Annotated in this window: 59 protein-coding genes and 1 pseudogene (1 of these 60 running past the window's edge); 3 read left to right on the top strand and 57 right to left on the bottom strand. The window is 30.8% G+C overall.

Features of this window, described 5'->3' with window-relative positions; translation table 11 throughout:
* The 3 genes from hypE to KDK92_RS23400 form a co-directional block, all read right to left on the bottom strand.
* Nucleotides 1-747, bottom strand: partial view of a hydrogenase expression/formation protein HypE gene (gene hypE, locus KDK92_RS23410; protein WP_250861851.1) — the 5' portion only. 249 nt of this gene lie to the left of the window's left edge; only the first 747 of its 996 coding nucleotides appear in the window; it begins with the start codon at nt 745-747; the stop codon falls past the left edge of the window.
* Between the two features lie 150 nt (nt 748-897).
* The gene (gene hypD, locus KDK92_RS23405) at nt 898-1956 is read right to left on the bottom strand and encodes a hydrogenase formation protein HypD (RefSeq protein ID WP_250861850.1); all 1059 of its coding nucleotides are present in this window, start codon (nt 1954-1956) and stop codon (nt 898-900) included.
* A 1-nt stretch (nt 1957) separates the two neighbouring features.
* Entirely contained in the window at nt 1958-2200 is a 243-nt protein-coding gene (locus KDK92_RS23400) for a HypC/HybG/HupF family hydrogenase formation chaperone (protein WP_250861849.1), read from the bottom strand.
* A gap of 347 nt (nt 2201-2547) precedes the next feature.
* On the opposite strand from KDK92_RS23400, the gene KDK92_RS23395 reads away from it, so the two are divergent.
* Nucleotides 2548-2973 (top strand): hypothetical protein, encoded by a 426-nt coding sequence (locus KDK92_RS23395; RefSeq protein WP_250861848.1) that lies wholly within the window; start codon nt 2548-2550, stop codon nt 2971-2973.
* 26 nt (nt 2974-2999) lie between these two features.
* On the opposite strand, the gene KDK92_RS23390 is transcribed toward KDK92_RS23395, so the two are convergent.
* Nucleotides 3000-5549 carry a calcium-translocating P-type ATPase, PMCA-type gene (locus KDK92_RS23390; RefSeq protein ID WP_250861847.1) on the bottom strand — a complete coding sequence of 850 codons (2550 nt, stop codon included), beginning with the start codon at nt 5547-5549 and terminating at the stop codon, nt 3000-3002.
* A gap of 375 nt (nt 5550-5924) precedes the next feature.
* Here KDK92_RS23390 and KDK92_RS23385 point away from each other — a divergent pair, with 375 nt between their 5' ends.
* The gene (locus KDK92_RS23385; RefSeq protein WP_250861846.1) at nt 5925-7568 is read left to right on the top strand and encodes a putative manganese-dependent inorganic diphosphatase; all 1644 of its coding nucleotides are present in this window, start codon (nt 5925-5927) and stop codon (nt 7566-7568) included.
* 293 nt (nt 7569-7861) lie between these two features.
* Here KDK92_RS23385 and KDK92_RS23380 read toward each other — a convergent pair whose 3' ends face one another.
* The 40 genes and pseudogenes from KDK92_RS23380 to KDK92_RS24945 all read right to left on the bottom strand — a co-directional run bounded on the left by KDK92_RS23380 (nt 7862) and on the right by KDK92_RS24945 (nt 41980).
* On the bottom strand, nt 7862-9118 hold the full coding sequence (locus KDK92_RS23380; RefSeq protein ID WP_250861845.1) for a serine hydrolase domain-containing protein: 1257 nt from the start codon (nt 9116-9118) through the stop codon (nt 7862-7864).
* Between the two features lie 529 nt (nt 9119-9647).
* Nucleotides 9648-10448 (bottom strand): flagellar hook-basal body complex protein, encoded by an 801-nt coding sequence (locus KDK92_RS23375; RefSeq protein WP_250861844.1) that lies wholly within the window; start codon nt 10446-10448, stop codon nt 9648-9650.
* Between the two features lie 28 nt (nt 10449-10476).
* On the bottom strand, nt 10477-11241 hold the full coding sequence (locus KDK92_RS23370) for a flagellar hook-basal body complex protein (protein ID WP_250861843.1): 765 nt from the start codon (nt 11239-11241) through the stop codon (nt 10477-10479).
* 3 nt (nt 11242-11244) lie between these two features.
* A complete protein-coding gene (locus tag KDK92_RS23365) occupies nt 11245-11430 on the bottom strand; it encodes a hypothetical protein (RefSeq protein WP_250861842.1) in 186 nt (61 codons plus the stop codon).
* A complete protein-coding gene (locus tag KDK92_RS23360) occupies nt 11427-11846 on the bottom strand; it encodes a hypothetical protein (protein WP_250861841.1) in 420 nt (139 codons plus the stop codon). Before KDK92_RS23360 ends, KDK92_RS23365 begins: the two co-directional genes overlap by 4 nt.
* Nucleotides 11847-11891: 45 nt before the next feature.
* Complete coding sequence (locus tag KDK92_RS23355; protein WP_250861840.1) at nt 11892-12623, bottom strand: FliA/WhiG family RNA polymerase sigma factor; 732 nt, start codon at nt 12621-12623, stop codon at nt 11892-11894.
* A 12-nt stretch (nt 12624-12635) separates the two neighbouring features.
* Nucleotides 12636-13274 (bottom strand): flagellar brake protein, encoded by a 639-nt coding sequence (locus KDK92_RS24870; protein ID WP_250861839.1) that lies wholly within the window; start codon nt 13272-13274, stop codon nt 12636-12638.
* Nucleotides 13275-13286: 12 nt separating this feature from the next.
* Nucleotides 13287-14159: a MinD/ParA family protein gene (locus tag KDK92_RS23345; protein WP_250862032.1), complete on the bottom strand. Its 873-nt coding sequence runs from the start codon at nt 14157-14159 to the stop codon at nt 13287-13289.
* A complete protein-coding gene (flhF, locus tag KDK92_RS23340; protein WP_250861838.1) occupies nt 14156-15424 on the bottom strand; it encodes a flagellar biosynthesis GTPase FlhF in 1269 nt (422 codons plus the stop codon). Before flhF ends, KDK92_RS23345 begins: the two co-directional genes overlap by 4 nt.
* The gene (gene flhA, locus KDK92_RS23335) at nt 15424-17481 is read right to left on the bottom strand and encodes a flagellar biosynthesis protein FlhA (RefSeq protein WP_250861837.1); all 2058 of its coding nucleotides are present in this window, start codon (nt 17479-17481) and stop codon (nt 15424-15426) included. Before flhA ends, flhF begins: the two co-directional genes overlap by 1 nt.
* Nucleotides 17482-17498: 17 nt before the next feature.
* Entirely contained in the window at nt 17499-19331 is a 1833-nt protein-coding gene (locus tag KDK92_RS23330) for a fused FliR family export protein/FlhB family type III secretion system protein (RefSeq protein WP_250861836.1), read from the bottom strand.
* Nucleotides 19331-19597 (bottom strand): flagellar biosynthesis protein FliQ, encoded by a 267-nt coding sequence (gene fliQ / locus KDK92_RS23325; RefSeq protein WP_250861835.1) that lies wholly within the window; start codon nt 19595-19597, stop codon nt 19331-19333. The genes KDK92_RS23330 and fliQ overlap by 1 nt, the downstream gene beginning before the upstream one ends.
* Nucleotides 19598-19607: 10 nt before the next feature.
* The gene (gene fliP / locus KDK92_RS23320; protein WP_250861834.1) at nt 19608-20423 is read right to left on the bottom strand and encodes a flagellar type III secretion system pore protein FliP; all 816 of its coding nucleotides are present in this window, start codon (nt 20421-20423) and stop codon (nt 19608-19610) included.
* Nucleotides 20410-20763 (bottom strand): flagellar biosynthetic protein FliO, encoded by a 354-nt coding sequence (locus tag KDK92_RS23315; protein WP_250861833.1) that lies wholly within the window; start codon nt 20761-20763, stop codon nt 20410-20412. Before KDK92_RS23315 ends, fliP begins: the two co-directional genes overlap by 14 nt.
* A gap of 16 nt (nt 20764-20779) precedes the next feature.
* Nucleotides 20780-21220 (bottom strand): flagellar basal body-associated FliL family protein, encoded by a 441-nt coding sequence (locus KDK92_RS23310; protein WP_250861832.1) that lies wholly within the window; start codon nt 21218-21220, stop codon nt 20780-20782.
* On the bottom strand, nt 21220-21966 hold the full coding sequence (locus KDK92_RS23305; RefSeq protein WP_250861831.1) for a flagellar motor protein MotB: 747 nt from the start codon (nt 21964-21966) through the stop codon (nt 21220-21222). The genes KDK92_RS23310 and KDK92_RS23305 overlap by 1 nt, the downstream gene beginning before the upstream one ends.
* On the bottom strand, nt 21959-22765 hold the full coding sequence (locus tag KDK92_RS23300) for a motility protein A (RefSeq protein ID WP_250861830.1): 807 nt from the start codon (nt 22763-22765) through the stop codon (nt 21959-21961). The genes KDK92_RS23305 and KDK92_RS23300 overlap by 8 nt, the downstream gene beginning before the upstream one ends.
* Nucleotides 22766-22788: 23 nt before the next feature.
* Nucleotides 22789-22986, bottom strand: a complete 198-nt coding sequence (locus KDK92_RS23295; RefSeq protein WP_250861829.1) for a flagellar FlbD family protein — start codon at nt 22984-22986, stop codon at nt 22789-22791.
* A 157-nt stretch (nt 22987-23143) separates the two neighbouring features.
* Nucleotides 23144-24538 (bottom strand): flagellar hook protein FlgE, encoded by a 1395-nt coding sequence (locus KDK92_RS23290; RefSeq protein WP_250861828.1) that lies wholly within the window; start codon nt 24536-24538, stop codon nt 23144-23146.
* 58 nt (nt 24539-24596) lie between these two features.
* A complete protein-coding gene (locus tag KDK92_RS23285) occupies nt 24597-24986 on the bottom strand; it encodes a TIGR02530 family flagellar biosynthesis protein (protein ID WP_250861827.1) in 390 nt (129 codons plus the stop codon).
* A 1-nt stretch (nt 24987) separates the two neighbouring features.
* Nucleotides 24988-25917, bottom strand: a complete 930-nt coding sequence (locus KDK92_RS23280) for a flagellar hook assembly protein FlgD (RefSeq protein WP_250861826.1) — start codon at nt 25915-25917, stop codon at nt 24988-24990.
* 11 nt (nt 25918-25928) lie between these two features.
* The gene (locus KDK92_RS24865) at nt 25929-27272 is read right to left on the bottom strand and encodes a flagellar hook-length control protein FliK (RefSeq protein WP_250861825.1); all 1344 of its coding nucleotides are present in this window, start codon (nt 27270-27272) and stop codon (nt 25929-25931) included.
* On the bottom strand, nt 27269-27718 hold the full coding sequence (locus tag KDK92_RS23270) for a flagellar export protein FliJ (protein ID WP_250861824.1): 450 nt from the start codon (nt 27716-27718) through the stop codon (nt 27269-27271). The genes KDK92_RS24865 and KDK92_RS23270 overlap by 4 nt, the downstream gene beginning before the upstream one ends.
* A gap of 1 nt (nt 27719) precedes the next feature.
* Nucleotides 27720-29033, bottom strand: a complete 1314-nt coding sequence (gene fliI, locus KDK92_RS23265; protein ID WP_250861823.1) for a flagellar protein export ATPase FliI — start codon at nt 29031-29033, stop codon at nt 27720-27722.
* Nucleotides 29034-29042: 9 nt separating this feature from the next.
* Nucleotides 29043-29792: a FliH/SctL family protein gene (locus KDK92_RS23260; RefSeq protein ID WP_250861822.1), complete on the bottom strand. Its 750-nt coding sequence runs from the start codon at nt 29790-29792 to the stop codon at nt 29043-29045.
* A complete protein-coding gene (fliG, locus tag KDK92_RS23255) occupies nt 29776-30792 on the bottom strand; it encodes a flagellar motor switch protein FliG (protein WP_250861821.1) in 1017 nt (338 codons plus the stop codon). Before fliG ends, KDK92_RS23260 begins: the two co-directional genes overlap by 17 nt.
* A 2-nt stretch (nt 30793-30794) precedes the next feature.
* Nucleotides 30795-32384: a flagellar basal-body MS-ring/collar protein FliF gene (gene fliF / locus KDK92_RS23250; RefSeq protein ID WP_250861820.1), complete on the bottom strand. Its 1590-nt coding sequence runs from the start codon at nt 32382-32384 to the stop codon at nt 30795-30797.
* A gap of 23 nt (nt 32385-32407) precedes the next feature.
* Nucleotides 32408-32701: a flagellar hook-basal body complex protein FliE gene (fliE, locus tag KDK92_RS23245; protein WP_250861819.1), complete on the bottom strand. Its 294-nt coding sequence runs from the start codon at nt 32699-32701 to the stop codon at nt 32408-32410.
* Between the two features lie 11 nt (nt 32702-32712).
* Nucleotides 32713-33144 carry a flagellar basal body rod protein FlgC gene (gene flgC, locus KDK92_RS23240; protein WP_250861818.1) on the bottom strand — a complete coding sequence of 144 codons (432 nt, stop codon included), beginning with the start codon at nt 33142-33144 and terminating at the stop codon, nt 32713-32715.
* Nucleotides 33145-33149: 5 nt separating this feature from the next.
* Complete coding sequence (gene flgB / locus KDK92_RS23235; protein ID WP_250861817.1) at nt 33150-33542, bottom strand: flagellar basal body rod protein FlgB; 393 nt, start codon at nt 33540-33542, stop codon at nt 33150-33152.
* Between the two features lie 556 nt (nt 33543-34098).
* Nucleotides 34099-35232, bottom strand: coding sequence for a DegT/DnrJ/EryC1/StrS family aminotransferase (locus KDK92_RS23230; RefSeq protein WP_276576107.1), 1134 nt, complete (start codon nt 35230-35232; stop codon nt 34099-34101).
* A 25-nt stretch (nt 35233-35257) separates the two neighbouring features.
* On the bottom strand, nt 35258-36250 hold the full coding sequence (locus KDK92_RS23225) for an NAD-dependent 4,6-dehydratase LegB (protein ID WP_250861816.1): 993 nt from the start codon (nt 36248-36250) through the stop codon (nt 35258-35260).
* 12 nt (nt 36251-36262) lie between these two features.
* Nucleotides 36263-37303, bottom strand: coding sequence for a nucleotidyltransferase family protein (locus tag KDK92_RS23220; RefSeq protein WP_250861815.1), 1041 nt, complete (start codon nt 37301-37303; stop codon nt 36263-36265).
* Between the two features lie 4 nt (nt 37304-37307).
* Nucleotides 37308-38468 carry a UDP-N-acetylglucosamine 2-epimerase gene (neuC, locus tag KDK92_RS23215; protein WP_250861814.1) on the bottom strand — a complete coding sequence of 387 codons (1161 nt, stop codon included), beginning with the start codon at nt 38466-38468 and terminating at the stop codon, nt 37308-37310.
* Nucleotides 38468-39484, bottom strand: a complete 1017-nt coding sequence (gene neuB, locus KDK92_RS23210; protein ID WP_250861813.1) for an N-acetylneuraminate synthase — start codon at nt 39482-39484, stop codon at nt 38468-38470. The genes neuC and neuB overlap by 1 nt, the downstream gene beginning before the upstream one ends.
* Nucleotides 39471-40190: an acylneuraminate cytidylyltransferase family protein gene (locus KDK92_RS23205; RefSeq protein ID WP_250861812.1), complete on the bottom strand. Its 720-nt coding sequence runs from the start codon at nt 40188-40190 to the stop codon at nt 39471-39473. The genes neuB and KDK92_RS23205 overlap by 14 nt, the downstream gene beginning before the upstream one ends.
* 133 nt (nt 40191-40323) lie before the next feature.
* Nucleotides 40324-40500, bottom strand: a complete 177-nt coding sequence (locus tag KDK92_RS23200) for a YjfB family protein (protein ID WP_250861811.1) — start codon at nt 40498-40500, stop codon at nt 40324-40326.
* A 97-nt stretch (nt 40501-40597) separates the two neighbouring features.
* Entirely contained in the window at nt 40598-41410 is an 813-nt protein-coding gene (locus KDK92_RS23195; RefSeq protein WP_250861810.1) for a flagellin, read from the bottom strand.
* A 352-nt stretch (nt 41411-41762) separates the two neighbouring features.
* Nucleotides 41763-41888: pseudogene (locus KDK92_RS23190) on the bottom strand (IS66 family transposase); the annotation flags it as partial.
* Nucleotides 41889-41905: 17 nt separating this feature from the next.
* Entirely contained in the window at nt 41906-41980 is a 75-nt protein-coding gene (locus tag KDK92_RS24945; RefSeq protein WP_420852359.1) for a hypothetical protein, read from the bottom strand.
* 275 nt (nt 41981-42255) lie between these two features.
* Here KDK92_RS24945 and KDK92_RS23185 point away from each other — a divergent pair, with 275 nt between their 5' ends.
* A complete protein-coding gene (locus tag KDK92_RS23185; RefSeq protein WP_338115289.1) occupies nt 42256-42435 on the top strand; it encodes a DUF4351 domain-containing protein in 180 nt (59 codons plus the stop codon).
* Between the two features lie 118 nt (nt 42436-42553).
* On the opposite strand, the gene KDK92_RS23180 is transcribed toward KDK92_RS23185, so the two are convergent.
* The 13 genes from KDK92_RS23180 to KDK92_RS23120 all read right to left on the bottom strand — a co-directional run.
* Nucleotides 42554-43411, bottom strand: coding sequence for a flagellin (locus KDK92_RS23180; RefSeq protein ID WP_250861809.1), 858 nt, complete (start codon nt 43409-43411; stop codon nt 42554-42556).
* A 179-nt stretch (nt 43412-43590) separates the two neighbouring features.
* Nucleotides 43591-44622, bottom strand: a complete 1032-nt coding sequence (locus tag KDK92_RS23175) for a glycosyltransferase (protein ID WP_338115288.1) — start codon at nt 44620-44622, stop codon at nt 43591-43593.
* Between the two features lie 174 nt (nt 44623-44796).
* Nucleotides 44797-46179, bottom strand: coding sequence for a glycosyltransferase family 2 protein (locus KDK92_RS23170; protein WP_250861807.1), 1383 nt, complete (start codon nt 46177-46179; stop codon nt 44797-44799).
* 29 nt (nt 46180-46208) lie between these two features.
* Complete coding sequence (locus KDK92_RS23165) at nt 46209-47519, bottom strand: polysaccharide pyruvyl transferase family protein (RefSeq protein WP_250861806.1); 1311 nt, start codon at nt 47517-47519, stop codon at nt 46209-46211.
* A 112-nt stretch (nt 47520-47631) separates the two neighbouring features.
* Nucleotides 47632-48795 carry an FkbM family methyltransferase gene (locus KDK92_RS23160; protein WP_250861805.1) on the bottom strand — a complete coding sequence of 388 codons (1164 nt, stop codon included), beginning with the start codon at nt 48793-48795 and terminating at the stop codon, nt 47632-47634.
* Between the two features lie 4 nt (nt 48796-48799).
* Nucleotides 48800-49036, bottom strand: coding sequence for an acyl carrier protein (locus tag KDK92_RS23155; RefSeq protein WP_250861804.1), 237 nt, complete (start codon nt 49034-49036; stop codon nt 48800-48802).
* Between the two features lie 13 nt (nt 49037-49049).
* Nucleotides 49050-50570 carry an amino acid adenylation domain-containing protein gene (locus KDK92_RS23150; protein ID WP_250861803.1) on the bottom strand — a complete coding sequence of 507 codons (1521 nt, stop codon included), beginning with the start codon at nt 50568-50570 and terminating at the stop codon, nt 49050-49052.
* A 30-nt stretch (nt 50571-50600) separates the two neighbouring features.
* Complete coding sequence (locus KDK92_RS23145; protein WP_250861802.1) at nt 50601-51788, bottom strand: hypothetical protein; 1188 nt, start codon at nt 51786-51788, stop codon at nt 50601-50603.
* Entirely contained in the window at nt 51778-52821 is a 1044-nt protein-coding gene (locus tag KDK92_RS23140) for a radical SAM/SPASM domain-containing protein (RefSeq protein ID WP_250861801.1), read from the bottom strand. Before KDK92_RS23140 ends, KDK92_RS23145 begins: the two co-directional genes overlap by 11 nt.
* Before the next feature lie 170 nt (nt 52822-52991).
* Nucleotides 52992-53951 (bottom strand): glycosyltransferase family 2 protein, encoded by a 960-nt coding sequence (locus KDK92_RS23135; RefSeq protein ID WP_250861800.1) that lies wholly within the window; start codon nt 53949-53951, stop codon nt 52992-52994.
* 31 nt (nt 53952-53982) lie between these two features.
* Entirely contained in the window at nt 53983-54759 is a 777-nt protein-coding gene (gene rfbF / locus KDK92_RS23130) for a glucose-1-phosphate cytidylyltransferase (RefSeq protein ID WP_250861799.1), read from the bottom strand.
* A gap of 40 nt (nt 54760-54799) precedes the next feature.
* Complete coding sequence (locus tag KDK92_RS23125; protein ID WP_250861798.1) at nt 54800-56935, bottom strand: glycosyltransferase; 2136 nt, start codon at nt 56933-56935, stop codon at nt 54800-54802.
* A 146-nt stretch (nt 56936-57081) separates the two neighbouring features.
* Nucleotides 57082-57671: flagellin (locus KDK92_RS23120; RefSeq protein ID WP_250861797.1), on the bottom strand; the 590-nt coding region annotated here is incomplete at its 5' end.

Below are 57671 nucleotides of genomic sequence, written 5' to 3'. Positions count from 1 at the left end.
AGCTACTTTTTCATTTATTGGTAGTTTTTCTTCCTGTATAGTTATAGAAATTTCGCTATTCTCAACAAACTCATTGAGGGTTGTTGCTACGCCCCCTCTTGTTGGATCCCTCATTATTTTAATGTATTTTGCGTATTTTTTAATGAGTGGAATTAGTTTTACAAGGGGCATACAATCAGAAGACAGTTGTCCATCTAATAGCTTCTCTCTCTCACAAAGAATTGATACACCATGATCACCAATATCACCAGTAATAATGACAGCATCGCCTGCTCTAATATTATCTCTACCTAAATTTAAATTTTCTATTTTCTCACCAATACCAGATGTGTTAATATAAATACCACTTCCATGACCTTTATCAACAACTTTAGTATCTCCTGTTACAACCTTTACATTGCTGTAGTTACATGTAGTTTTAACGCTCTCTACTATCCTCTGTAGTTTTTCAATTTCGTATCCTTCTTCAAGAATTATTGATAGGCTAAGATATTTAGGTATACATCCTCCCATTACCAAATCATTCACAGTACCACATACTGATAGCTTGCCAATATCCCCACCATTAAAAAAATGAGGGTAAATAACAAAACTATCTGTAGTAAAACCATATTTATCATCCACTATTGTTGCATCCGTCATGTTTTCAAGAGTATTGCCGTTTATAGTCTTTAAGATAACATCATTTATAATCTCAGATGTCAATACTCCGCCATTTCCATGAGCCATTGTTATAGTTTTTTTCATGACCTTACCTTCTCTCTATTATAGAAAATCCGTAGTTAAACTTAATTTATGCACACCTTAGAAAAAGCTATACGATTACCGCTCAAAATCGCAACGTTTCTTTGAGTTTTGAGTGTGTATAAATTTAGTTTTATCTTGGAATCTCTATAATTATGTATTATATTTATAATATGCAGCACAACTTCCTTCACTAGATACCATACAAGGACCTATGGGATTAATCGGGTTGCATCCATTACCGAAAAGTGGACATTCCTTAGGTTTTATTTTCCCAATTAGAACTTCTCCACACTTACAAGGTGAAATTTTTCTATTCTTATCCTCTTTATAAGGAAAACTTTCTTCTATATCATACTTGCTCCATTTTTCTTTTATCTTCATTCCGCTATTAGGTATACACCCAATCCCTCTCCAGACATCATCTCTAGGTTCAAGAATTTCATTATATAGCTCCATAGCTACCTTATTTCCTTCTTTACTCACTATACTTTTATATGCATTCCCTACTTTTTTATTACCATTCTTAATATTCTGAATCATTTGGAAAAGACCATATATCACTTCTTCTCCCTTAAATCCTACTATACTACTATAACAATCGTAATTTTCCAAAAATTCAAAACCTTTTACTCCAGTTATTGTAGCCACATGACCTGGAATTATAAAACCATCAACATTCAACTCTTCATTACTCAATACCGCTTTCATAACTGGTTCAACTAATTTATGAACTGAAAATACTTTAAAGTTGTCAATCCCCCGAATATCTGCCTCTAATATTGCTGCTGCAGTAGCTGGTATAGTCGTCTCAAATCCAATTCCTAAAAAGACAACAAGCTTATCTGGATTTTTAAGTGCTATTTCAACAGCATCAATGGATGAATAGATGATTCTCACATCTGCTCCCATACCTTTAGCTTTTCCTAAAGATATTTCTGGATTACTCCCTGGAACCCTTATCATATCACCATATGTAGTAATAATAATATTCTCTTTTAATGCTAATTCATATATGAAATCAATATGACCATTATCTGTAACACATACTGGACATCCTGGCCCAGAAATTAGGTTTATATTCTCAGTGATAATCTCTCTAATACCATTTTTACATATAGACATAGTATGTGTACCACATACTTCCATGATATTTACTTTCTTTTCTAAAGTATTTATCTCACGGAGCATTCTCTCAATGTTTTGATCCATGTTATCTCCTCTCTTTTTGAAGCTCTATTATCTTTTCATCTAATTCTTCCAGAGCTTCCTTTATCTCATCTGCAGTATCTTGACTAATTCTTTCAATTGCAAATCCTGCATGAACCATAACGTAATCCCCTACATTCACTTCTTTTAAGTAATCTAGCCTGAATTTTTTAATAATTCCGTTAATTTCTCCAATACCATTTTTATCATTAATCTCTGTTATCTTTAAGGGTACACCCAGACACATAATATCACTCCTTACATCCTAAAACCCTATTACCAATTTACAGCATTAAAGTTGTTTTTATCCTTTTAATACCTATATAATAACATATTTTTTATAAAAAGTAATTAAAGATATAAAAATAACAATCATTGAATAATACTGTATAACAATACCAATATTAACATAATTATATATTACTTTCATATGAAATACTTTGATTCAAATCACTTTTAAAAAATAAAATAATCTCAGTTACTTGTAGTAAATTGGAATATAATATATAATATTAAGATAGGTATAATATACTTAAACTATTTGTTTGAATATGCCTTAGGATTATAAAATTTAACTATGAAAGGAAGATCATAATGGGTTTTAAAGAATCTGTATCTCAAAAATATGCAGAAACTTTTTATGAAAAGAATAAGGATAGATTAGCACAGGTACAAGGTAAGATTCTCCAATGTAAAGTTGAAAGAAAAACAGTACTTTGGATTTTTCATAAATTGGCTGCTACTATATTAGTTAAACCAGCAGGAAGTAGAAATATTGTAAAATGTGAATACATAAAGAAAAGATGGTTTAAGCCAGTAAAATTTGTTCAAATTTCACAAGGCCATTCTGTAATAATTCAAGGCTTAAAAGGTAAAAAAGATAAAAAAGGTAAATCTAAAGGTAATAGAGAAGTTATTTCAATTATGAACATACGAAATCTAACTAATAAAACTGATTTAGTTCCTGTTAATGATGCTAACATGAAGGTTCAGAAAGTTAGAGATAAAAGATTTAAATAAAAAATGCACGCCTTCGCGTGCATTTTTTATTTTTTCTCAAATAGTGAGAAAAGATTATTTATGAATGCTATAATATTTGAATAGAAGATGATAATCAACCATTGTGGATGTGATAATCCAACTGTATGGAAAATACTCTGCATAAAGGGATTATAAATAATTAAAAGTAACATAAGAAACGATAATAAAACGGCTCCAACTAGTGCTTTATTTCCCAACATATTTATATTAAATAGTGTTTTACTCTCTGACCTACATTCAAATACATGTATTAATTGAGAAATAATCAAAGTTCCTAGTGCAATAGTTCTACTAGTTTCAATATTCATTCCAAATAATTGAGCAGTTATAAATGCTAAAACTGTACATATCCCTATCAATGACCCTCTTATAAATATTTTTTCTTTTAACCCTCTTGCAAAGATACTTTCTTTACTACTACGAGGCTTTCTTGTCATTACATCCTCGTCTGCCCCATCAACTCCTAGTGCCAATGCTGGAAGGCCATCTGTAGCCAGATTGACAAAGAGTATTTGTATAGGTAATAATGGAGTTTTCAAATAGAATATCGAAGCTAAAAACATAGTGAGTACTTCTCCAAGATTACAGGATAATAAATACCTTATAAATTTTCTAATATTATCATATATTTTTCGTCCTTCCTCTACTGAAGAAACAATTGTTGAGAAGTTATCATCAAGTAATATCATTGCTGATGCCTCTTTTGTAACATCAGTACCATTTATCCCCATTGATATACCAATATCTGCTTCTTTAACAGCTGGCGCATCATTAACACCATCTCCAGTCATGGCAACTATTTCACCTTTTCGTTTAAATGCTTTTACAATTCTTAGTTTATGCTCAGGATTTACTCTAGCAAACACCTTAATTTTATCAAGCTTTTTCTCAAGTTCAACCTCACTCATTACCTCTAAATCTGCTCCAGTGAGAACTTCATCTAGTGATTGACACAATGAAAGCTCTTTACCAATGAAGTATGCTGTTTTTTTATGATCTCCTGTAATCATTACTACAGATATCCCAGCATCTTTACATCGTTTAACTGATTTCTTTGCTTCACTCCTAAGCGGATCTTTCATTGCAGCTATACCAACAAAAAGAAGCTTCTCCTCTATACTCTCATTCAAAGAACTAACGTTATACTTAATAGCTCCCCCTATGCATCTTAACCCTTCACTTGCAAACTCATCTATTGCTTTTAATATCTGCCTTTTTAATTCTGATGTAAGTTCTCTTTCTTTTCCATCTATATAAATTCTATTACACTTATGAATTATTTTTTCAGGAGCTCCTTTTATATATGCTGTTCGCTTTCCACCAACCTCGGTGACAACACTCATCATCTTTCTTGAAGAGTCAAATGGAATATCATATATCCTTTTCTCAATAGATATTGCTGATCTTAATGTTTCAACTTTCTTATAAAAAGGTTTTATCAATCCAGTTTCAGTTGGATCTCCTGATACCGCATTCTCCATTTTTCGTTTCATAAAACTAAAGTTACAATCATTACAGTATGTAAATATTTTCTTAAGTATCGTTAATTCATTAAATCCGTTATTATATACTCTACCAGAATAAAATATTTTTTGAACCTTCATCTTATTCTCAGTTAAAGTGCCTGTCTTATCACTACAAATTACAGAAGTACATCCTAATGTTTCAACAGCATGTAACTTTCTTACTAGAGCGTTCTGTTTTAACATTCTAGATACTCCAAGAGCCAATGATACTGTAACTATTGCTGCTAATCCTTCAGGTATTGCCGCAACAGCTAAACTAACGCCTACCATGAGCATTTGAACAGGATCTTGTCCCCTATATATACCCAAGGCACTTACTATAATACATATTCCTATACAAAGGTATACCATAATTTTACCTAGATGATTCAACCGCTTCTTTAATGGTGACTTATCTTCATCGATGTTATTCAACATATGAGCAATTTTTCCCATCTCAGTATTCATTCCAGTTTCAATAACTTTGGCACTTGCTTTTCCTTTCAATATTACGGTACCCATGAATATTATATTTTTACCTTTATCTCCATTTTTATTTACTCCTATTGATTCACCTGTTAATAAAGATTCATCAACTGTTACTCCACTTGATTTTGTAATTACACAGTCAGCAGGTATTCTATCACCTGTTTCTAATATAATTTTGTCTCCCGGTACAAGTTCTTCTGAGTTAATTACCTTCATAGATCCATTTCTAATAACCTTTGAAGTTGGTGCGGCTAAGGTTTTTAGTGCCTCTAAAGCTTTCTCAGTTTTAAATTCTTGGACAAATCCTAAAATTGCATTCATAAACACAATTATTATTATTGTTAATGCATCTGCTTTATCCCCTACTAACCCTGAAATTACAGTTGCTCCAAGTAACACCCATATTATCACATCATTAAATTGTTCTAAAAAAATCTTAATTGGTGATAATTTCTTTTTCTTTTTGATTGTATTTTTACCATATTTCTCTTGCCTCAATCTTACTTCTGAGCTTGAGAGCCCATAATCTTCTTTAAACGATTCCGTAGTTTTATGTATCAAGCTTTTCCCTCCTCATCATCTCTAGATTTTCATAATTCATAAAATATATATATGACTCACCTATTATTTTTATGAGTAAAACTGTTCTCTTTAAAAATTTACTTTACTAAAATCAAAATTAAATATAAAATATAACTATTGGAAAACTATAGATATCTCAGTTCAGTTAAATTTATAAACCTGTTTTTAAAGGTGTATAATAATTTATACATAAACTTTAGAAAAGGCTATATGATTCACACATAACTCATTGAACCTTTGAGATTTTGAACGGTTATCGTATAACTTTTTCTAAGGTGTGCATAAATTAAATTTCACGGTAGAATATCTAAAAAGATAAAACTTATTTGTTATTGAGAAGGAGGGAATTACTAGATGAATAATCATCTTTACATATTTGGACATAAAAATCCTGATACAGATTCAGTTTGTTCCGCATTGGCATATGCTGAATTCAAAAACAAAACTGGTGAATTACCAGCTGTTGCTTATAGATTAGGTGATATAAATAGCGAAACAAAATTTATTTTAGATCACTTTGAAGTAGATGAACCGCCTCTTCTAGAGACTGTTAAAACTCAAGTTGATGATCTTAATATCGATAAAATAGCTCCTGTAGCACCTGATATTTCAATTAAAACAGCTTGGAACTTAATGAAAAAAAATAGAATAAAGATGTTACCTATTGTTGATAACAATGAGCATTTATGTGGTGTAACTTCTGTTTCAAATATTACTACAAGTTATATGGATATCTGGGATAATACCATTCTATCAAAAAGTAAAACCAAAATAGAACACATAATAGATACCCTTAATGGTCACCCTGAATATATAGCTGAAGAAAATGGAAAATATGAAGGTAAAATCATCGTAGCCGCTATGCACCCAGACAATATAGAAGAAATTCTAGAAAATGGAGATATTGTTATATGTGGTAATAGAGAAGATTCTCAACGATTCGTTATTGAAAAAGGTGCCTATCTACTTATTATTACAGGTGGCCACACAGCAAGCGCAGCAATCCTTACAGCAGCCCGAAAGCATAATTGTTCTGTATTAACTACCCCTTATGATACTTTTACTGCTAGCCGTTTAATAACGCAGAGTATCCCTATTGAATATGTAATGACAAAAAAGAATATCATTTCTTTTAAAACTGATGATTTTGTGGAAGAAATAAAAGATATCATGTTAGAAACACGTTATAGAAGCTATCCTGTCTTAAATAATAATAATAGAGTAATTGGGGCAATATCTAGATATCACTTAATATCCAAAAATAAAAAGAAGGTAATCTTACTGGACCACAATGAAAAGCAACAATCTGTTCATGGGTTAGAAGACGCTGAGATTACTGAAATAATCGATCACCATAGAATCGCTGATGTGGAAACTGGCTTACCAATTTACTTCCGTAATGAACCTGTAGGAAGCACTTCCACTATCATAGGCTCAATATTTTTTGAAAATGGTATAAGACCTTCAAAAAAAGTAGCAGGTATTTTATGTGCAGCAATTATTTCAGACACTTTACTTTTAAAATCACCTACAGCTACACCTGTAGACGAACTAGTCTTAAAGAGACTATCTCAAATTGCAGATCTAAATATTGAAAGCTTTGCAAAGAAAATGTTCAAAGCCGGTACCTCTCTTGAAGGGAAATCAGCTGAAGAAATTTTCTATCAAGATTTCAAAACATTTACTTTAAACTCTCTAAAGGTTGGAGTATCTCAAGTAAGTACCCTTTACCTAGAAGGTTTTGAGCCTCAAAAAAATGCTGTTATTAACCTTATGAATGGTTTAGCTCAAGCAGAGAGTTACGATTTAATTATATTAATGGTTACTGATATATTAAACACTGGTTCTGAATTTATTGGTGTTGGTGAGTATAAAGATTTAATAGGAAAAGCATTCGATGTATCTCTTAAAGATCATAGTGTTTATATTCCTGGTGTAGTTTCTAGAAAGAAACAAGTTATTCCACCAATTACAAAAGCGATAACAGACCTTAAATAAAAGAAACGCTTGAGTTGAGAGTTGAGAGTGGAGAGTGGAGAGTGGAAAACGGTGGATGGTTCTGACTGGGGTCAGAACCTACATTTTGTTGTTCTATAGGACAAAAGAAGTTGACTCATTTTATCTTTGGATAAAATATTGTATTTGTAATACAACTATAATCTTGAGTCTTAGGATATAACTAACTTTTTAGATTAAGCTCTGTTTAAATAGAGTATGGATAATTTACTGATTTTAAGGGAACCTATTTTTTCTAGGTTCCCTTAATTAGTATTTATTGTTCATCATTAAACTTAATAATTAACTTTTTTTATTCCACAAAAATAAATCTCTCCCTTATTATTCTTTTGGAATGAATATTCTCTGTCTATCCAAGTATGATGAAATATATTTTGTGATATTGGATATATAGGCATTACCCACTTATCTTGCTGAATAAAATATAATTTATCCTGAATTCTTTTAACTTCATATTTAAGAAACCCTTCCTCATATATACCAGAATAACTATCATAAAGATCTAAATCAAATTGAGATTCCTCAGGTTTTGATGGCATATTATAATCATCATTGAAAACAATCTTAGCAATGTTTTCATTAATATCAAAAGAGTTTGTGAACCCATAATTACTCAACACAAGAATAGTAACTTTATCATCTATATATCTATGAAATTGATGGCTAAATCCGTTCATTCCACCACTGTGGCGAACTCTCTTATTATTAAAGGCCTTATCAATAATCCATCCATATCCATAGTCTTCTTTGTATGGTGAAAACATCTCATCCATTGTGTTTTTCGATACAAGCATTTCACTATATAAAGCTTGATCCCATAAGATCATATCCTCTATTGTAGAATAAAGAGCTCCTGCTGAGAAAGAACTCATTGTATCTATTTGGCAGCATATCAATTTTTCATCGCTTACATAATATCCACTTGCTTTATTAGGAATAATCTCAATGTAATCATCAAGTCCAGTATTTTTCATCCCTAAAGGCTCAAAAATGTTCTCCTTTAAAAATTCAATATAAGACTTTCCTGATACTCTTTCAATTATCACACCAAGTAAATAATATCCAAAGAAACAATAATCCCAGCCTTCTCCAGGCTGAAATTCTAATGGCATATCTTTAAATACTTCAAATACTTCACTTTGTGTGAATAACCGTTTTCCTAAATAAAGATGTGGATCTACAACTGAAAAATCATTAAAAAGTCCAGATGTATGAGTCATTAAATGATGAATTGTTATTCTTTCATCAAGTTCAGTATAGTCTGGGAAAAATGTTCTTATGCTTTCATTAACATTAAGCATTCCACTTTCCTTGAGCATCATAATTGCAATACAAGTAAACTGCTTTGTAAGAGAAGCGATTTTAAATTTTGTCCTTGGTGTAATAGGTACACCGTGCTCTCTACTTGCCATACCATAAGTTTTATTAAATACTTCTTTTCCATTACTCACTACTACAATTGCCCCACTGAAAGGCCATAACTTAGTGTAGGCTTCCATATAATCATTTATTTTAGCATTTATATAATCCATAAAGCTCATCTCCTTAAAGTTAATTTTATTCTAAGAAAACAAAGCCTATATATATGAATTTTTTTCTAAGGCGATATTACTACTTTTCTCTGTGCAAACTATCGCCAAATCATATCTACAAACTTTGCACAGAGCTTTACATCTCTTTTTTTTAATTGAAATCCAATACTCATATTTTCACACCCCAAACAATAACCTTATTATACAAATAATATCAAATTCTGAGTAAAACATCAAGTTTAGCGCTGCATTCTCACATACCTTCAGAGTTAATTCAATTTATAATTATAAACTCTTCTTTAATAAAAATTTATCACAACAACAAAAAAACTGATTATAGATTAACTCTACAATCAGCTTTATATACATCTTTTTAATTCCAATATGTATTGTATTCAAAGTACAATGTTTCATCAAAGATGAAACGAGTAAATCCCTATTGTCCAAGGAACAATACAATTAAAATTTCACGGAGTGAAATGTCAATCGTTCTCAACTCTCCACTTTCCACTCTCAACTATAATATGTTCTATTTGAACATATTATTTACTAATCCCCACATTTCATCTGCTGTTTTTATTGAAGTAGCATTAACCTGAAAGGCTCTTTGAGTTACTATCATATCCGTCATTTCTTCTTCCAACTTAACATTAGAAGTTTCAATAAAACCATTGAAAATATTGTAATCTGTTGCACTACTAGCAGTAGCCCCTTCAACTGGAACAAAAATATTTCTTCCTGCTGCTCTTAAAGAGTTGTCTCCTGGGAAGTTCTTTACAGCTAACTTTCCAATTTTAACATTCTCTTCATTCTCAAGATTGGAAAATAAATTTCCCTTGATATCAATATTTATTTTCCCTTTTGAAAAGTCTACTTCACTTCCAACACTATTAATATTCTTTCCTGATTCATCGAGTATTACTACTCTATTACCACTAGAGTCTGTAAGTAGTCCACTAGAATCAACCATAAAACTACCATCTCTAGTATACCCATAAGATTCATCGGTTAACTGTACTTGGAAATAACCTTCACCATCAATGGCAAAATCAGTTGTTCTCCCTGTCTCTTGAAGCATTCCCTGTCCTAAATCACGTTTAATATCTGAAACCCTAACACCACTTCCATTCATTAGCAATCCTTTTCCCTGTCTATCCTCATTTATAGGGATTCCTTTTCTCTCAAGAGTGTCTGAGAGTAAATCTTGAAATTCAACAGTATTCTTCTTGTATCCACTAGTGTTAACATTTGCAATATTATTTGAGAGAATATCCAATTTTTTCTGTTGTGCACTCATAGAACTCTTACTATTTGATATAATATTTAACATATAATCACCGCCTTAAGGCTTATTCAAATTATCTTACTCTTCCTAGTTGATTTACTGATTTATCTAAGCTTCTATCCAGTGTTGAAAGTACTTTATAATTACTTTCAAAGCTTCTATATGCAGTAATCATATCAGCATATTCATCAGATGCATTCACATTTGCCATCTCAAGTTGTCCTTGCTTAATATATGCTTTACTTTCAATCTCTTCGTCATTATTTTTGAAAAGGTTATCTCCTACCTTTTGAAGATTATCATAATTATCGAAATCAACTATATTCAGCTGATATGATAATATTTTATCAAGATAAACTTCCCCTCTTTCATTAATTGAAAGTTCTTTATTTCCAACAAAAATATCAGTTACTTCATCATTATCACCTTTTGCAGTGAGTCTATTACCATTGTTATCTATTAAGAACCCTGCTAAATCCTTTTTAAAATTACCGTTTCGTGTAAAATATTTTTGTTCATTTGCACCTTTAACAACAAAATAACCAGCGCCTTCAAGTGCTAAATCAGTAGCTTTATCAGTGGATTTAAATGCCCCTTGTCCATAGTTAGTCGAAATTTCATCAATTTCTACTCCAAAAGAAACATTTCCCAACTTATTTTCCCCTGAACCTGAAGAAGTATCTCCATTTTTTAAAAGAACTTCATTAAAACTTTTATTATTTACTCTTTGTGATTTATATCCAATAGTGTTTGAATTTGCAAGATTACTGCTGATAACTCCTTGTTTTTTTTCTTCAACAATCATCCCTGAAAGTGCAGTATACATTCCTCTAATCATAACTTAGTCCACCTCACCAGCTTTGAGCTCCCATTCATATTTCATTCCCATTTTTCTAGCTCTAATTTCAATATCTTTTTCAGTTAAAGACTTTGTGTTCCAAAGTAATAATGATGCAATAATCAATCCTATTCCAAGACCAATTCTAAATTCCTTACTTCTTATTAAGAGTTTTATTATATTCATCATAGATAGAGCTCCTTTACAAGAAGTACTTCACCTTTACTCATGTTAGTTAAACTACATACTTCATCTATATCTTTACCTTCATTTATTAATTTTCGAATCATTTCAATATTACTTGAATATCCAACGTCCTCTTTATCTTTATTTTCGATAAAAACGTCCTTTTTTCCTTCTTTATTCTCAATATTTTTGTGAAATTCATTAGAATAAGAATTTTCTACACCTTTAACTTCATAAATCTCTTTCTGCAACTCCAATATTGTTTCTGAAAATTCTTTCCTTAACTTCCCTATCTCAACTTTAAAGTCATTAGTATTATCTAATGCACTATTAAACTCTTGTTTGAACTTATTCTTCTTAAATCCAAACATAGCTGTTATTATTAGCATTAAGCCTACAGCAATAAGTAATATATTCATTTTCGACCCCCAATATAGATAAATTACTTCGCAAATTTATCTATACTAATATAAAGAATACTTAAGTTTTTTAAATGCTTTTCTTAGATTTACTATAGCTCTACTATGCAATTGGCAAACCCTTGATTCAGAAACTCCTAAAACTTTACCTATCTCTTTTAATGTAAGACCTTCATAGTAATAAAGAGATAATACTAATTGATCCTTTTCTTTTAAAATTTCAATAGCCTTTTTTAGTATTTCGTACTTTTCATTATCTAAAAAAACATTTTCTGGCTTTGGACTCTTCTCATCAACAATTGCTCCCATAAGAGGTATATCATCCTCTTCTGAGAATATTAAATCTTCTAGTGAAACAACAGAAATATAATTAATATAATTCTCTATAGCCCCAACTTCATCAATTGTTAAATTCATATCAGAAGCAATTTCAATTATGGTTGGAGCTCTATAAAACTTCTTCTGTAAACGTTCAACTGAAGCGTTATATCTATTAAGCTTGTCCATTGCACCTTTAGAAATCGGACTATTTCTTCTTAATTCATCAATAATTGCTCCTTTAATTCTAATAGAAGCATAAGTGGAAAACTTCATACCTTTTGATTCATCAAATTTATGAATAGCATCCATAAGTCCTACCATTCCATATCCTACTAAATCATCGAATTCAACATACTTAGTTTTACCAACCATCACTCTTGACGCTATATATTTTACAAGAGGAATATATTCTTTAACTATTTTTTCGTGAACATTCACTCTTTCTGCAATGGACATAAAATCACTCCTTTAGGCCTTTCTTATCTGTTGTCTCATCAACTTAAATATATAAGAAATTAGCTTTTCTCTTTCTTGAGTACCTATCTCTGTAAACCTCAAACCACAATCATACACTCTTTCTGTTTCATCATATATACATCTAACAATTTGACCTTTTGCCATTATATCCAGTTCATCAAAGTTTATCTGAACCAATAATAATTTATTTATAAGGTTTTCATTACTTTTAAACCTTAAACCTCCACCGCTTATATCTAAGACAATAGTTTTCTTCATACCATTTATAGTAGCTGAATCCAGTCTTCTCAATCTATAATCTCTATCAACACTCATATATCTAACAGAGCTAGTTACTGGAATCCTTACATCTTTTCTTCTTTGAATCTTTTTATATTCTTTAGGATTTCTCATAATTAGAACAGGTAACCCTTTGTTCTCTCTTGAGATTACAGTTGATTCAAATTTATAAATATCATCTTTATCGTAATAGTATACCTCTACTTTCTCCCCTGTTGATATTGGGAGATATGCATTACCTTTCATTGGTATATTAATCACAAATGTAGATTCCCTACTATCCTGAACAATGCTTTTATAATATTCATTTTGCCAAAATACTTCGATTCTTCTGTTTAAAGAAAGTTCCACTAAAATCACCTCTTAAGAAAATAAATTGAATACTTTTTTAAAAAACCCTTTCATATCGTTCTTCTCTTTTACCATGCCACTGCCCTCTAACTTGAGTGCTATTTCCTTAAAATCGTCAATAGCTTCACTCTGAATTGACCTTAATACAAGAGGTTTCTGCATTCGTACAGATTTCACAAGTTCCTTATCATCTGAAATACATCCTAAGGTTTGAAGTTTAATACTAAGAAATGAACTAACTACTTTTTCAATTTTTTTGAATGTTTTAGTTCCTTCTCCCTCTGAGAAAACTCTATTTATCACAAGATTAGCTTTATCTTTTATCTTATAATGATTAACTGCTTTTAATAAACTATAAGCATCTGTAAGTGATGTTGGCTCCGGAGTAGTAACAACAATCAATTCTTCAGAACATGCAATGAAGGAAAGAACACTTCTACTAATTCCTGCCCCAGTATCGATAAAAATATAATCATAACCACTTAAACTTCCTAATTTACTCAAGAAACGATCTCTTTCAATCTGATTTAAATCATCAATATTCATTAATCCAGAACCACCAGGCAGCAATTTTAATCCCATTGGTCCATCAACTAGAACATCCTCAATATCAAAATCTTTTTTAATAATATCGTAAATACTACGTTTAGAAATAATACCCATTAACACATCATCATTACCCATACCTATATCTGCATCAAATATCAGTACTTTTTTCCCCATTTTTTGAAGAGTCAATCCTATATTTACAACAAAATTACTTTTACCAACTCCTCCTTTTCCTGAAGTTATGGTAATTATTCGAGATGACTTTTCAATTCCAGAATCTCCAACAGGGTTTTTCCCGTTAAATAATTCTCTTAACTTCGAAGCCTGATCCATTATACTGTCTCCTCTCCAACAATTAAATTAGCGATATAACTACTGTTAGCATCTTTGATGTCATCAGGCACATTCTGACCAATTGTAACTAAACTCAAAGGTTTATTAGACATTTTATATGCATTATAAGCTAATCCGTAAGTGCTAGTTTCATCTAACTTAGTAAGAATAATTCCATTATAGTTCAACTTCTCAAAACCATTTATAATAGTTCTTAAATCTTTATTTTTTGTAGTTGCGCTTATTACTAAAAATATGTTTTCTGTTTCAACTCTATCAATATAAGATCTCAATTCAGAGACTTGCATAGAGTTTTTACTGCTTCTACCAGTTGTATCAACTAGCACAATGTCACAGTAATCCAATTCTTTAAGAGCAATATCCATTTCTTTAGTATTAAAAACTACTTTTATTGGAATATTCATAATTTCAGCATAAGTTTTAAGTTGTTCAACAGCTCCGATTCTATAGGTATCAATAGTAATTAAACCAACTTTTTTGTTCCCCTGAAGAGATAATTTCCCCGCCAACTTCGCAATAGTTGTTGTTTTACCTACTCCTGTAGGTCCTGCTAGCACTATTCTCCCTTTTGTAGGGAAGTCGCAATATGCTAATTCCTCTTCTAGGAAAATCTTGACTTTACTTTTAAGTTCTTCTTCATTCTCAACTGAAACTTTTCCTTTAATATCATCTCTATATTCACGAAAAATATCTATCTCTTCTAAAAAATCATCCAAAATATTTATTGTTGGTTCTTCTACTGAAGTTCCATTAATATTTGAAATCATTTTCTTTAACTCACCTAATTCTTTAATAATACTCTCATCTTGATTTGATGCTGCCCCTTGAGAAGGTTTATTTTCAAGCTTTAATTTTATTTTTTCTCTATATTGCTCAGTTATATTCAAATTTCCAGGATTATTAACTTTAAATTGTTCTGTTAAATTCGCACTTTCAGGCTTATTCACCTTCTCATTAGTATGTTTCTCTAGAGCCTGTGTTATTGCCTTAAAACTCTCATTAAAATTCCTATCTTCTTCCCTAAAATTATTTGGATAGGTATTATAATTTGAGTTATCTAATTTAATTCTCTCTTTAGAATTATCTATGGCCGCTGTAACTTCTAATTGCTTGGGAGAGAAAAAACCTAAAAATCCTTTTGGTCTTACCTTTCGCTGTGATAATATCACTGCATCTTTTCCAAGATCAATTCTAATCTGAGACATGGCTTCATTCATATTATCAACAATATATCTCTTAACTTTCATTATACGTCAATTACTCCTTCATTCCTTATTTCAACGTCGTTAGGTATCTCATTAAATGAAAGCACTGCTATATGAGGGAACGTTACCTCTGTTAGCTTTCTAAAAGCAGACCTTATATTTGGAGAAACCAAAATCACTGGTTGATATTCATAGAAGTATATATTATCAAGCATATTATTAATACTCATGAATACGCTCTGAGTGTCGTCTGGGCTTAGAGCCGGGAAACTACCTTGAATTGTCTTCTGTATATTGCTACCAATTAGGTTTTCAATCTTATTTGAAAGTGTTACAACTCTCACAAAGCCCTCTTCCGTTTTAAGATTGTTACATATATTCCTTGCTAAAGAAAAACGAGCATATTCAGTTAACATCTCAATGTCTTTTGTTGTTCTTGAGTAATCAGCTAATGTTTCAAAAATTGTTACCGTATCTTTAATTGATACTTTTTCCTTAAGTAGATTCTGAAGCACTTTTTGAACTTCTCCAATAGTCATTAGATCAGGAATTAATTCATCTACCACTGTATCATATTTTTCTTTTACGTTATCAATGATTGATTTTGTTTCTTGTCTTCCTAAAAGTTCATAAGCATGACTCTTTATTGTCTCTGTCAAGTGAGTAACTAAAACAGTAGTTGGATCAACAACAGTAAATCCTTTAATTTCTGAATCTTCCCTTTCATCACTATTTATCCATACAGCTGGTATACCAAATGTAGGTTCAATAGTTTTTATTCCAGGAATATCGAAATTTTCATCAGTTGGATTCATACATAAGAACATATTTGGCATAAGTTCACCTTTAACTATGTCTGTACCTCTTAACTTGAATCTATACTCATTATTATTTAACTGTAAGTTATCCATTATTCTTATAGGCTGAACTATTATCCCCAGCTCAATTGCACATTGCCTACGCACAGAAGTAACTCTTTGAAGTAGATCTCCACCCACTCCTTCATCTGCCAAAGGGATTAGTCCATATCCTATTTCTATTTCAAGAGGTTCAACTTGAATAAGTTTAACAACATTTTCAGGTTCTCTACTTTCAATCTCTTGAATTTCAGTTTCTTCTTCTTCAATATTCTTAAGAACTTGTTCTTTTTCCTCTTTATACATCATAAATGCACTAGTCCCAGTTCCCACAGCCAAGATAGCAAAAATAGGTTTTGGCATTCCAGGTATAAAGAATAAAAGCACTAATACTGAAGTAGCTAAAAACATTACTTTTGGAAAAGCAGTTAACTGCCCTGATATAGAACTTCCCAAGTTTTCACTACCTGATCTAGTTGTAATAATACCTGTAGCTGTAGATATTAATATTGAAGGAATTTGACTTACAAGACCATCACCTATAGTCAAGTTTATATACTTGCTAGCGGCCTCACCAATCGCCATACCACCCATTGCCCCAATTGCAATACCTGCAATGATATTTATGATAGTTATAACAATACCTGCTATTGCATCACCTTTAACGAACTTAGATGCACCATCCATTGCTCCATAGAAGTCTGCTTCAAGTTGAAGATTATTTCTCCTACGTTTAGCTTCCATTTCATCAATCATTCCAGCATTAAGATCCGCATCTATACTCATTTGTTTTCCAGGCATAGCATCAAGAGTAAATCTTGCTGCCACCTCAGAAACACGTCCAGCACCATTTGTTATTACAATAAAATTTACCAATACTAATATCAGAAATATTATGATTCCAACAACAATATTATTTCCTGCAACGAAGGTAGCAAAAGTTTCAATGATCTTACCTGCATCTGCATATAATAAAATCATCCTAGTTGATGATATATTTAGCCCCAACCTAAACAATGTTGTTATTAAAAGCAAGGTTGGAAATACAGAAAATTGTAACACATCTGTAGTAAACATGGTTAATAGTATAATAACTACTGATATTGTGATATTAACAGCTAATAATATATCTAGCAACCCTTTTGGTAGTGGAACAATCATCATCAATACAATACCAATTACTCCAAAAGGAATTATCATGTCAATATTTCTTTTTATAGAAAACTTATTTCCTTGTTCCATCCAAAACACCCTTTACATTATTTCTTAAGTTTATATACTATCGCTAGTATTTCTGCTATTGCCTGATACATATTCTCAGGCACTTCCTCATCTATCTCAACCTCACTATAAATCATTCTAGCAAGAGGTTTATTCTCAATGATAGGTATTTCATTTTCTTTTGCTCTATCTTTGATTTGTATTGCTACAAAATCTTTACCCTTAGCGAGTACTATTGGTGCTTCATCAACTCCATCCACATATTTCAAAGCAACTGCAATATGTGTTGGGTTAGTTATAACAACTGAAGCATCCGGTACAGCCTGCATCATTCGTTTTGTAGCCATTTCTCTTTGCTTCTGTTTAATCTTACCTTTGATCTGAGGATCCCCCTCCATTTGTTTGAATTCCTCTTTAATCTCCTGTTTAGACATCTTCAGATCTTTTTTATGTTGATATCTTTGATAGATATAATCCATAATAGATATAGCCATCATCACAAGAGTTATTTTTATGAATATATCCTGCAACAAGTTCTTCATTATGAGCGGAATCTGATTTAAAGATATCTGATTTATCTTTATTAAATCAGGGTAAGCAGACATCATAAATTTATAACCTACGAATCCTACAATAGAAATAATAAGTAAATCCTTAACCAGTGTAACAAGTGATCTTAAAGAAAAGAGTTTTTTAAATCCACTGATTGGATTCAATTTTTTTAAATCCGGCTTAAGTGGCTCTCCTGTTAAAAGAAATCCTACCTGCATATAGTTTACAAGGACACCTATAACCATTATAGGACAAACAAACATCATAATAATCAAAAGTCCTTTAAATAATGCGAATTTAAATATTTCCAATATATTACTTTGCGTAATTTGTGTGTTCAATAAATCACTAAAGACTGTATTCATAATTACCGCTAAGTTTTCAAAAATAGTTGATCCTAATAAAATAATTACTGCTGTTGCTACACCTAAAGTCAACGCCATACTTAGTTCTTTACTTCTAGCTACTTGCCCTTTTTTTCTAGCATCACGTTTCTTCTTAGGTGTTGCATCTTCTGTTTTCTCTCCACCTGAATCAGCAAATACGATTAATAATGGTGCAAATCCAAATAAATTATCAAAAATAACAGTAAGGTTATCAAAAATATCAACGATACTATTAATAGTAACTGGTAATAATATAATAATACTTAAAACTCCAACTAATATTTTAATAGGCATTCCAATGATCATAACATTTAATTGTGGTACGGATCTTGCAACTAGACCCAAAACAATATTAGTGATTAAAATAACTAATGCAATTGGAAGAGAAATTTTTATTCCAATTTCAAAAAATTTAAATATTACATCAAAGATATATAATATTACATCTGAAGTTATTGCTAGTTCACCGAGTTTTGCAGTGGAAAAACTGGATAACAGTGCTTCAATAATGAATTTATGACCGTTAAGTACAACAAATATTATTAGAGTAAACCAATACATAAATCTACCAAATATTGATGAAGTATCACCTAATGAAGGGTCAAACATCTGACTCATAGAAAATCCAATAAAGAAATCGAAAAGTTGTCCTGCCATTCTTATAACATGAAATCCTAATGATGTTATAAACCCTAAAGTTAATCCCGTAACAACTTCCATCATCACCATAAAAATCAAAGATGTAAGTTCAAAAGAAACAACAGTATCAAATTGAACTAAAGACATTAACATATAGGATAGTATAATTGAAAATGATGCTTTTGCAATATTAGATGTTCCTTTTGGGAAAAAAATTGGAACTGAAAAAGTAAAAGCTGCTAATCTGCTGAATACTAATAAGAACTTTATAACAAATGTTAAAGATATCGTCATTATGTTATATTAGCTATTATATCGAAAATTTTTGTTGTAAAAGCTAATATTGTTCTTATAATCCATGATCCAGCAATCAGTCCAACTAGTGATGTAATAAGTAATTTGGGTACAAATGTTAATGTTTGTTCTTGTATTTGTGTTGTAGCCTGTAGTATTGCAATTATTAAACCTACAACAGTTGCAGTAATTAGTATAGGTGATGCTATTAATAGAGCGGTTGTTAATGCATCCTTCAATATTGATAAAACCATTGTATCTGTCATCTTTATCACCTCAACTAAAACTTAATATTAGGGATTTTACTAATAAATGCCATCCATCAACCAACACAAAAAGTAAGATCTTAAATGGTAATGATACCATTACAGGCGGAACCATCATCATTCCCATAGACATAAGTACACTTCCAGTAACAATGTCTATTATTAAAAATGGAATAAATAATAAAAATCCAATCTGAAATGCAGTTTTAAGTTCGCTTATCATGAAAGCCGGTATTAGCGCTTGTATAGGTACCTCTGAATAATCCACCTTTGTTATACCATCTTCTACAGTTGTAATAACAGTATCTTCAAAGTGCCCTAATTCAACAAACATTTCTAAATCATTAACTAAAGTTTGATCTAGCATAAACTTCTTAATTGGCTTCTCACCTATCTTAATTGCTTCTTCTTGTGATATCTCATTCTTAAGATAAGGTTGAATAGCCTCATCATTTACTTTCGTAAATGTTGGGCTCATTATGAAAAATGTTAAAAATAGAGCTAGTCCCATTAAAACCTGCTTAGGAATAGCTTGTTGAACTCCCATGGCGTTTTTTAATAAGGAAAGAACTATTATAATTCTCGTAAAACCAGTCGTCATTATTACTATGGATGGTAATAATGTTAATACTGTCAGTAAAATGAGAAGTTTGATATTATCTACATATTCTTGCGGTGAATCGGGACTTGTGATATCCACGTTAATTTTAGGAATTGGTATTGTATTACCATCGCCTGGTTCAGCAAATGCTTTAAAACTACCTAAAACAATTAAGAACAAGAATAGTATGAGTACAAATCTTATAATTTTCTTATTTATTTTCATTTTTATCTCCTTTAAGCTTAAATATCTCTTTAAGACCCTTCATATTTATATTAACATGAGTATTCAAAGAGTCATTCTTACTAAAAGTATTCTTATCCAGTTCTTCTAGTATTTCAATTTTACCTTGAGATGATGCCATAAGGTAATATCTATCTTCCACTAAAACTATCAATAATGCATTATCTTTTGACAATTGTAGTCGTTCTATTACCTTCATTTTATTTCCCTTTACAATATCACCTTTACCAAATATCTTACCAATTAAGTAGATTGAACCTAATATAAGTGGTAAGAAAATTATAAGTTTGATTATCATTCCTAAAAATTCACTGTTTGTCATCCTTCACCCCTACTTATTATTGAATTACAATATTATCGAAATAAATATCAGTTACTTCACCTTTTTCAGTTATAGAATTTATTCTGATTTTTATTGCCCTTTTAAGTTCCTCAACACCAAATGGATCAAGTTCATCACTTTTCTTAGATCTTAAAATTGTATTAATTGAATCTCTTATCTTAACTGTATATTTTGTTAATTCCTCAAGGTATTTAGCGTTATCTTCATATCCTAATACAATATTAACTTTAAGGAATTTATTACTTTTTTCATCAGCTAAATTGACTACAAACTCACCTACTGGAAACATTGATTCATTCATGACTTTTGTAACATTTGTGTCATCACCTTTTCTTAAAAACACATAATATACTCCACCTGCAGTTGCACCTAATAAAAGTACCGCAACAAGAATTATTATAATAAGCTTTTTTTTATTTCCGCCTTTATCTGCCATTACTCAGCACCCCCCTCATTAATTACATCATTTTTCTTAATAAGAATGTTAACTCTTCTATTCTTTGATCTATTCTCTTGTGTATCATTATTTTCTAATGGATGATTATCTCCTAGAAATGTAGGATAGAACCTTGTAGAATCTAATCCTTTAATCTCTGTAAAATAATTTGTTACTGTATAAGCTCTCGCAGCCGACAGTTCCCAGTTATCTTTATACTTTGAATTATTAATCGGAACATTATCAGTATGACCTTCAATAATGATATCATTAGGAAGATCTTTAATAAACTTTGTTATGGTATCAAGTGCTGGTAAACTTTCTTGCTTTAAATTTGCTCTCCCAGATTCAAATAAGATTTTATCCTTTAATTCAAATATATATCCTCTTGAATCCTCTTTAACATCGATGATTTCTTCAAGTTCATTTTCACTAATAAGTTTTTTCATATTATCTATCATCTCTATTTGTTCTCTATTAGATTCTTTACTACTATTTGGAACTAATTTACCTGCTATAGGAAGGTCTCCATTATTCATATTATATTCCATTATTGACTTCCCCCCCTGTCCCTTCATTACAGTTTGAAGGGCAGAAGATATAGATTGAAATTTCATAGAATCAATACTTGACATTGAATAAAGCATAACAAAGAAAGTTAGAAGTAATGTTACCATATCACCATATGTTGCCAACCATGCATTTGGATCTATACCATCATCCTTTTTAGCCTTTCTCTTAGACATTTGCTGTCACCTCAGCTTCATCCGAATGAGTATTTTTATATACTAATCTTTCAGCAGGAGATAAATATCCTGATAACTTCTCTTCAACAATTCTAGGATTAACTCCTGATTGAATTGCAAGAATTCCCTCAATCATCATCTCTCTCATATTAACTTCAATAGCGGATTTAAAATCCAGGTTAGCCGCCATTGGTAACATAATCAAGTTTGCAAGTATTGATCCATATAATGTAGTTAAAAGAGCTTTAGCCATACCTACAGCAAGTGCGTTGGCATCACTGATATTACCCATCATCTGAACAAGTCCAATCAAAGTACCAATCATACCAAAACCTGGAGCATATGCTCCCCATGCTTTGAAAACACCTGAATTTGCTCCATGACGTTTTTCCATCTCAACAACTTCTAATTCAAGTATTCCGCTGATTACTTCAGGTTCAATACCGTCTACTACCATCTGCAAACCTTTTTTAAGGAATTCATCATCAATCTCAGTTAACTCATCTTCAAGAGATAGCAATCCTTCTCTCCTGGCCTTTTTGGATAAAGATTCAAATTTTTTAATAAGTTCCATATTAGAAAATGCATTATCTTTAAAACCAGCAGCAGTGATTTTTCCTATTTTTTTTATTTGATCTAATGGAAAGTTTATAAGTATCGCTCCAAATGATCCTCCAATAGTTATGGCTAAGGAACCTGGATCTACGAATCTTCCGCCTCCACCTGTGACTACTCCAAAAACTATCATACCAAATCCCAGTATGATACCCACTAGGGTCATTGTATCTTGTTTCTTCATTATTTATGCCTCCCATTACAGCACTATTTAAGATGCTCAAACTCTCTTGCTTTTTTCTGATATGCAATGCATTTTGCAATAATTTCATCTGTCGTTTCTAAAACCAAGTATTTTTTTCCATTCGTAAGTGTTATTAACGTTTCAGGCACTTCCTCAATTTTTTCAATATGTATATAATTTAAAACAAACTCTTTATTATTTAACCCTGTAATTTCAATCATAGCTAACCCCTTCTCTTTTTAAAGAATAAAGAATAGAGAAGAAAGAACAAATTAAGATACCTTTCAGCAAATCAATAATACAATTTTTTCTGACGTTAGGAAGAAAAATTTCCTAATTTATTCTTTAATCTTTATTCTCTGTTCTTTTATTTAAATGTTATCTTTTCAAGTTTATAATTTCTTGAAGTATCTCATCCCCTGTTGAAATCATCTTTGAACTTGCTTGGAATGCCCTTGTTGTTACAATCATATCAGTAAATTGTTCTGTTAACTCAACATTTGACATCTCAAGTACTCCATTCAGCACGTCACCGTAACCTTTAGAGTTATCGAATTTATCTCCAGCACCAATTCCACTTCTAATAACTGGTTGGCCTGAGTTTGAGGAAGTAGTATATAAGTTCTTTCCTAATTTTTGTAGACCTTCAGCATTTTTAAATGATGCAACTGCTAATTGTCCTAGAACTGAAACTTTACCATCCTCAAGTACTCCCTTAACTAATCCTTCTTTTTCAATGAAGAAGTTTCTGATTTTCTTAGGTCCTTCAGCACTTAAAGTAAACTCCCATGATAACTTAGAGTCATCTGTATAACCTGGGTCAGTTATAGTTATTACTGTTTTAGGATCACCTGGATCTGTAGCTGTTACTTCACCTTCTGGTGTAGCCCAAAAAGTCTTACTTGCTCCTAGATCAGTTATTTTTTTTCCATTAGCATATACTGCAAATACATCTTTTGGTTTAGTTGGGTCGGTTAAATCTTCATAAGTCTTTACTTCAATTTTAACATCTTTACTTCCAATATACGGTTCATTACCTGTTGTAATAGTTGGTTCTGCTGTACCATCTATTTTTTTAGCAGTCCCTGTATAGGACAAAGTAACTGGAGTACCTATCTTTGTTCCATTTATAAATACTGAATCTGGAATCTTCATTGGTACTAAATTACTACCTACCTTAAGCCCACCAACACTGTCAGCATCAACAAACTCACAAGTTCCATTCTTATCGTAGTTAACACTTCTCGCATCTAAGTTTAATCCTTCTTTTTCGCTAACTACATATCCTAGCATTCTATATCCATCGGATGTAAGCAAGTTCCCATCTTCGTCAAGTGCTAAAGCCCCATCTCTTGTATAACTTATTGACATTCCGTTTCCTGAAAGAACTTCGTGACTTTTATTATCTACGCTTACTCCGCCTGTTGATGAAGTTGGTAGTGCTCCCCTTGCTACCATGAAGTAACCTGAGCCATCCATTGCAACGTCAAGATTTCTTCCTGTTGGCTGCATCATACCTTGTGTTACTATTGTATCGATACCTGAAACTTGAACTCCAAGTCCAACTTGTCCAGGGTTTACTCCCCCTTGATATCTTGAAGGTGCTGAACTCATCTTTTGATTTTGGCTAAGCATGTCTTGAAATCTTACTCTTGAATATTTAAATCCAGTTGTACCAACGTTTGAAACGTTATTTCCTACAACGTCTAATTTAACTTGATTAGCTTTCATACCGGAAATTCCTGAATATAATGACCTTAACAAAACTATCACTCCTTTTTATGTACGCATGCTTCCATCGTTCCACATGCAGGCCTCCCTAAGGTCCAGCCTATACAAATAATACACTATCAATATTTGTGATTACCCCTTCACTATCTTTCATATTGCATACTGTAATCACTGTTCTATTTTTAATATTTGTTATAAAACCATTATTTTTATAAATCAATACACTTTCCTTACAACCTTTATCCTTGGCCTTATCCAGTGCCTCGTTCAACTTTGAAATATCCTCTGATGTAATATCAATTTCTCTCTCTTTTACTCTTAATGATGCATGTTTTGAGAAAGAAATCTCTTCTGATTTCTCAGCAATTTTCTCTTTAAAAATCCCCTTAAAATCATTCGTAGGTTTATTAGATTTTTTAACTTCCTGCCTCTGTACGTCAGAAATAAATCCTTTTGGATAAACTCTTCCACCATGAATATTGAAGTTCATTCTACTCACCTGCTTCTAGAATATTCCTACTATAGAAATGCATCTCTTTAGGTTCAAAACCATTAACTGATACTTCCCAATTACAAGGTAACTCTGGTTCTTCCTTTGGTAATAAAATCTTCATACCTAAAACCTCTGTATCCGGAACATATTCAGTCCATTGTTTTTCATCAGCATTTTCATCATCAGCCACTATTTTATAACTGTATTTGTTATCACTTGTACTTGTTTGATCATACTTAACAAAAACTTTTACAGGTTTTTCATCATTGTATACACCATTAAGAAAAATATCACTTTCATTGTAACTCTCTTTTTTCTCCATTTTTGATGATATTACTCTTCCTGTAGCATCTATGATGGCTTTGACACCCTCATTAGTTTTGTATGTTGACTTAACTGTTCCTTCAAATACACCATCATTATTACTTCCCTTTATAGTCTTTCCAATTAATGATACCATCGAATGAAAATCTACATTGGAATTAATTGAACTCAAATATGGATCTGGTTGATTATATACATTAGAAACATCTGATAATTTAAATTTTTTCTCTTCTAATTTTCCATTCTCGAATATATCTGTTACTATAAGAGGTCCACCAGGAGTTTGCTCTATATTCTTGACAACTCCACCATATTGCTCTCCCTTATAGTTATAAGAATCAAAGGCAACAGTCTTACCAACAAGTCCATAAGCATTCTTAAACTCTGATGTTTTATTTAAGTTTTCCATTTCTTCCAGTGTTGTAAATTGAGCAAGTTGCGCTACAAATTGTGTAGAATCTGCTGGATTCTCTGGATCTTGATTCATCAACTGTGCTGATAAAATTTTGAAGAAAGAGTTTTTGTCCAACCCTTTGCCTTTTTCCACCACTTTTGTACCTTTGTTTGTAGCTCCATCCATTAAATAATTATTGTTTATTTCCATAAAATCACATCCTAAGCTAATGCATGAATATTATATTCTTCATCAATATCTTGTGTTGTTTCAATCTCATCTTCAACTTCAAAATCAAACTTTTTCTTACTATTATTAAATTGCTGATTAAAGGCATGTTCTTGCTCTCCATCTTTATGGAAAAGCGTATCCTCTTGATAAATTGAAACTTCAACATTTTGGATTTTAATATTATTTTCATTTAATTTTTCCATTATATTAGCACTATTATTTTGTATAAGATTATACGTATCTTTATTCACTGCTGAGATTTTAGCTTTCATAACACCTGAATCCATAATTAATTTTATAGATATCTCTCCAAGTTCTTTTGGAACAATTTTCAAAGTAAGTTCTTTCATGTCATTTACTGTCATAAACTTCACATTCTTAACAATGTCTTGTTCCAGATAATTAGCTCTAATAGGTTGATTTACTGGCTCAGCATTTTTTATACTAGCTAGCTTATGATAAAAGTTATTTTGAATAATTGGCTTCTTCTCATTTCCAGCTAAACTTTTAAGGACATCTAAATCTTTGTCCTCTTCATCTGGAGTCAACTTGAAGTCAATATCTGATTTTTCCATAACTTTCGAAACAGTTTCCTCAGCTTCCCCATTCAACTTAGCATTTATTTCACTAATAATAGCTTCAAGTTTTTGATTATTTGCTTGATTATTAGCTTCAATATTTGGTTGAATATTTGTTTGATTACTTTCAGTAACTAAACTAAATTTCTCACCAGTAAATATCATATCCATTTTCTTTAACAATTCAGAAATATCATTTTTTAACATTTCTTTATCTGATTGTGCTAAAAAATCACTCATCTTATTCTGAATATCATTTAAAATCTGTAATTGATTTTTTAATTCTGGTGACATTTCTGTTTCAGTTGTTTCATTAGATTTTAATTGTTTAATTAATTCAGCAATCAGCGTTTGAAGTTCAAGTAATTCATCAACTGAAACTACTTCGTTCTTTTCTTCTTCATTGCTAACTCCCTTATTTGATTCAGTTTCAGTAACCTTTTTATCTTCATTACTTACTTCTTTTTTTGAATCTGTTTCAGTAACCTTTTTATCTTCATTATTAATTTCTTTCTTTGACTCAGTTTCATTAATATTCTCATCAGAAACATTATCAACTTTTTCATCTTTTACAGATACTTCGCTTTTATCATCCGAATTGGATTTTACTGCTTTATTATCATCCTCACAGTTGTTTTTATTTGAAAGTATCTTTGAGAATTTTTCTTTATTACTTTTGTTAACGTCTTTGTATGAATTCTTTTCACTTTGCATATTTAATTTAGTATTTTCCAGTGCTTTTACTATATCTATCACTTTGTCTCACCTCCTTTCAGTGATTTCATGTTATAAATATTTAAAGCAAACTCATCATTCATTTGTGAATCTTTCCTTTCCCTTTCCGCCATATATCCATCTAATTTAATTTCTTTTAATTTTTCCAAGCTTTTTTTCTCTATATTTTTTCTTTTTAATATTTCTTTTTTTTCAACTACCTTCAGTTTCTGTTTATCAATCTCTTGGCTCTTTATATTTTTTTTTTCACTAAGAGAATTCAAATATATAATCTTTTGTTTTTCTAACAGTAAACTTTCAAATCTTTTCATTTTATATTCATTAATCAATTTCTCTAACTCAAATTTCTCTTGAATTAAACTTCTAAGTTCATCCTCAGCTCTTTTGTAATCAATTATTGCCTTTTCTTCTTCTTTTACCCTTATACTCAATACTTTTTCTAAAGAAAATTTAAATTTTTTAGCCATACTAATTCATCCTTATCTCCCTTAGTTTAAGTAACATTTCTTCATAAGTAATCTTTTCAAGAATTCCTTGTTTAAGAAATCCATTAATTAAATCTATTTTTTCAACTGCTAAATCTATTTTAGGGTTTGAACCTACTGTGTAAGCCCCAATATTGATTAAGTCTTCAGAGTCTCTATATACCGCCATAATATCTCTAATCCATGAAGCCAATTGTAATTGTTCTTTTGTAGCTATTTGAGTCATCAAACGACTAACACTCTCAAGAACATCGATTGCTGGATAATGATTTTTACTGGCCATTTTTCTTGATAAAATAATATGACCATCAAGTATACCTCTTGTAGCATCTGCAATTGGTTCATCCATATCTCCACCATCAACTAACACAGTATAAAATGCTGTAATTGATCCTTTATCTGAATTACCTGATCGTTCCATTAATCTAGGTAGCATAGCAAATACAGATGGAGTATACCCCTTTGAAGCAGGTGGTTCACCTATTGCCAGACCAACCTCTCTCTGTGCCATAGCAAATCTAGTAACAGAGTCCATCATAAGAATTACATTTTTCCCTTTATCTCTGAAATACTCTGCAATAGCAGTAGCTGTGAACGCCCCCTTTAACCTTACTAAAGCTGGCTGATCTGATGTAGCACAAACGATGATCGATTTTTTCATCCCTTCTTCACCTAGATCATTTTCGAGAAATTCTTTTACCTCTCTTCCTCTCTCTCCAATAAGAGCAATAACATTCACATCAGCTTCTGCTCCTCTTGCAATCATTCCAAGTGTTGTACTTTTACCTACACCACTTCCTGCAAAAATTCCAATTCTCTGTCCTCTTCCACAAGTAAGCATAGAATCAATTGCTTTTACACCTGTAGGAACAATTTCTTTAATCTTACTTCTCTTCATAGGATCTGGAGGTGAGTTATCTAAATTATAATAAGTAAATTGATCCTCGATTTCACTTCCATCAAGTGGATTGCCTAATCCATCTAATACTCTACCTAAAAGTGCTTCTGAGCATTTAACCGAAACTCCTATCTTTTGTGGGTATACTGCACACCCTGGACCAATACCTTGTAATTCACCCAAAGGCATCAGCATTAAATTATTATCTTTAAACCCAACAACCTCACAAGAGATAATAGAATCTTCATTATTATGAATGTGACATAGTTCTCCAACGGATGCTTTTATTCCACTAACCTCAATTGTAAGACCGATTACTTTTGTAACTATTCCCTGTTCATATGAACAAGTAACCTTCTTCAATTTTCTACTTATATTTTGGAAATCAATATTTATCATTTACGTCACCTATTCTGAAAAAATTGCATCTTTCATTTCATTTGTAGCTTCATCTATATCGATAATAATCTTACCCTTACTCTTTTCAATGACCATTTTCCCAATCTCTAACTGCTCATCAATTACAATGCTTACATCGCTCTTTGAATTAATGATTTCTAACCATTGTCCTATGTTCATATTTAAATGTTCATAATAGCTAGAATGGGTATAAATAACAATTTCCTCTTCTTTTTTTAACTTCTTAAGATGGGATTTTAAAATCCCATCAAAAGTATCTCCATAAGGAATTAAGCTCTTTAAAATATCTGAAATAGAATTAAACACCACATTTTTAATCTCTTCTTCACTTTGCTTTATATATTCTTTTTTGAAGTTCATTGCATCCTCAAGAATTTTTTGAGCATTTGAAAGAATTTGACTTTCTTTCTGATTAATCTCAGCTATAGCTTTATTGTAACCTTCATTATATCCCTCACTATAACCCTTTTCAGCACCAGCTGTATATCCTTTTTTGAAGGCTTTTTCTTCAATATTTACAGCTTCAGTATACGCTTTGTTCCTGATTTTCAAGGCTTCCATATGAGTTTCTTCAATAATGGTTGTTGAGTAACCTACAGCATTCATATCCTTGATGTTTGAGTAAAAATCCCCTTCATTTCTCTCACTCTTTGGATTCATGGTACTACTTGTCTTTATTACTTTTTCACCTGCATCATTGATTATATGTTTTCTTAAAACCCTAGATGATGATTGCATCTTCTCCACCTCTAGACATTATAATTTCACCAGCATCATCCAATCTTCTAATTATGCTAAGAATTTCTGTTTGCGCCTTTTCAACATCCACAAGACGTACTGGCCCAAGGAATTCCATATCCTCTTTTAAAGACTGTGCAGCTCTCTTTGATTGGTTTCTAAATATTGAATCCTGAACTTCTTGGGATGAACCTTTTAAAGCAAGAGCTAAATCGTTGGTATCCACTTGACGAAGTATTTTTTGTATAGATACATCATCCAATGATAAAATATCTTCAAAGACAAACATAGATGCTCTTATTTTTTCTGCAAGTTCTGCATCTTCTCGTTCTAGACTATCAGTGATATTTCTTTCAGTTCCTCTATCAACCTGATTAAGTATTTCAACAAGAGGTTGAATACCACCTATCAATGTTGACTCAGTTCTTATAACCGATGATAATTTTCCATCTAGTACCTTTTCAATTTCTTTTACAACCATAGGTGATGTACTACTCATAGTAGCAATCCTATATGCAACTTCTGATTGTAATTCTTCTGACAGTTCAGCCATAATCTGTGCACTTTTATCAGGTTGTAGATAACAAAGAACCAAGGCAATAGTTTGTGGATGTTCATTTGATATAACATTTATTAATTGATGAGCATCCGCTTTTCTAGCAATAGAAAAAGGTCTAAACTGTTGAGTTGCTTCTGTTACTTTATCCAAAATTTCAGAAGCTCTTGAGTTTCCAAGTGCCTTTGCTAAAACAGTTCTTGCGTACTCTATTCCACCTTCAACAAGATAATCCTTAGCTTTGTTTATCTGTATAAATTCACCTAAAATCTGTTCACGTGCTTCTGGCTTTACAGATGACATATTTGCTATCTCAAATGTTATTTTTTGAATTTCTCTCTCAGGCAGTTTTTTTATTATATTTGCTGAAGCTTCTGGCCCCAAAGTGATAAAAAGTATTGCTGACTTTTGAACGCCTGTTAATCTCTTTTCCTTAGTCGCCATAATTATCCCCTTTCATCCTCTGCTAACCAAGATTTTATAATCTCTACCACCTGTTCTGGTTTATCTTGCGCGTATTTTTTAACTTCGTTTGTAATATGTTCTTGCTCCGTTTCTTCCTCAAAATCTATTGGAGCAAATTCTTTAACTTTCGTTATAGGTTCACCATTTTCTGAGATCTCAATATCCTTCGACATTATACCTTCCATTTCTGCTATTTCAGCTTCTTTTTCTTTCTTTTTCATTCTTTTAAGAATAGAAAGAATAGTTATCAAAAGTATAACTCCTCCGATTGCAATGGCAATATTTCTTATTAGTCTTTGTCTTGCCAACTCAACTTGTTGTTCTAAGTAAACTTTTTCTGCTTGATCCATTATGTCTTTATTATTATTAATAAAATTCATACTTGCAACTGAAATAGTATCTCCACGTGCTGCGTCAAATCCTACAGCACCAGCTGCCATATTTCTTATCATCTTCTCACTTGCAGAATCAAGCGCACCTAATGACTTGTCCACAAGAATCGAAACTGTTATTTTCTCAACCTTTCCAGGTGACTTTACTACTACCTCTTTCACCTGTGGCACATTATAATTTTTAACTTGATCTTGAGAGCTTGTACTATTTGAGTTCCCACTATTATCACCAATATTTGACATATTATCATCAACAGGACTTGAAGAATCATTTTCATTCTTAGTAGATGTATTAATTGTATTTTTTTCACTTACAATTACACCTTCTTTATAGTCAATACTCTCAGTTTTTGTAGCATCAAAATTCATATCTAGATTTACTGCTACTCTAACTCCACCAGTTCCAAATGTTTCTTTTAACATATCATAAATCTTATCTTCATAAGTTTTTTCTTTGCTTTTTTTAAGAGATTCTTGTTCATCAGATGAAAAGATATCTCCATCCTTTTTTGAACCATCTTCAGTTACAAGCAATAACTCATCAACAGCTATAACAATATTCTCTGGTGGAAGGTTCTCAACACTTTTAGATACCAAAGCTACTATTGTTTTAACTTGTCCTTTCGATAATTCATCAACACCATCTTTAAGATCAATTCTTATAGATGCAGATGCTGGTTTTGTCTCTCTAGCAAACCCACTCTGTTCTGGTATTACAAGTATCACCTTTGCATCTTCAACCTCATAAAAACTCTTTATTGATGACCTAATTTCATTTTGCAATGCTACTTGATAAGCAACATTATTTTCAAACTCAGTTGACACCATACTCTTTGAGTTTAAAATAATATCAAAACTCGATGTATTGTCAGATAGTTTCACTTCGGACAATATTTTCATCCTAGTAGCCGCTGCTACACTTTTCTCTACTAGAATTTTATCACCTTCAACTTTATGTATAATATTTTCTTCCTCTAGCTTTCTAACAACCACACCTGAATCTTTATCAGTCATATTTGCAAACAGAACACTATACTCTGTTCTAGTCATAGTTATAACACCATATACCAACGCGATAATAGTACATGCTGTTAACATTCCAATTGATATCTTCACAGCTTTACTTAGGCCATTAAATCTAGCAATTCCTTTTTTGAAAGCCTCCATAAGCTTGTTCATCACTAGCACTCCTCACTCTTAATTTAAATTTGCATTTGGTTAAATTCTTGATACGCTTTAACCAATTTATTTTTCACCTCAAGCGCCAACTGCATTGACAAATAAGCTTCCTTAGAAGACATCATAACTTCGTGAATTTCTACATCCTCACCTTTTACAAATGCTTCTGTCATCCCTTCTGATTGTATCTGTTTTTCATTTACTTTATCTAGTTGTTGTTTTAATGCTTCTCCAAATCCTATGCTTTTTTCTTCTTTTTTTTCTTCGACATTTCCTAATGTAAATGACTGCAAGCTATTAATACTATTAATATTCATATTTTTCTCTCCTATCTACCAATTTCTAAGCTTTTAGAAAACATCTGCTTTTGTGCTTCAATACATGTCATATTAGCTTCAAAAGCTCTATTAGCCATCATTAAATCAGCCATCTCATTTAAATGATTAACATTTGGCATCAGAACATATCCCTCGTCATCCGCATCTGGATGTGATGGGTCATATACACTTCTAAAAGGTGATTGATCTTCTACAACTTCGGTAGCTCTAACACCCATCAATTCTTCTTTCATCTCACCATTCTTACCCATTTCATCTTTCATATACTCATTAAACACAGCAACCTTACGTCTATAAGGCTTTCCATCTGCACCCCTTGTTGTATTAGCATTAGCTATATTAGAGGCGATTAAATCCATTCTTAATCTCTCAGCAGCTAATCCGCTAGCACTTATCCTCATACCACTAAAAGCATTACTCATTTTTCTTATGCCCCTCCTTTTATAACCATTTCTTTCATTTTGTAAAGCTTGTTCATTTCACTAACCATTGCATTAAATTTAAGAGTGTTGGCAGCAAGATTTGTCATCTCATTGTCAATATCAACGTTATTGCCGTCACTTCTCATTTCCCCTGTTTCGTCTCTCACAACCCTAACATTACTCGCTCCTTTATTACCATTCAAACTTAAATGTTTTTCATTGGTTCTTTTAAATGAGCCAGAACTGTTATTTAGACTTTCTTCAAATTGCACTTTAAACTTCTTATAACCCTTTGTATTCCCATTAGCAATATTATTAGATATTACTCTGCCTCTTAAAGTAGCAGCATCTAACCCTTGCTTCAAAATGGAATAACCATTATTATCCACTATATTCACTTTAACCATCTCCCGAATATATAATATTTGACAAAAAATCCGTTTTTCCTTCTTATTTTCATAAATTTTTCATGAATTTTTCATAAATTTTTCAAATAATTTTCTGCATTTTACATTATTTCCCGCATTTGGTTATTAATTTTATGAGAATATTCTTTTGTCTCATTCTATATAATTTATATTGTATTACAAATTGAGTTCATATACAATATATTGATAATATGCGAGGTCTTTTTACTATAATTATCATATATCTTTTAAAATTTCTAACCTTGCCATATTTTCGATATTTTTCATTTATAAACCCAAGTTAATTATAATACATTTTGGTTAGATTTAGAAGTTTTTTTCTTAATTTTATTTACATTTCTTTAAATTTCTTTAAATTTAATTATAATTCCCATTAAAGCCTCTTTATATTTAATATAATTTTACTATATATTATTTTTTTTATCAAAAGCAATTATCTCCATATATGATTCTTAACACTTAACAATTAACAGCAAAAAGTGCTTAGAGCCCTCTATATAGCTCTAAACACTTCTTTTAAATATTTTTAATGTTGAGAATTTTTAACACTATTTTTCAAAATACTACACACTCTCACTATTTCCTCATCTGTAATTCCAACAGAACTTGGCAAATTAATTCCTCTTGCACTACACAACTCAGTGTTTATCAGTTCACCGCTCATTACCTTTTCACCTGAAAATGCTTCCATCTTATGTAGAGGGTAGAAGAATGGCCTACAAATTACTTTTTCATTATTCATATGTTTGATTAATTCATCTCTATTAACACCATATTCTTCAGATATCTCAATACAATTCAACCATTGACATATATCCTCATCACATTTACTCTTTGGAAATCCTAAGCCTAGTATTCCCGAAAGCTCTTTTTTATATAATGTAGTTATTTCCTTTTTTCTAAGAATAAATTTATCTAACTGTTCAAGTTGAGCCAATCCAAATGCAGCTAGTATATTTGGCATTCTATAATTGAACCCAATCTCATTATGGACTATACTGCCATTTTCAAGCACTGTCTTTGTTTGATTCTTAAGATAATCAATTCTCTCGTTTATTTTTTCATCATTAGTACATATCATTCCACCTGCACCTGTTGTCATAAGCTTATTTCCATTAAAGCTATAACAACCTATGTGTCCAAATCCACCTGCCATTCCCCTTCTTTTTTTACTTCCAAGGGCTTCTGTAGCATCCTCGATTACATATAAATTATTTTTATGAGCAATCTCCATTATCTTGTCCATATCCGCAAGATTTCCATATAGATGAACAGGTATTATTGCTTTAGTTCTTTCACTTACAGCCTTTTCTATTTCTTTGGTATCAATTGTGTAATTCTCCAAATTCACATCAACAAAAATTACTTTTGCCCCAACATATTTTATTACATTAACTGTTGATATAAATGTGAGAGAAGGTACAATAACTTCATCACCCTCTCCAACATTCAAAGCCGCAAGAGCTAAATGAAGTGCTGCTGTTCCATTAATAACAGCGTTGGAATATTTTATACCAGTAAATCTACTGAATTCTTCTTCAAATTTATTTAGATACTCTCCCCCTGTAGATGATACCCAACCTGATTCAATACATTCTTTAACATAATCAACTTCATTACCGCTAATTTCAGGAATACACAAAGGTACAATCTTTTTCATAAAATCACCTCACTATTTCGACTCTCTACTTATTGTATATATCCACTTTGAATCTATTCATGTTCTTCTCAATCCATCTATAAGTTTCTTCTAACCCCTGATCAAGGGAATAGTTAGGTTTCCAATCTGTGAGTTCAAGAATCTTCTTATTATCTCCAAAGAGTCTGTTAACTTCACTCTTCTCAGGACGAATCCTCTCCTCATCACAGATAATCTTAATATCTCTACCACTTATTTTAAATATCTTATTTGCCAAATCACCAATTGAAATCTCAGAATTAGAAGCAGCATTAATTACTTCACCAATTGTTTTATCACTCTCTGCAATCTTTATAAAAGCCTCTGCAGTATCTTTTACATAATTAAAATCCCTTAATGGTGATAATGCACCAAGTTTAATTTCTTCTTTACCTGCTATTACCTGAGACATAATTGTAGGTATTACCGCTCTAGCTGATTGCCTTGGACCATAAGTATTAAAGGGTCTTATTGTAGCAACGGGCAGATTAAAACTTCTATAAAAACTTTCAGCCATCATATCTGCTGCAATTTTTGCTGCCGAGTATGGTGATTGAGCTTGCATGGGGTGTTTTTCATCTATAGGCACATATAATGCAGTACCATATGTCTCAGATGTAGAAGTGTGTATTATTTTTTCTACTCCCCACTCTCTACAAGCTTCAAGAACATTGGTTGTTCCTTCAACATTTGTTTTCACATATGCCATAGGAGAATCATATGAATATGGAATAGCTATAAGTGATGCAAGGTGAAACACAACCTCAGATCCTTTTATAAGCCTCCTCATACTATCATAATCCCTCACATTACCTGAAACAACTTTTGTGGCATTTTTCTTATCTTCTGAAAAATCATCAATGTTTCCCCAACTATTAAATGAATTATATTGTACAAGTGCCGTTACATCTGCACCAATTTCTATTAATTTCTCAGTTAGATAACTTCCTATGAATCCATCTGCTCCTGTTATAACTACTTTTTTTCCTTTTAAGTCCATAATATCCTCCATCTATACCAATTTATACGCTTCAATATTTGCCTTCTCGAAATCTTCCATTCTTCCAATATCAGTCCAGTATTCCTTTATAGGATACACCATCCTTTTATTGTTCACATTATCAGCTCTCTCTATTACCTCTGTCATATCTATCTTTTCACCATTTTGTATGACAGCAATAATATTCTTCTTAAGAGCATATATTCCACTATTTATGAAAAAATTAAATTTAGGCTTCTCTTCTATTTTATTAATAATAAGCCCTTCAGTCTCAATAACTCCATAAGGGATCTGCACCTTATATTCTCTAGCTCCCACTGTGATATCATTATCGCCCTTTTTATGAAAGTTCAAGAACTCTTCATAATCTAAACCTGTTAATATATCTCCATTAACCATTATAATATCTTCACTGTCGATAATATCCTCACAAAGAGAAAGAGATCCGGCTGTACCTAGAGGCGTTTCCTCAGTTATGTATTCTATCCTTATACCGTACTTCTCACCGTCACCGAAGTACTCTCTAATCATTTCGCCTTTATAATTAAGAGTTATGATAAATTTTCTAAAACCAAAATATATGAATCCATCAATTATATGTTCAAGAACAGGTTTCTCTCCTATCTTCAAAAGAGGTTTAGGCATATTATCTGTGAGAGGCCTTAATCTAGATCCAAAACCACCAGCTTGTATTACAACCCATTCTTCTTTCTTATCATATGCAATTATATCATCAAGAAAATATAATTTTTTCAACTTTTTCTCCTCGTCGATAACCGGTAATTGACGTATCTTATATTTCAACATAATTTCTTTTGCTTTTCTCTTACCAGCATCATAATCTAAATGCTTAATGTTTCTAAAAAACACATCTTCTATAGTACTTTCTAAACCCCTCCCATCGAGAAGAGCCCTTCTAATATCTCCATCAGTTATCATTCCTAAAACCTGCTTCTCATCATTCACAACAATAGCAGCACTGGTAAGGTTTTTATCTATCTTTTCCATAGCTTTTCTTATTGAACACTTATAGTGAACATAATATTTTTCCAAATTCTCACCTCACATCATAAAATTTCTTTTCTAATGTTATTTTATCATTCTCCAGAAAATCTTTCATAATACTAAGTATTCTCTTAGAGGTATTTCCATCACCAAATATATTATCACTTGCCATGCAAACTTCTCTCATCTTTTCTGTCTGTACATATTTCATTGATTCCATGATTTGCTTCTTATCCCAAGGGATATCTATAACACATTTTGAACGAATTCTACCTTTTTGTCTATCGCCAATATTTATCACAGGCTTTTTAAATGCAGGCACTTCTATAACGCCACTTGAGGAATTCCCCATAACAAACTCACAACTCTCTACAGCACTAAGGTATCTTCTTATTCCTAAAGATTTAACAAAAATACATCTTTCTCTATTTTTAAATGCATATTCAATTAAACGCTTATTAATCTTCTCTCCCCCTCCATCAGAGTTTGACCCTGTAAATATACACTTTAATTCTTTCCATTCATCAATAGCACTGAGCATCTCTTCTATATATGAGATATCTCCTTTTTTAAGTGTCTCAGGATGACAAGTTATAACACAGTAATCACCATCAAGATTAAAACCGAGCTCATTCCCAAGTTCTTGTTTAGACATTTTATCCATGTTTATAATATTTTCAACTCCTAGTGCTCCAACAGTAAATACCCTTTCTGGTGATTCTCCAAGTTGAATAACTCTTCTTCTATATTCATCACAGCTCACAAAATGAAGATAACTCATTTTTGATATTGAATGTCTAAATGCATCATCATATGCTCCTTCTGTGACTTCCCCACCATGTATATGTGCAATGGGTATTTTCATCACATGACAAACACTAGCCATGGCAAAAGCTTCATATCTATCTCCAAGTATAACCATCATATCTGGATTAACTCTCTTCATGCCATTGCTATATTCTTCAAATGCAATTCCCATACTTTTGCAAATCCCTAAATCATGGTTATGTTTAAGGTGTATATCGATTATTTCAAGAGAAGGAAATTCATCTTTTAAAATTTCTTTATATGTATAACCGTATTTCTCTGAAAGATGACTTCCACTGACAACAATAGTTAAATCTATTTCCCTATCTTCTTTAAATTTAAAAAGCAAAGGCCTAAGGAGCCCATATTCAGCACGAGTTCCTGTGAAAACACATATTTTCAACATCAATATCCTCTCCTATAAAATTCAATCAGTTCATCACTCTTAAAATTTCTTTTAGCCTTAGTTCCTATTACTTTATCCCACTCCATTGGACTTATCCCATTCCCAGGTCTCTTACATGTAATATTCTTTTCAGTAAATATTTCCCCTGCTTCAATATTTTCAGCAGCAACTATACTTTTCCTTGCTATTCCCTTATTTTTAAGTTCTGACTTACTAGTAACCTTTAATCCATTTCCCATAGCCATCTCAATATTTCTTATACACTGAATCATATTTTTCAGTTCTGTTGGTTCAAGACTAGCTTTATGATCAGGTCCTATCATACTCTTATCCAAGGTGAAATGTTTCTCAATCACCCTAGCACCAAGTGAAACAGCAGCTATAGGCACTTCAATTCCTAATGTATGATCAGAATAACCTACTTCTTTATTAAGTTCCTCTTTTAATGTTAACATTGCCGAAAGATTTACATCTTCCATCGGTGTTGGATATTCTGTATTGCAGTGCAGCACTATTATCTCTTCGCAACTATTTTCCAACACTTCAACTGCCCTTTTAACTTCACCCATATCACTCATTCCAGTGGATAATATAACCTTTTTATTTGTTTCAGCTACCGCTCTGAGATACGGAAGATTTGTTATTTCCCCTGATGGTATCTTTATTAATTCTATTCCCAAGTCAGATAATTCTTTTATACTCTCTATATCAAAAGGAGAGGTAAGAAAATCTATCCCTACTTCTTCGCAATAATTCTTTAGTATTTTATGTTCAGTAAATCCAATCTCAAGTTTTTTTAACATCTGAAGTTGACTCTCCATCTCTCCAGTTGTTTTCCTTTGATAATCAGCTTTCACTGCAGAACTTGAAGTCATATTTTCACTTTTGAACAGTTGAAATTTCACTGCATTTGCACCAGCCCACTTGGCTTTTTCCACAAGTTTCTTGGCAAGCTCCATATCTCCATTATGATTAACACCTGCTTCTGCTATGATATATACATTATCTCTTCTCATTCTGATTTTCCTTTCTTCTATTAAGGTAATACCCTGCTATAATTAAATCCTTTTCATCATCTATATCAACTGAGTGGCTCTTATCCATTATAAATGGAATTGTATCCTCATCCACAAAACATCTCTTTTCCTTAATCATGTTCACTGCATTTATATAAATAGCACCGTTAAACACATAATATGTCGGAAGTTCTTGCCTTCTTGTATTATTCCCCCGGAAATTAACTATTTCTGTCAATCTCCCTTCCTTTATTTCTCTCATAATTATTGGACTTTTCTCACTCTCACAAACACTCACAAGTGACTCTGCACCACTTTTCAAAAAATCCAAAATAGCTTTATCAAGATCCTCAGCTGTTCTCAATGGGGAAGTAGGCTGAAGAAGTATCACTATTTCATATTTCCCAACTCTTTTCTCCATCTCACCAACAGCATGCAACACCACATCAATAGATTTAGCCCTATCATCCGCTAAATTCTCTGGTCTTAAAAAAGGAACCTTAGCTCCGTACAACTCACTCACTTCTTTTATATTTTCACTATCAGTAGATACTATGTATTCATCTATATAAGAACTCTCTGCACAAACATCTATGGTGTACCCAATCAAATGTTTCCCTTGAAGTTTAATGATATTTTTATTCTTTATTCCCTTAGAACCACCCCTTGCAGGAATTACCGCAAGAATCTTTTTTCCATCTATCATAATTATCATCCTTTCAAGGTTTATTTTAACATCTTTTAGAGAAAGAACAAAGATAAAAGACTAAATAACAAAAAAACTTATATTTCGATAAAAAAATAGTAGAGAGTTATATCTCTACTAATTCTTATTATAATTAAGCTCTTACATTTAAATTATTTCCTAAATTAGGATTAACTGACTGTTCCAACATCTTATTCATGTTGGCAGCAATTTCTTTACTTGTATTCATAGTAAGTTTAGTTACTGCAAGACTAACTTGACTTTGTATTTTTGCACTGCTACTCATCATCGATAACCTTGATATATCCATAGAAATTTCCTCCTTTTCAATTTGACAATTGATTACGTTAAATAACTTCTAAACTAAACCTAGATTTTAAATTGTACGCTCTTAATTCATATCCTAATTATCTAAGCAGCGATAACACCATTCCATTACTCTGATTTGCCTGTGATAGCATTGCAATATTACTTTGATTCATAATATTCTCTTTTGCCATTTTCATAGCTACAAGTGCAATATCAGCATCACTAATTTTTGAATGTGCAGAATTTAAATTTGATATTGTATTATTAGTATTATTTATTGAAGATTCTAATCTATTTTGGTAAGCTCCAAATTCAGCTCTCTGAGAACTTACTCTATCTACTGATTTAGAAATAGCATCTATTGCCTCCTGCGCATTTGATAGATTGTCTAAAGATAAACTATCAATACTCAATCCAGATGAACTCATATCTCCACCCTTAATATTCATAAGTTCATCACTATTTGCTCCTACTAATAAGTTACTGTTCAAAGTTCCATCTAAAAGCTTCTTGCCGTTAAATTGTGTACTCTCAGCAATTGTAGTTATTTCTTCTTTCAAACTAGTAAACTCATGGTTTAACATTGCTCTATCTTCATCGGTAAGTATACCATTAGAGGCTTGTATCGCAAGTTCTTTCATTCTTCCTAAACTCTCATGAACAGAATTCAAAGCTCCTTCTGCTGTCTGAATCATAGAAACTCCTTCACTTGCATTTCTATTTCCCTGAACCATACCTCTAATCTGTCCATTCATCTGCTGAGAAATAAATAATCCTGCTGCATCATCTGCTGCTTTATTAATTCTCGAACCAGAAGATATCTGCTGTAGAGAATTATTATATGAGTGCTGTACTCTTGAGATACCATTATAAACATTTGCACTATTATTATTTTGTACTGCCATTGTCATAACTTCCACCTCTTCTTTTTTCTTATTATTTAATTAGGATTAAAATCCACATTAAACTTATTATAGTATATATTTCGTATTATTAATAAATTTCTGAAGTTATATATAATAATAAAGTATACTATCAAAAAAATTATTCATGCTCACTATACTATTTTCAAATAATTTGTAACTATTCTGCTATTGGGAATATCAATAGCTGTAATATTATTAGGTAAAACAAAAGAGATAGTTTTTAAGTCTATCCCTTAAAAGCGCTAGCTTTGTGAAATTGTAGGATCATATGGCTTTTATGTCAAAATAGTCTCTACACAGCTCAATACTCCAATCTTTTTCTTTTTAATGGTTGAAATATAGCCTCTTTACCTCGCTTCTTGTGAGCTGTATAACATGTCAACTCTTCATTTGATGCCACATGTATCCAATAGTTATTACCTTCAACTTTTAACCCAGTTTCATCAAAGTGAATGATTTTAGAGTTAATAAGCTCTTCTTTTAAGTTATCTTCTTAAATTCGTCGCTAGACGGTGGTTTGCTACTATTATTACTGTTTTTTTGACTTGTTTTCAAGTGTATTCACACGCTCATTAAGTACTCTATTCTCTTTAGTAAGTTAATCTATTTTAGCTTGTTGTTCTTTTATTTCATTTGACAGTGTTTTCATAGTATCAATCACTTGTCCAAGACCTTTGTTAAAAACTCTATAATTTTTCCTTCACTCATAGCACATACCACCATATCATTAGTTTTTTAAAGACAAGGTTATGAATACAAATAATAATGATAAATTGAAGTAAATTTTATATATTAAGATAACATAAAATCACTTCTTTTGTTATAGCTGAATAGTTACCAATAATAAACTTCAATGTTTAAGTTTACTTTATGTAATTTCAAAAAAATTCAAGAAAGCTCCAAATGAGTTTATTGAAAAAATCAGAACCTTATCCTCAGATATAATAGATATCCTAGCCTTAGAAATTTTTGATATGCAAGATATAAAGAATTTAGAAAAACACCTGTAATTCAAAGAACAAAGAACAAATGCGGATGATTTCTGCTGTGAAGATAATCTTTAATCTTTATGATTATAGTTTTGTGCAAGCAAAAGCTCCTAATTTATTCTTTGTTCTTTATTATTTTTTATCTTCCTCTTACACTCTCAAGTACTCTAAGAATTTCCCGAGGAAATTTATTTGTTTGTGCCATTATAGAATTGCTTGCATTAATCAGAATGTCATTTTTAGCAAGTTTCATACTTTCCTCAGCTACATCGGTATCCCTTATAGCACTCTCAGCTTCTGTATTTCTATCTCTAATCTCAATCAAGTTATTGTACATTGATTCAAATCTATTTTGTTTTGCTCCACTTTTAACTCTAACAGATAGAACCGTTTCTATAGCACTGTCTATTTTTTTAAGTGTATCACCAGTATTATTTAAATCAACTAAAGTTTTTCCATCTGAATCCATTAACCCAAGTCCTTTAGCAGTGACATTGTATGCTTCTAATGTAGCTGTTTCTCCAATATTACCACCAATAGTAACTTTTATCAATTTTGGATTTTTGTTATCTGCAATAGATTCATCACCAATCAGATTAACTCCATTGAAGTCATTACCTCCAGCCATTGACTGAATACCATTCAATATTTGATCAATCTCTAGATCAATATTTTTTTTATCATCACTACTCAAAGTATCTGTACCACCTTGAACTGCAAGATTTCTCAATCTCTTCAAACTGTCTGTTATAGAATTTAATACTCCATCTGCAGATTGAATCATAGAGACTGCATCCTGTGCATTTCTTGATGACATTTCAAGAGATCTAACCTGTAACCTCAACCTCTCACTCTGTGCAAGTTTATTAGGATTGTCTTTAGCTTTATTAAGCTGCTTCCCTGAAGAAATTTTTTCTATACTACTGGAATACCTATCTAATGTTCTAATATAATTTCTATATACATTCATAGAAGCTAAATTTTTATTCAAACGCATGCTCTCACCTCACTATTTCTATATTCGTATTAGGGTATAAAAACTTTATATGACAAATAAAATAAGCCCGTAAATAAATTTACGTATATTATACAAACTTATTTACTTGCTTAGTACTTTCTTTATATTTTACCCTATAACATAATATCTCTGTTATGAAATTATTGAATTCACTTTAATTATAAGTAATTAAGCCTTGTTTTTGCTAAAGGATAATCTCCACATAACCTATAGTAATTTAATGCTTCTTCTTTGAATCCTAAACATTCAAAAATTACACCTATATTATACAAAGGCAAAAAAGAAGTAATTCCCTCTATTTTACCTTCTTTAAATTCAGTACATTTAAGAAAAGTTTCAGCAGCTTTTTTGAAGTTACTATTATTCATTTCAATAAGTCCTATTAAAAATATAAAATCCGGAGAATTAAAGTAATATTTTTCATATTTCTTCAAACTTAAAGCTTTTTTAAATAGTTCAAGTTCTATCAATGTATAACCATAACTTTCGACTAAATCTTCTGCATATTCGTATGTAAAATTATCTAATAAAAGTACAGCGGTTTCAAAAAAATAATTAGCCTCTCTATACTCTTTACCCATGAAATAACTTTTTCCTAACTGATAATGTAAATATGGATCATTTGGATTTTCTTTTAGAGCCTCTTTTAATAATTTTATATTTCTTTGAATTTTATTTGTCCTACTTAATACTTCTTTTGAGTATCCTATATGATCTATAACTAAATCTATATTTTCTGTTCTGTAATCTTCCTTGTTTTTTAGAACTACTTGCTCATGTATAATTCCTTCATATTGAAAATATTTCTTATTGAAAAGCCTATTAACCCTTTCAATATACTTTTTTGTTCCGTATTTATCTTCATATTGGTTGATTCTTTTAAGTCTACCAACACACTTGTCATTATTTACATTAATAAACCTAAAAATATTTTCAATATCAAAATTCATTATAACTTCATCTGCATCTAATACTAAAACCCATTCATTAGATGCTTTAGATAATGAAAAATTCCTAGCTTTTGCAAAATCATTGCACCATTTAAAATCAAACACTTTGTCAGTATATTTTAAAGCTATTTCTTTAGTCTTATCTATAGACCCAGTATCAACAACTACAATTTCGTCAACAAGATTATTTAGACTACTTAAACATTTCTTTAAAGTTTCTTCTTCATTTTTAACTATCATACATAAGGTTAACATAAATTAGACTTCTCCTTTTGTTTCAGTACAATCTGTTATCTCTATAATATATATCAAATAATCTTTATAGTTTTATATAATAATTATTGGGGATTTTCTTTTAAAAAAGAAAATCCCCTTTTTATTTTTAAAATATAAAATTTCACTATTAACCCTTTATTAAATAATATTAATTTCGTTCTTATAGGATATTACATCTAAATCCTCCGGAACCATTTCTTCTAGTTCTCTAAGTATTTTTTTTGCAAAATCATTCTCTTTACGTTGTATATACGTAGTGACCAATAATTTATGAGCTAAAATAAACGCTTCAGGTTCTTCAAGTAATGCTGATGTCTTAATCATTAGGTTTAATAAATCCACTCTATATTCTTCTGAAGAACTACTATCATTTGCAAGCTCAAAAATAATAAGTTCATGAGCTTTTTGATATTTGCCATCAACTATTAATTTAACAATTGTTCTATATGTTTTAATAAAGTTCGGTTTCACAATACATTGATTTAATATAGGATTAATAGATAAAAATGCTTTATATACTCTATTTAAAGTTGAATTTGATGCCTTAACTTTGAATGAACCAATATAATCTATCACTTCAAAATACTGCTTAAGCATTTCATCATTTAGATATTCTTTTTCAAAAAGATATTTGGTATGATAATGTTCAAATATTCTTTCCAAGTACTCTAACTTATTCTCGTCCTGTAGATTAGAGCTAAACAACACTTTAATTGTATCCAATATTGCATTACAGTATACCTTATACACAAATGATAAGTTATGTTCACTTATTGTACCAAATCCCTTTAAATATTCTATTGCATGCTCAAGTAAAAAAACATCAGAATTAAACCTTTCGAAATTAAAAACATAAGAAGCTGATCCACTATGTACACGATAATTATGTACAACTTTATCAGAAAGGTAGATGCCATTTACACCATATAACAGTTCGAAACAAGTAAACGTATCCCCTCCATACATCAACCCCTCTGGTCTCTTTGCACACATAATCTCCCATCGTTTTCTAACTACTTCCGCTGAAAAGATTTTCCCCCAAACTGGTCTAAAAAACCGATGAATATACGGATACACTTCAGGCATTTGTTCTATAGGAAATGCACCTGATATTTCGCTTTTTCTAACCCCAATATTACCACTTTGTATATAGTGAAACTTCGACCCTCCAACAGCCACCTCAACATTATGCTTCATTGCTTGGCTGTATAGTTCATTCATAAAATCGGCTTCAAGCCAGTCATCACTGTCAAGAAGCATAAAAAACTCACCTTTTCCGTGTTCCATCAACATTCTCATTGATGAAAACTCAGGTTGATTATGTTCTAAATGAATAACATTAATTCTTTTGTCCCTAGATGCGTATTCATCTATAATCTCACCAGTTCTATCTGTGGATCCGTTATTTGCAATCCAATATTCAAATTCTCCCATTGTTTGTACAAGAACACTTTCTAGTGTTTGAGCAATTGTTTTTTCTGCGTTATAAGCTCGTGTCCCAATTGTTATTTTAGGTTTCAATGTTCATCACTCCTAATCTCCTAAGTCAATTACAAGAATGCAGTCCCCAACAAGCAGTACATCTCTTCTTTCTTCCCAATTTTTTCAAACAACATCTTTGCATCGTTTGATGCACCTACACTCGCTACAATTGTATAATACGAATCTTTTCCAGTTAAAATATTAGGTTTTTCTGTCCTTATTCCTCTGTAGTCTGTGTTTTTAAAACTATCAATTACCTTTACTAATTTGGCTTTTGGATACTTGTCTTGTATATATTCGTAGATTTCATCTACCGCATTTGTTAGTCCCCAAATTGCATATTCAATATAGCTATTCTCATCCCAACACTCTTGAAAGTAACGATCTAAAATTTTAAAATTCTTATGTGTAACACCAAAAAAATCCTTTAATTTTTTATGTTCAGTATTTTCATACATCTGACTTACAAAGTAAATATCTTGATACTTATCTATACACATTTTAATTCTTCCTATTGCTGCTTTCCTAAGTATAGCTTTCTCTTTTTCACATTCTACAGGTTTAGGTTCCCAATTAATTTTCGAAAACTCTTCATAAGAATAAACCGGTATATATTTATCAATCCAGCCAAACCTATAATCCACATCATCTTTTACTAAAATCACTGGAATTCCCATTGCAATGCAAGGTGATGCTACATGCATTCTTGATGTCACAACTAATTTAGCTTTTGAATACTCTTTATACTTATCTTTTGTAAAGTCAAAAATTCTATTTGGATTTTCATACCACTCATTTGAAAAGTAATATTGCTGAGTAGTAACTACAGCTTTTTCTAACATTCCTTCTGGAAGATATTTTTTAATTGAATAGGGAGCATCAACGAAATATACCCCTTCCCTTTCATTATCTGTATACTGCGTTTTAGGCAATGTTACTGTTAAACACCCTGATAGATATGCTTCAATCCCAAATTCCCTTAAAGTTGTCATTGTATACTCATCACGGCATCCTATAGGCTCATGTCTCTTTAAAAACCTAACATTATGAGCATCTTCCAATAATTTCCTACCATTCAATCCTATAGTGGTTAACGTACATGCTAAAAATATAGGTACTATGCGGTCTGGAAAATCAAACTTACCATCCGTCATAAAATTCTCATTAAAAATTGAATAATTTAATGGTAAGGCTATATATTCGCCTCTATAACTTTTAATATCTTTAAAATTTATACGAATAACCTCTTCCTTATTAATACCCATTTCGTCATACAAGGAGTCAATAATTATAAACTGCAAAAAATCCCCTATATTACAAATTTTTTTCTCTGTTTTATTATCGCAAAATTGATCAGTTTTAATATTCGCGTATTTCATAAAAATCTCCTTTAATCATTATAATATTATTCTAAAGCTAAATAAAAATCTTTTCCTAAATTAAATAGTAAAAATATTATAGAAATACTTTCACCTCATCAGAGGTGGATGCTCACTTATATATACAATATAATATACTTTTACTATCTCCAAATACGTTTTTCTGTCTTAAGTAAAACTTATAATTCTCATTAATACTCTTTAAGAGTAATGGTATATCGATAATGTGTTCAGGTGAAGTACCATAGTCTATAATGAATATTGGTTTATATTTATTAATTAACTTTTGACTCCCCTTTATTATTTTATAATCAGCACACATAGCATTCAACTTAATGATTGTATTATCAAATCGGCATCCTTTTGTTTCTTCCTTTTCAACTAACTCATCTAAAGTTATTGCTTCTACAAGCTCTTTAATACCTTTAGTTCCACTTTCCTTCATTAGCTTTTTTTCTTGAATTGATGAAACTTGATCAAACTCTCTAAATAAATTTGCATTAAAAAAATTATAATCGGACTTAGTATAATAAGCAACATATCCTTTTTTATCATCTAATGCAAAATTATAAAGACCTACCTTTTCCAGTTTAGCATAATTAATAAAGTTCATTAATGAACGAAAATTACCTTTTTCCATTTCTACACCAATTATTTTTTCATAATGTAAACCATTAAATTGAAGAAATTTTATAATTGTATCTCCAGTATAGGCTCCACAATCAATGTAACAATATTGGTGTTTTTTCGGTAAAATTGGGTCATCAAAAAAAGAATCCCCTGCGATATCATCCAACAAATTCATACCATTTCCAGATCTTTTAAAATGAATTAATTTATTAAATACTTTTTTTGATAGATCATCTTCAAACAAATTATATATTAAATTAAATTCTTCCAGCTTCTCTTTATCAATTTCTTCCTCGATAAATGCATCTTCAATCTTATAAGGTATACATAAAGGAATTACAGTGTTTTTTTCTCCATTCTGTTCTAAGTACTGAAGTATTTCTCTTGCTTTTTTAGGTAATACAGAAATAATCAAGATAAATTTCTCAAATCTTTTTCTCAGTTGAAAATAACTCAATACCTCAACATCAAAGATTTTATAATCTTTTTCATGTTTGGTTTCACAAAAACAAACAGGATTTATCCCATTATTTCTCAGATACTTAAAAACTCTTTGCCCTTGCCCACCTGCACCATATAATACAATCGGTAGTTCAGTTTCCTTCAATTCTTTCCATATGTTTATTTGTTGAATTTTAACTCCCAAACCATCACCCCTTATATCGTTTCACTAAACTCTCAATAGTAACTAAATTCTTGAAGTTCTCACTTTGGATATCTTTAGATAAAATTTCTATTCCATAGTAGTCCTCTATCTCATTAATAAGCACCATAATACCAAGCGAATCAAGAATCCCCTCATCTATTAGCTGGGTATCTATCTCAATATCTATATATTCATTTATTTCCTCAATAAAGCCTTTAATTACCTTCATTATCTCCGTCATCTTCAGTCACCTCCTAAATCTGTTCAAACTCTTGATTAATTCTCTTTCTATCAATTTTCCCATTAGCCGTCTTAGGGATTTGATCTACAATTCGTATTTTTCCAGGCAACATATACTTAGGAATCTTTTTCATTAAGCTCTTATATATTTCCTGTTCTGATAGCTGCTCTTCTATGGAACAGATTAAACGAATTTGCTTATCAATATGACTATAGACACAGCAACACTCTTTCACACCTTTAACAGAGATAGAAGCTCCTTCTATTTCTCCTAACTCAATTCGATGTCCTAAATGCTTAATTTGAAAGTCCTTTCGACCGATATAAATTATTTCTCCTAATGAATTATATTTTACCAAGTCTCCTGTTTTATATATTCTTTCAGGATATTTATCATTAAGCGGATTCTGCACAAAAACTTTCTCAGTCTTTTCCCAGTTGCCATAATAACCGTGTGCTAAAGAGCTTCCCCTAACACATAACTCTCCAACTTCGTTTTCTTCAACTAATTGATTATGTTCATTTAACACCAAAATTTCTGTGTTATTACAAGGCATACCAATAGGTAAGGATTCCTCTTCATGAAAATCACGATTTACAATATAGTAACTGCAGACATCAGTTATTTCTGTTGGTCCATACATATTCACATATAGAGCATTTGGAAAAAGTCTTTTAACAGAATTTAGTATTTTAACCGGCATAACTTCTCCGCAAAACATAACCTTATCTAGCTCTGGTAAGAGCTGATTCTGTTCTAATTTATATCTTGATAAAGCATTTAATGCTGAAGGAACCCAAAAAATTGTATTTACTTTATAATTATACATAAAACTAATCAATTCTCGTTGGAAAGCAAAATATCTTTCAGGAATGAGCACTAATGTACATCCATGCTTAAGCGTCAAATAAATATCTAAAATTGAATTATCGAAATAAAACGGCGCTTGATTACCAAATATAGTGTTTTCATCAAAATCAAAAATTTCAGAAAGCCATTCAATATAATCAATTACTGCACGATGACTTACAACAACCCCTTTTGGTTCTCCTGTAGAGCCAGAAGTGAATAATACATATAATGGGTTTGTATCAATACTCCTCTTTACTATCGTTTGAATTTTATATTCATCAATTTGAGATGCAAATTCCGAATCACTTATCAATTGAGGTATATCTTGAAATGCATCCAACAATTTAGTATACCTAGAAGTACTAATCAACATAGAAGGTTCAAGAACATCTACTATTTTTAGTATTCTTTCCATAGGCATAGATGCATCAATTGGAACATAGTAGTTTCCACTAAGTACTATTCCCATAAACGCTACAATACTTGCTGGTGTCTTATCAGTAAAAACAGCAATTGGTTTATTAGTTATTCCTCTATTTATTTCAATGATTTTAGTAGCTATCTTTTTTGCTTCAATTTCAAGTTCTTGAAATGTTAACTTCATATTCTCGTTGCAAATAGCTATATTATTAGGTCTGCGTTTTGCAGAATCTTCTAGATATTTTATTACATTATGTATCATAAATTCCATCTCCTAAACTATATATCCAGTTTATTTCAATGCCTTCAAAAATTCTTCCAATATCATTTGTCTTCCCTTGGCATTAGCAGTCTCATCAATTGTTTTTGGATCAGCAAAATACTCCGAGCCTAAAATATAACTTAAATCTAGTAATTCATCCCCTTGTTCTCTAACCCACGCTTTCATCTTTTCACAATTGGTATCATATGCTACTTTAAACTTTTCTCCAATACATTCAAATGCATATTCATAGTTAACAGGGGGAATAAATGGAAGCACTCGAATTCCTTTGTCCTTGCACAATTCCAAAATTTTAATTAAGTATTCCATATCTTCAGTATTTTTCTTTATGTTATACATATAATTCATACGCAAAACCATACGTCGATTATTTTCCAAATGATCTCCTTGATAGTTTGAGGAAACATCTAGCTTAAAATTATTAAAACGCTCTTCTATAAGCTGATGGTACTCCACTAATTCAAATTCTGGATTTTGTAGATCATCTAAAATTTTACCAAATAAGTTTACATGTTGTGTACGCGGAAGTAGATGATGCTTTCCAGTAAAAACTTCAAAGTTAACCATTAATCCCACCACTTTAGGAATTATCCCTAAATGTAGCTGACCTTTTAAAATATTGTAGTACGAGCGTATTCCCATTCCATGCATTGCTAATACTTTAGCTCTTTTTTCTCCAAAAGAATTTTTTATCATATGACCAAGGTTATTATGATTAGTGTCATTTATTGAAATTTGCGATAATCCACAGTCTCCTAAAAATAAAATCTCTATAGGATCAATTCTGAAAAACTCTTCAATATAGCTAGGATATATTAAAGACTCAACAAAAAAATAGGTTTTATTTTTAATATATCCACTTTTCTCTAATTGCTTCTCTATTGAATATCCATTCTCAACGGATATTAATACTATGGCATTATCCCTTTTTTCTTCAATTAATTCAGGTGAATGAATTTCATATTGATTTATATATCCTCCGCACTTATCAGGGTTATTATCACAAAAAAGAAGCTGGTTGTAACCGAACTTTTCCATCAACTTACAAAACAACGAACCTCGAATTCCTGCTCCAAATATTATTATTTCTTTATTTATTAACAGATCCCTATGTTTCTCAACACACTCTTTCAATGCAATATAATCTTCATATGGCATAATAGTTACCGGCCAAGCGAAATTCCTTTTATTTGTCAATATTAAACTCACCCCTATCCATTCTAGTACTTATTTCGTCCAAATAATCATTTAAAGAATCTTCTTGTGTCATAATAGAGTTTTGAGCTATATAACAATCTTTACAATCATCTATGCTAACTCGTCCATGTTTTATATGCTGTTTTAGAAATTCTGTTCGTTCTTTAGAGTTCCAGCACTCATATAGATTTTTATTCTGAATATTACCTAGGAGTAAACCCATGGTGTGCTGAGTACAAGGATAAACATCTCCTTCTGGTGTAATAACTAGAGTGTAAAAAACAAATGAACAAGCTTTTTGGTATTGAACACTTTTACCATACTTATTCACATCATCTGCTGTCTCTTTTAATACTGACTCATAATCTACATTTTTCCACAAAGGAACTGTACGATTAATGACAATATTGTCAGAAATCGGTTCAAATAAATCAAATAACCTCTGTTTCTCATCATCTTCTATTGCAATATCTACGATTTGTATGTTTACTTTGGTCTTTGATTTATGAGTATATAATGTTCTTATTCCATGTAAAAAAGCATCAAAATCAATATCCACACCACAAATATCTTTATATTTTTTAGCAGTAACACCTTGCAATGAAACATTTATTTTATCGATTTGAGATTCTGCTAATTCAATGGCAAACTTCTCTGTTAACAATGTTCCATTTGTGTGAATCTCAACACTACTTTCTGGTAAATTTTCCTTTATATATTCCACCATTTCAGGTAATTTTTTATTAATTAGTGGTTCACCATGTCCAGAAAGGGAAATTTTTTTAGGTTTATGTTTGAACATTTTAATTTGCTCAACAATCAATCGGAACGTTTCCCATGACATAACATTATTCTTCCAAACATAAGATGAATCTCTACTTTCGCTATGAGCTCTAAAGCAATAAGTACATTTTAAGTTACAAACTTCACTTGTATCTATTACAATTGATAAAGGACTTTCTAATGGTACCTCTTTTCCTAAAATAATTCGTTTTTCTTGATAAACCGAATGTTGTTTAGTTATTTCATTCATTTCAATTCCTCTTCTCCATTTTGTGTAATTAAAATAGCGTAAAAATTTTTCTATATACTAAGATCAATTCCTCAAATAATTATTACCATATAAAATAACATTTTCATATCTAACAAATTTTCCACTCTTAATCTTTACATACTTACAAATATTCTTATAATAAAATATTCCTAGATTACTCTTTTCATATCATCATGTATATATTTTCTCATGAACTCTCTTTCAAATTCTTGTATATAGTTACTGTTGTAAAACTCCCAATAATTTTTAGTTAACTCTCTTTTTATAAAATTTAATTGTTTTTGACAGTTAGTTAAATTATTAGTCACTATTTTATTACACATTGAAATCATATAGGACCATTCACTGTAGTGAGCATAATCCGCTATTTCTGGAAATAAGTCCGAAATATATTCCGTTCGTTCGCGAAAAGCAGAAAAATACTCTTCTAGTTGCTTATGATTTAGTAGTTTATCATTTGTTGTAAATGCCGAATTATTAGTTTCATGTCTACGAATACAGTATTTTGGTAATCCATGTGCAACTATTTTGTTTGCATTTGCTAGATACTTATATCCCACTGTTATGTCCTCATAATTTCCTGTTTCTAAGAACCTAATTTTATCAAATAAATTCCTTTTAAATAATTTCGTAGGCATACCAACATTATACTTCTTACGTTTTAGCATTTCTACTACTGCCTCAGCTGAATTCATAATCAAGTAATCATCAAATACATAATTGGGCAATATCTCCCCATTCGCTTCTTTTATCGAACCGCATATAGATATATCTGCAGCATTATCTATTGCAAGATCATATAAAAATTCTAACATATCAGGCTCTGCTATATCGTCATCATCTATAAAAGTTATGTATTCACCTTTTGCTAAATCTAATCCTTTATTTCTACCAGCACCAATACCACAATTAGCAGACAAATTTATTACCTTAATTCTAGAGTCATCCTTCGTTAATTTTTCAGCCACTCTTCCACTTCCATCAGTAGATCCATTGTTAATAATAATAAATTCGTAATTTTCAAAAGTTTGATTCTTAATTGATTCTATAGCTTGGGCTACATAATCTTGACGATTGTGAGTAAGCATAATTACACTTATTTTAAACACTATATCCCCTCCTAAGCCATTTTCTATATAGTTACCACTTTTTCCACGGAGCTTTATCCTCAACCCATAATTGCTCTAAAAGTCTCTTATCTCTTTGAGTATCCATACATTGCCAAAATCCATGATGCTTATAAGCATTTAATTTGTTAATTCTTGTCAAACTTTCCAATGGTTCTTTCTCAAATATTGTCGAATCTCCTTCTATATAATCAAATATGCTCGGTTCTAAAACCATAAATCCACCATTAATCCAACCACCATCTTCTTTAGCTTTCTCAACAAATGATGTGATTGTTGAATTATCTTCTCCAATATCTAATACTCCAAACCTTCCACCTGGCTGTATTGCAGTCAAAGTTCCAATTTTACCACTTTCTTTATGGAAATTTAATAAATCAATAATATTTACATCACATACTCCATCGCCATAAGTTAACATAAAAGTTTCATTTCCAACATATTTTTGAACTCTTTTTAACCTTCCCCCCGTCATAGTATCTAGCCCCGTATCAACTAAAGTTACTTTCCAAGGTTCTGCAACATTTGAGTGAATAGTCATTTTATTATTTTGTGTAAAGTCAAATGTAACATCTGACCTATGCAAATAATAATCTGCAAAATATTCTTTTATAACATACCCTTTATATCCACAGCAAATAATAAAATCATTAAAACCATAATAAGTGTAATATTTCATTATATGCCATAATATCGGATTCCCACCAATCTCAATCATAGGTTTGGGTTTTAAATGAGATTCTTCAGATATTCTAGTTCCATAACCTCCAGCAAGTATTACAACTTTCATCTAAATACTCTCCCCTCTTCGGTAGTAAATTTTTATAATATTAATTCAAAAATTCTTTTACAAATTTTTTTACTTTTTTTTCTTGTCCATATAATATAATATCTTGTAAACAACACATCGATTCTTCTTCATAATTAAACTTTAATAAAAGCGAATATTTTATTACCATTAAATCAAAATCAAACTTAACTAGATCTAAACCTTCGTTAATAGTATTATACGCTTCTTGATATTTTTCACTATTTATAAGCCCTTGTATACTATTAACAAGTTCAGGAATAAAAGCTCTAATTTCATCATTTGCGGTGTATTGTTTCTGCTCTTCAATTAAAAGCTTTATATAATTCACATAGGATTTTTCTATTTGCAAAATTTCTTTAATAGACTTAATATACTCTATTGAATTTTCATATTTCTTTTGTAATGTCCCCTTCAATTTGACAATAAATCTCTCCTCAGATGAGAGCATCCAATCATTATCTTCTATTACATGCTTATTATAAGTTTTTAATATAGAATAGTAACTTTCCGCAATATAAGTCAAGAATAGCTCTTTTCTCTTATCTAAAGGCAATTTCCCACTTAAAAGTAAGGTTTTTTGCATAATTATTCTTATTATGACATTAGTGAAATTGTCAGGTTTTATTTTCTTTAAAGCTTCCAATAGAATTCCATTAAAATCAAAATATTCTCTACATAAGCTAAGTAGAATGTTTTCAAATTTACTTTTCCCATAAGATACAAAAAATCTACTTTCCTCTATTATATCATGCTTTAATAAATAATAAACATAAGTAAAGTATGGAATTTTACTTTGTAATATTCTATCTTTTATTATGATTATAGAATCTGGCTCTAATTTTCCATTTTTTCTAAATGAATAAACTAAAAATATGATTTCTCTTAATTCTTTATTTAAATCCATTTTACTAAGAATTTCTAAATCTTTTAATGAAACTTCTTTATGAATATATGTTAAAATTGTTTCATAATTTAATTTATCCACAAAATCATCTATTTTACCAATCTCATTCCAAAGTTTTCCTTCAACTATAATTTTAAGTATAAAGAACGTTTTATCTTTTAACAAATCTTTATTCTCAACTTTCATTATAGTAGCTAATGCATTTTGATAACACTTATTTTTATAATAACATAATGCTAAATTATACAGTACATTATCTTTATGACCTCTTGTAAGTATCGATAACGTAGTACAAGGTGTTAATAAGTTTTCTTTTAACTTATTAAAATAATATAAATATTTTTTATAAGCTTTTATAGCATCATCCTTTTTACCTAAATTATAATAAGCTTCTCCTAAGTAAAAATAAAAATCGAGAAAATCTTTACGATATTTTATTCCTTGTTTAATTTTAGGTATTAATGAAGAATACTCTTTAAGTTTATATAAAATAAAACAATATTTATCTAGAACATATATAAAATTATCCAATTGACCTTTTGCTTTATTATAAGATATTTCTATATATTTTAGAGCCTCATTTAAATCATTATGCATATCGTAACTTACTGCAATTTGAAAATTTATATATATATTATCTGGCTCCGTTTTTAATTCTTCTAATAAAAGCTTTATATTTCTTTGAAATTTATATTCCATAAGTTCATAATCGCTACTGTTATATCCATAATGAACAAAACGTATATTTGTATCAATTATTGGATGTTTGATTTGCGGTTGTTCATGAACAACACCTTCATATTTTACAGTATCTTTTTTGAATAGTCTTAGCAATGGGGATATATATCCATTTTTTATAGAATTCTCTATACTTTTATTAAAATTAATTATTTTAATAAGAGCGCTGTTATGTTGAATAAACCTCTTACTTTTAAGTAAATCACCTAATTCTTCAACATCATAAAGTACTTCATCAGCATCAACTACCATTATCCAATCTCCTGTACAATAGTTAATTGATTTATTTCTCATATCCCCAAAATTATCATTCCACTGGTGAAAATATATTTTATCTGTATACTTCTTAGCAATTTCCACTGTCTTATCTGTAGAACCAGTATCTACAATTATTATTTCCGTATCAATATAATTTTCTAATTGCCTCAATGGTTTTAATGTGTTCTCAATATATTTTTCTTCATTTCTAACTATCATAGCAATGCTAAGCTTCATTATATGTATTCCTTTCATTCAGTAATCTTCACTCATTTACTTATCGTATTTTTTTGTAATAACTTTATAAAAGATTGTGTATAAAAATAAAGAACCAGAGAAAACCCTCTAGTTCTTTATAGAAAAATGTAATTTAAAAACATATTAAAAATCAACTATTAAAATTATCTTAACAATTGTAGCACACCTTGTGGAGATTGATTAGCTTGGGCTAACATTGATTGCGCTGCTTGTTGTAATATATTGTTTTTGCTAAAGTTCATCATCTCTTTTGCCATGTCTACGTCTCTTACTCTTGATTCAGCAGCCTGTAAGTTTTCTGAAGCATTATCAAGGTTAGATATAGTATGTTCTAATCTATTTTGATATGCACCTAGTTTCGATCTTTGAGTTGAAACACTTTTTATAGCAGTATTTACAGAAGTGATAGCCGCTTTGGCACTTGTGTTATTAGTCACTGCTAAACTATCTACCCCTAAAGATGCAGAACCCATATTATCTATATTGATTTCTAGAGTTAAAGCGCTGTCAGAATTAGCTCCTATTTGTAAGTTAGCTCCATCCGTTTCTAAATCTCCATTTAATAAATTCTTTTCATTGAATTGAGTAGTACTAGAAATTCTATCGATTTCTGATGATAATGAGTCAATCTCTGATTTTATAGCAGTTCTATCAGCTGTAACGTTAGTATCGTTTGATGCTTGTACTGATAATTCTCTCATTCTTTGAAGTATGCTTTGAGTTTCATTTAATG

It is taken from the genome of Oceanirhabdus seepicola (assembly GCF_023684385.1).
Taxonomy (GTDB): Bacteria; Bacillota; Clostridia; order Clostridiales; family Clostridiaceae; genus Oceanirhabdus; species Oceanirhabdus seepicola.
The sequence above is the reverse complement of the archived record's forward strand: the minus strand, read 5'-3'. Positions and strand labels throughout refer to the sequence as shown.

Excerpts from the sequence above, each read along its gene's own strand:
- KDK92_RS23140 (WP_250861801.1), bottom strand. The coding sequence starts at position 52,821 with ATGAATGAAATAACTAAACAACATTCGGTTTATCAAGAAAAACGAATT.
- flgC (WP_250861818.1), bottom strand. The coding sequence starts at position 33,144 with ATGAGTAATGCTTTTAGTGGTATGAGGATAAGTGCTAGCGGATTAGCT.
- KDK92_RS23330 (WP_250861836.1), bottom strand. The coding sequence starts at position 19,331 with ATGACGATATCTTTAACATTTGTTATAAAGTTCTTATTAGTATTCAGC.
- KDK92_RS23310 (WP_250861832.1), bottom strand. The coding sequence starts at position 21,220 with ATGGCAGATAAAGGCGGAAATAAAAAAAAGCTTATTATAATAATTCTT.
- KDK92_RS23365 (WP_250861842.1), bottom strand. The coding sequence starts at position 11,430 with ATGATGAATATAATAAAACTCTTAATAAGAAGTAAGGAATTTAGAATT.
- neuB (WP_250861813.1), bottom strand. The coding sequence starts at position 39,484 with ATGAGAAGAGATAATGTATATATCATAGCAGAAGCAGGTGTTAATCAT.
- KDK92_RS23285 (WP_250861827.1), bottom strand. The coding sequence starts at position 24,986 with ATGAACTTCAATATTCATGGTGGAAGAGTTTATCCAAAAGGATTTATT.
- KDK92_RS23370 (WP_250861843.1), bottom strand. The coding sequence starts at position 11,241 with ATGATTAGAGGAATGTATACTGCACTTTCAGGGATGATTGTTGAAGAA.
- neuC (WP_250861814.1), bottom strand. The coding sequence starts at position 38,468 with ATGTTGAAAATATGTGTTTTCACAGGAACTCGTGCTGAATATGGGCTC.
- KDK92_RS23360 (WP_250861841.1), bottom strand. The coding sequence starts at position 11,846 with ATGAATATATTACTTATTGCTGTAGGCTTAATGCTAATAATAACAGCT.
- flhA (WP_250861837.1), bottom strand. The coding sequence starts at position 17,481 with ATGGAACAAGGAAATAAGTTTTCTATAAAAAGAAATATTGACATGATA.
- KDK92_RS23125 (WP_250861798.1), bottom strand. The coding sequence starts at position 56,935 with ATGAAAGGAATACATATAATGAAGCTTAGCATTGCTATGATAGTTAGA.
- KDK92_RS23155 (WP_250861804.1), bottom strand. The coding sequence starts at position 49,036 with ATGACGGAGATAATGAAGGTAATTAAAGGCTTTATTGAGGAAATAAAT.
- KDK92_RS23195 (WP_250861810.1), bottom strand. The coding sequence starts at position 41,410 with ATGACAATGGCAGTACAAAATAATAATAGTGCAAATGTTTATAATGGT.
- KDK92_RS23355 (WP_250861840.1), bottom strand. The coding sequence starts at position 12,623 with ATGTCCATTGCAGAAAGAGTGAATGTTCACGAAAAAATAGTTAAAGAA.
- fliE (WP_250861819.1), bottom strand. The coding sequence starts at position 32,701 with ATGAATATTAATAGTATTAATAGCTTGCAGTCATTTACATTAGGAAAT.
- fliF (WP_250861820.1), bottom strand. The coding sequence starts at position 32,384 with ATGAACAAGCTTATGGAGGCTTTCAAAAAAGGAATTGCTAGATTTAAT.
- KDK92_RS23400 (WP_250861849.1), bottom strand. The coding sequence starts at position 2,200 with ATGTGTCTGGGTGTACCCTTAAAGATAACAGAGATTAATGATAAAAAT.
- KDK92_RS23270 (WP_250861824.1), bottom strand. The coding sequence starts at position 27,718 with ATGGCTAAAAAATTTAAATTTTCTTTAGAAAAAGTATTGAGTATAAGG.
- KDK92_RS23315 (WP_250861833.1), bottom strand. The coding sequence starts at position 20,763 with ATGACAAACAGTGAATTTTTAGGAATGATAATCAAACTTATAATTTTC.
- KDK92_RS23260 (WP_250861822.1), bottom strand. The coding sequence starts at position 29,792 with ATGCAATCATCATCTAGGGTTTTAAGAAAACATATAATCAATGATGCA.
- KDK92_RS23180 (WP_250861809.1), bottom strand. The coding sequence starts at position 43,411 with ATGCGTTTGAATAAAAATTTAGCTTCTATGAATGTATATAGAAATTAT.
- fliI (WP_250861823.1), bottom strand. The coding sequence starts at position 29,033 with ATGATAAATATTGATTTCCAAAATATAAGTAGAAAATTGAAGAAGGTT.
- fliQ (WP_250861835.1), bottom strand. The coding sequence starts at position 19,597 with ATGACAGATACAATGGTTTTATCAATATTGAAGGATGCATTAACAACC.
- KDK92_RS23385 (WP_250861846.1), top strand. The coding sequence starts at position 5,925 with ATGAATAATCATCTTTACATATTTGGACATAAAAATCCTGATACAGAT.
- fliP (WP_250861834.1), bottom strand. The coding sequence starts at position 20,423 with ATGAAAATAAATAAGAAAATTATAAGATTTGTACTCATACTATTCTTG.
- KDK92_RS23295 (WP_250861829.1), bottom strand. The coding sequence starts at position 22,986 with ATGATTGAAATTACAGGGTTAAATAATAAAGAGTTTGTTTTAAATTAT.
- flhF (WP_250861838.1), bottom strand. The coding sequence starts at position 15,424 with ATGAAAGTTAAGAGATATATTGTTGATAATATGAATGAAGCCATGTCT.
- KDK92_RS23205 (WP_250861812.1), bottom strand. The coding sequence starts at position 40,190 with ATGATAGATGGAAAAAAGATTCTTGCGGTAATTCCTGCAAGGGGTGGT.
- KDK92_RS23165 (WP_250861806.1), bottom strand. The coding sequence starts at position 47,519 with ATGAAATACGCGAATATTAAAACTGATCAATTTTGCGATAATAAAACA.
- KDK92_RS23300 (WP_250861830.1), bottom strand. The coding sequence starts at position 22,765 with ATGAAGAAACAAGATACAATGACCCTAGTGGGTATCATACTGGGATTT.
- KDK92_RS23175 (WP_338115288.1), bottom strand. The coding sequence starts at position 44,622 with ATGATAGTTAAAAATGAAGAAGAAACTTTAAAGAAATGTTTAAGTAGT.
- fliG (WP_250861821.1), bottom strand. The coding sequence starts at position 30,792 with ATGGCGACTAAGGAAAAGAGATTAACAGGCGTTCAAAAGTCAGCAATA.
- KDK92_RS23305 (WP_250861831.1), bottom strand. The coding sequence starts at position 21,966 with ATGTCTAAGAGAAAGGCTAAAAAGGATGATGGTATAGATCCAAATGCA.
- rfbF (WP_250861799.1), bottom strand. The coding sequence starts at position 54,759 with ATGAAAGTTGTAATACTTGCTGGAGGTTATGGAACTAGAATATCTGAA.
- hypD (WP_250861850.1), bottom strand. The coding sequence starts at position 1,956 with ATGGATCAAAACATTGAGAGAATGCTCCGTGAGATAAATACTTTAGAA.
- KDK92_RS23280 (WP_250861826.1), bottom strand. The coding sequence starts at position 25,917 with ATGGAAATAAACAATAATTATTTAATGGATGGAGCTACAAACAAAGGT.
- KDK92_RS23150 (WP_250861803.1), bottom strand. The coding sequence starts at position 50,570 with ATGATACATAATGTAATAAAATATCTAGAAGATTCTGCAAAACGCAGA.
- KDK92_RS23375 (WP_250861844.1), bottom strand. The coding sequence starts at position 10,448 with ATGTTAAATATTATATCAAATAGTAAGAGTTCTATGAGTGCACAACAG.
- KDK92_RS23230 (WP_276576107.1), bottom strand. The coding sequence starts at position 35,232 with ATGAAAAAGATTGTACCTTTGTGTATTCCTGAAATTAGCGGTAATGAA.
- KDK92_RS23225 (WP_250861816.1), bottom strand. The coding sequence starts at position 36,250 with ATGGACTTAAAAGGAAAAAAAGTAGTTATAACAGGAGCAGATGGATTC.
- KDK92_RS23395 (WP_250861848.1), top strand. The coding sequence starts at position 2,548 with ATGGGTTTTAAAGAATCTGTATCTCAAAAATATGCAGAAACTTTTTAT.
- KDK92_RS23200 (WP_250861811.1), bottom strand. The coding sequence starts at position 40,500 with ATGGATATATCAAGGTTATCGATGATGAGTAGCAGTGCAAAAATACAA.
- KDK92_RS23380 (WP_250861845.1), bottom strand. The coding sequence starts at position 9,118 with ATGGATTATATAAATGCTAAAATAAATGATTATATGGAAGCCTACACT.